At 40.4% G+C, this 57,671-nt stretch carries 56 protein-coding genes (2 of these 56 running past the window's edge); 15 read left to right on the top strand and 41 right to left on the bottom strand.

Features of this window, described 5'->3' with window-relative positions:
- The 12 genes from EJF26_RS02420 to eno all read right to left on the bottom strand — a co-directional run.
- On the bottom strand, positions 1 to 157 hold the 5' end (the start) of the coding sequence (locus EJF26_RS02420) for an MATE family efflux transporter (RefSeq protein WP_000283628.1). 1,184 nt of this gene lie to the left of the window's left edge; only the first 157 of its 1,341 coding nucleotides appear in the window; the start codon lies at positions 155 to 157; its stop codon lies off the left edge, out of view.
- A 41-nt stretch (positions 158 to 198) separates the two neighbouring features.
- Entirely contained in the window at positions 199 to 1,467 is a 1,269-nt protein-coding gene (locus tag EJF26_RS02415) for a dihydroorotase (protein WP_000924527.1), read from the bottom strand.
- A gap of 12 nt (positions 1,468 to 1,479) precedes the next feature.
- Positions 1,480 to 1,944: an NUDIX hydrolase gene (locus EJF26_RS02410; RefSeq protein ID WP_001135775.1), complete on the bottom strand. Its 465-nt coding sequence runs from the start codon at positions 1,942 to 1,944 to the stop codon at positions 1,480 to 1,482.
- Between the two features lie 9 nt (positions 1,945 to 1,953).
- A complete protein-coding gene (locus EJF26_RS02405) occupies positions 1,954 to 2,607 on the bottom strand; it encodes a uracil-DNA glycosylase (RefSeq protein WP_001164850.1) in 654 nt (217 codons plus the stop codon).
- 61 nt (positions 2,608 to 2,668) lie between these two features.
- Entirely contained in the window at positions 2,669 to 3,361 is a 693-nt protein-coding gene (gene pynA, locus EJF26_RS02400) for a pyrimidine 5'-nucleotidase PynA (RefSeq protein ID WP_001146404.1), read from the bottom strand.
- Between the two features lie 35 nt (positions 3,362 to 3,396).
- Positions 3,397 to 4,011 carry an HI_0787 family protein gene (locus EJF26_RS02395; protein WP_001166738.1) on the bottom strand — a complete coding sequence of 205 codons (615 nt, stop codon included), beginning with the start codon at positions 4,009 to 4,011 and terminating at the stop codon, positions 3,397 to 3,399.
- A 90-nt stretch (positions 4,012 to 4,101) separates the two neighbouring features.
- The gene (locus EJF26_RS09995; RefSeq protein WP_004246015.1) at positions 4,102 to 4,605 is read right to left on the bottom strand and encodes a hypothetical protein; all 504 of its coding nucleotides are present in this window, start codon (positions 4,603 to 4,605) and stop codon (positions 4,102 to 4,104) included.
- A 284-nt stretch (positions 4,606 to 4,889) separates the two neighbouring features.
- Complete coding sequence (locus EJF26_RS02385) at positions 4,890 to 5,432, bottom strand: ClbS/DfsB family four-helix bundle protein (protein ID WP_001137922.1); 543 nt, start codon at positions 5,430 to 5,432, stop codon at positions 4,890 to 4,892.
- 122 nt (positions 5,433 to 5,554) lie between these two features.
- Positions 5,555 to 6,469 carry a YobF C-terminal domain-containing protein gene (locus tag EJF26_RS02380; protein ID WP_001178528.1) on the bottom strand — a complete coding sequence of 305 codons (915 nt, stop codon included), beginning with the start codon at positions 6,467 to 6,469 and terminating at the stop codon, positions 5,555 to 5,557.
- Positions 6,470 to 6,707: 238 nt separating this feature from the next.
- Complete coding sequence (locus EJF26_RS02375) at positions 6,708 to 7,544, bottom strand: AraC family transcriptional regulator (protein WP_000972223.1); 837 nt, start codon at positions 7,542 to 7,544, stop codon at positions 6,708 to 6,710.
- 203 nt (positions 7,545 to 7,747) lie between these two features.
- On the bottom strand, positions 7,748 to 8,242 hold the full coding sequence (locus tag EJF26_RS02370; RefSeq protein ID WP_000031479.1) for a YkgJ family cysteine cluster protein: 495 nt from the start codon (positions 8,240 to 8,242) through the stop codon (positions 7,748 to 7,750).
- Positions 8,243 to 8,418: 176 nt separating this feature from the next.
- Positions 8,419 to 9,723, bottom strand: coding sequence for a surface-displayed alpha-enolase (gene eno, locus EJF26_RS02365; protein ID WP_000022821.1), 1,305 nt, complete (start codon positions 9,721 to 9,723; stop codon positions 8,419 to 8,421).
- A 162-nt stretch (positions 9,724 to 9,885) separates the two neighbouring features.
- Here eno and EJF26_RS02360 point away from each other — a divergent pair, with 162 nt between their 5' ends.
- Entirely contained in the window at positions 9,886 to 10,332 is a 447-nt protein-coding gene (locus tag EJF26_RS02360) for a DUF1694 domain-containing protein (protein WP_000131106.1), read from the top strand.
- Here the strand turns inward: EJF26_RS02360 and EJF26_RS02355 are convergent.
- From EJF26_RS02355 to EJF26_RS02300, 12 genes are all read right to left on the bottom strand, one after another.
- Positions 10,329 to 11,444 (bottom strand): glycerate kinase, encoded by a 1,116-nt coding sequence (locus EJF26_RS02355; protein WP_000706403.1) that lies wholly within the window; start codon positions 11,442 to 11,444, stop codon positions 10,329 to 10,331. The genes EJF26_RS02360 and EJF26_RS02355 overlap by 4 nt on opposite strands.
- A gap of 9 nt (positions 11,445 to 11,453) precedes the next feature.
- Positions 11,454 to 12,098 carry a phosphoserine phosphatase SerB gene (gene serB / locus EJF26_RS02350; protein WP_000616890.1) on the bottom strand — a complete coding sequence of 215 codons (645 nt, stop codon included), beginning with the start codon at positions 12,096 to 12,098 and terminating at the stop codon, positions 11,454 to 11,456.
- A 61-nt stretch (positions 12,099 to 12,159) separates the two neighbouring features.
- Positions 12,160 to 13,593 (bottom strand): glycogen synthase GlgA, encoded by a 1,434-nt coding sequence (glgA, locus tag EJF26_RS02345; protein ID WP_000697318.1) that lies wholly within the window; start codon positions 13,591 to 13,593, stop codon positions 12,160 to 12,162.
- The gene (glgD, locus tag EJF26_RS02340; protein WP_000687022.1) at positions 13,590 to 14,729 is read right to left on the bottom strand and encodes a glucose-1-phosphate adenylyltransferase subunit GlgD; all 1,140 of its coding nucleotides are present in this window, start codon (positions 14,727 to 14,729) and stop codon (positions 13,590 to 13,592) included. The genes glgA and glgD overlap by 4 nt, the downstream gene beginning before the upstream one ends.
- On the bottom strand, positions 14,719 to 15,861 hold the full coding sequence (locus EJF26_RS02335) for a glucose-1-phosphate adenylyltransferase (protein WP_000787259.1): 1,143 nt from the start codon (positions 15,859 to 15,861) through the stop codon (positions 14,719 to 14,721). Before EJF26_RS02335 ends, glgD begins: the two co-directional genes overlap by 11 nt.
- Entirely contained in the window at positions 15,851 to 17,779 is a 1,929-nt protein-coding gene (gene glgB, locus EJF26_RS02330) for a 1,4-alpha-glucan branching protein GlgB (RefSeq protein WP_001064523.1), read from the bottom strand. The genes EJF26_RS02335 and glgB overlap by 11 nt, the downstream gene beginning before the upstream one ends.
- 269 nt (positions 17,780 to 18,048) lie before the next feature.
- Positions 18,049 to 19,473 carry an NADP-dependent glyceraldehyde-3-phosphate dehydrogenase gene (locus EJF26_RS02325; protein WP_000135233.1) on the bottom strand — a complete coding sequence of 475 codons (1,425 nt, stop codon included), beginning with the start codon at positions 19,471 to 19,473 and terminating at the stop codon, positions 18,049 to 18,051.
- 195 nt (positions 19,474 to 19,668) lie between these two features.
- Complete coding sequence (gene pulA, locus EJF26_RS02320) at positions 19,669 to 21,954, bottom strand: type I pullulanase (protein ID WP_000283096.1); 2,286 nt, start codon at positions 21,952 to 21,954, stop codon at positions 19,669 to 19,671.
- 147 nt (positions 21,955 to 22,101) lie between these two features.
- Complete coding sequence (ligA, locus tag EJF26_RS02315) at positions 22,102 to 24,060, bottom strand: NAD-dependent DNA ligase LigA (RefSeq protein ID WP_001005759.1); 1,959 nt, start codon at positions 24,058 to 24,060, stop codon at positions 22,102 to 22,104.
- A gap of 89 nt (positions 24,061 to 24,149) precedes the next feature.
- The gene (locus EJF26_RS02310; RefSeq protein WP_001079353.1) at positions 24,150 to 25,328 is read right to left on the bottom strand and encodes an MFS transporter; all 1,179 of its coding nucleotides are present in this window, start codon (positions 25,326 to 25,328) and stop codon (positions 24,150 to 24,152) included.
- Positions 25,329 to 25,407: 79 nt separating this feature from the next.
- Positions 25,408 to 26,271, bottom strand: coding sequence for an Rgg family transcriptional regulator (locus EJF26_RS02305; RefSeq protein ID WP_000400533.1), 864 nt, complete (start codon positions 26,269 to 26,271; stop codon positions 25,408 to 25,410).
- A 2-nt stretch (positions 26,272 to 26,273) separates the two neighbouring features.
- Positions 26,274 to 28,175: an ABC transporter ATP-binding protein gene (locus EJF26_RS02300; RefSeq protein ID WP_000584901.1), complete on the bottom strand. Its 1,902-nt coding sequence runs from the start codon at positions 28,173 to 28,175 to the stop codon at positions 26,274 to 26,276.
- Between the two features lie 154 nt (positions 28,176 to 28,329).
- Here EJF26_RS02300 and EJF26_RS02295 point away from each other — a divergent pair, with 154 nt between their 5' ends.
- Both EJF26_RS02295 and EJF26_RS02290 read left to right on the top strand, forming a co-directional pair.
- The gene (locus EJF26_RS02295) at positions 28,330 to 30,048 is read left to right on the top strand and encodes a phospho-sugar mutase (RefSeq protein WP_000222140.1); all 1,719 of its coding nucleotides are present in this window, start codon (positions 28,330 to 28,332) and stop codon (positions 30,046 to 30,048) included.
- 110 nt (positions 30,049 to 30,158) lie between these two features.
- Complete coding sequence (locus EJF26_RS02290) at positions 30,159 to 30,506, top strand: DUF6568 family protein (protein WP_001071322.1); 348 nt, start codon at positions 30,159 to 30,161, stop codon at positions 30,504 to 30,506.
- A gap of 31 nt (positions 30,507 to 30,537) precedes the next feature.
- On the opposite strand, the gene EJF26_RS02285 is transcribed toward EJF26_RS02290, so the two are convergent.
- The 8 genes from EJF26_RS02285 to yjbM all read right to left on the bottom strand — a co-directional run bounded on the left by EJF26_RS02285 (position 30,538) and on the right by yjbM (position 38,103).
- A complete protein-coding gene (locus tag EJF26_RS02285; RefSeq protein WP_001289489.1) occupies positions 30,538 to 31,347 on the bottom strand; it encodes an MBL fold metallo-hydrolase in 810 nt (269 codons plus the stop codon).
- Between the two features lies 1 nt (position 31,348).
- Positions 31,349 to 32,698, bottom strand: a complete 1,350-nt coding sequence (gene vicK / locus EJF26_RS02280; protein ID WP_000568724.1) for a cell wall metabolism sensor histidine kinase VicK — start codon at positions 32,696 to 32,698, stop codon at positions 31,349 to 31,351.
- A complete protein-coding gene (gene yycF / locus EJF26_RS02275; protein WP_000723164.1) occupies positions 32,691 to 33,398 on the bottom strand; it encodes a response regulator YycF in 708 nt (235 codons plus the stop codon). Before yycF ends, vicK begins: the two co-directional genes overlap by 8 nt.
- A gap of 56 nt (positions 33,399 to 33,454) precedes the next feature.
- Positions 33,455 to 34,633 carry an A/G-specific adenine glycosylase gene (gene mutY, locus EJF26_RS02270; protein ID WP_000886162.1) on the bottom strand — a complete coding sequence of 393 codons (1,179 nt, stop codon included), beginning with the start codon at positions 34,631 to 34,633 and terminating at the stop codon, positions 33,455 to 33,457.
- Positions 34,634 to 34,719: 86 nt separating this feature from the next.
- Positions 34,720 to 35,694: a phosphate acetyltransferase gene (pta, locus tag EJF26_RS02265; protein WP_000451594.1), complete on the bottom strand. Its 975-nt coding sequence runs from the start codon at positions 35,692 to 35,694 to the stop codon at positions 34,720 to 34,722.
- 42 nt (positions 35,695 to 35,736) lie between these two features.
- Positions 35,737 to 36,633, bottom strand: a complete 897-nt coding sequence (locus tag EJF26_RS02260) for an RluA family pseudouridine synthase (protein WP_001209998.1) — start codon at positions 36,631 to 36,633, stop codon at positions 35,737 to 35,739.
- Positions 36,630 to 37,448, bottom strand: a complete 819-nt coding sequence (locus EJF26_RS02255; protein WP_000799044.1) for an NAD kinase — start codon at positions 37,446 to 37,448, stop codon at positions 36,630 to 36,632. Before EJF26_RS02255 ends, EJF26_RS02260 begins: the two co-directional genes overlap by 4 nt.
- Positions 37,432 to 38,103, bottom strand: a complete 672-nt coding sequence (gene yjbM / locus EJF26_RS02250) for a GTP diphosphokinase (protein WP_000151563.1) — start codon at positions 38,101 to 38,103, stop codon at positions 37,432 to 37,434. The genes EJF26_RS02255 and yjbM overlap by 17 nt, the downstream gene beginning before the upstream one ends.
- Positions 38,104 to 38,231: 128 nt before the next feature.
- Between yjbM and EJF26_RS02245 the strand changes: the two genes are divergently transcribed.
- The 7 genes from EJF26_RS02245 to EJF26_RS02215 all read left to right on the top strand — a co-directional run bounded on the left by EJF26_RS02245 (position 38,232) and on the right by EJF26_RS02215 (position 43,000).
- On the top strand, positions 38,232 to 38,801 hold the full coding sequence (locus EJF26_RS02245) for a CYTH domain-containing protein (protein ID WP_000681300.1): 570 nt from the start codon (positions 38,232 to 38,234) through the stop codon (positions 38,799 to 38,801).
- 111 nt (positions 38,802 to 38,912) lie between these two features.
- Positions 38,913 to 39,872, top strand: coding sequence for a ribose-phosphate diphosphokinase (locus EJF26_RS02240; RefSeq protein WP_001283845.1), 960 nt, complete (start codon positions 38,913 to 38,915; stop codon positions 39,870 to 39,872).
- 9 nt (positions 39,873 to 39,881) lie between these two features.
- On the top strand, positions 39,882 to 40,997 hold the full coding sequence (locus tag EJF26_RS02235; RefSeq protein WP_000639641.1) for a cysteine desulfurase family protein: 1,116 nt from the start codon (positions 39,882 to 39,884) through the stop codon (positions 40,995 to 40,997).
- 4 nt (positions 40,998 to 41,001) lie between these two features.
- Positions 41,002 to 41,349 carry a DUF1831 domain-containing protein gene (locus EJF26_RS02230; protein ID WP_000863529.1) on the top strand — a complete coding sequence of 116 codons (348 nt, stop codon included), beginning with the start codon at positions 41,002 to 41,004 and terminating at the stop codon, positions 41,347 to 41,349.
- A gap of 6 nt (positions 41,350 to 41,355) precedes the next feature.
- Positions 41,356 to 41,565, top strand: a complete 210-nt coding sequence (locus tag EJF26_RS02225) for a DUF4649 family protein (RefSeq protein WP_000489415.1) — start codon at positions 41,356 to 41,358, stop codon at positions 41,563 to 41,565.
- 88 nt (positions 41,566 to 41,653) lie between these two features.
- Positions 41,654 to 42,295 (top strand): redox-sensing transcriptional repressor Rex, encoded by a 642-nt coding sequence (locus EJF26_RS02220; RefSeq protein ID WP_000653419.1) that lies wholly within the window; start codon positions 41,654 to 41,656, stop codon positions 42,293 to 42,295.
- A 15-nt stretch (positions 42,296 to 42,310) separates the two neighbouring features.
- Positions 42,311 to 43,000 carry a gamma-glutamyl-gamma-aminobutyrate hydrolase family protein gene (locus tag EJF26_RS02215; RefSeq protein WP_000743327.1) on the top strand — a complete coding sequence of 230 codons (690 nt, stop codon included), beginning with the start codon at positions 42,311 to 42,313 and terminating at the stop codon, positions 42,998 to 43,000.
- Here the strand turns inward: EJF26_RS02215 and radC are convergent.
- From radC to EJF26_RS02200, 3 genes are all read right to left on the bottom strand, one after another.
- Complete coding sequence (gene radC, locus EJF26_RS02210; protein ID WP_000286915.1) at positions 42,997 to 43,677, bottom strand: RadC family protein; 681 nt, start codon at positions 43,675 to 43,677, stop codon at positions 42,997 to 42,999. The two genes, EJF26_RS02215 and radC, sit on opposite strands and share 4 nt — an antisense overlap.
- Before the next feature lie 42 nt (positions 43,678 to 43,719).
- A complete protein-coding gene (gene pcrA, locus EJF26_RS02205) occupies positions 43,720 to 46,011 on the bottom strand; it encodes a DNA helicase PcrA (RefSeq protein ID WP_000992900.1) in 2,292 nt (763 codons plus the stop codon).
- Between the two features lie 184 nt (positions 46,012 to 46,195).
- Entirely contained in the window at positions 46,196 to 47,866 is a 1,671-nt protein-coding gene (locus EJF26_RS02200) for a formate--tetrahydrofolate ligase (protein ID WP_000845245.1), read from the bottom strand.
- A 228-nt stretch (positions 47,867 to 48,094) separates the two neighbouring features.
- On the opposite strand from EJF26_RS02200, the gene coaB reads away from it, so the two are divergent.
- From coaB to EJF26_RS02175, 5 genes are all read left to right on the top strand, one after another.
- On the top strand, positions 48,095 to 48,784 hold the full coding sequence (coaB, locus tag EJF26_RS02195) for a phosphopantothenate--cysteine ligase (protein ID WP_000699527.1): 690 nt from the start codon (positions 48,095 to 48,097) through the stop codon (positions 48,782 to 48,784).
- An 11-nt stretch (positions 48,785 to 48,795) separates the two neighbouring features.
- Entirely contained in the window at positions 48,796 to 49,347 is a 552-nt protein-coding gene (coaC, locus tag EJF26_RS02190; protein WP_001274051.1) for a phosphopantothenoylcysteine decarboxylase, read from the top strand.
- Positions 49,331 to 49,894, top strand: a complete 564-nt coding sequence (locus EJF26_RS02185; RefSeq protein ID WP_001042714.1) for an ECF transporter S component — start codon at positions 49,331 to 49,333, stop codon at positions 49,892 to 49,894. The genes coaC and EJF26_RS02185 overlap by 17 nt, the downstream gene beginning before the upstream one ends.
- A gap of 271 nt (positions 49,895 to 50,165) precedes the next feature.
- A complete protein-coding gene (locus EJF26_RS02180; protein WP_143888985.1) occupies positions 50,166 to 50,666 on the top strand; it encodes a hypothetical protein in 501 nt (166 codons plus the stop codon).
- A gap of 11 nt (positions 50,667 to 50,677) precedes the next feature.
- Positions 50,678 to 51,193, top strand: a complete 516-nt coding sequence (locus EJF26_RS02175; RefSeq protein WP_000159156.1) for a transcription repressor NadR — start codon at positions 50,678 to 50,680, stop codon at positions 51,191 to 51,193.
- Here EJF26_RS02175 and EJF26_RS02170 read toward each other — a convergent pair.
- From EJF26_RS02170 to EJF26_RS02145, 6 genes are all read right to left on the bottom strand, one after another.
- Complete coding sequence (locus EJF26_RS02170) at positions 51,190 to 51,657, bottom strand: 8-oxo-dGTP diphosphatase (RefSeq protein WP_000085289.1); 468 nt, start codon at positions 51,655 to 51,657, stop codon at positions 51,190 to 51,192. The two genes, EJF26_RS02175 and EJF26_RS02170, sit on opposite strands and share 4 nt — an antisense overlap.
- Positions 51,658 to 51,680: 23 nt before the next feature.
- Positions 51,681 to 52,223 (bottom strand): hypothetical protein, encoded by a 543-nt coding sequence (locus tag EJF26_RS02165; protein WP_000798527.1) that lies wholly within the window; start codon positions 52,221 to 52,223, stop codon positions 51,681 to 51,683.
- Between the two features lie 105 nt (positions 52,224 to 52,328).
- The gene (locus EJF26_RS02160) at positions 52,329 to 53,192 is read right to left on the bottom strand and encodes a hypothetical protein (protein WP_000759010.1); all 864 of its coding nucleotides are present in this window, start codon (positions 53,190 to 53,192) and stop codon (positions 52,329 to 52,331) included.
- A 63-nt stretch (positions 53,193 to 53,255) separates the two neighbouring features.
- On the bottom strand, positions 53,256 to 55,091 hold the full coding sequence (locus EJF26_RS02155; RefSeq protein ID WP_025168935.1) for a DUF2971 domain-containing protein: 1,836 nt from the start codon (positions 55,089 to 55,091) through the stop codon (positions 53,256 to 53,258).
- 12 nt (positions 55,092 to 55,103) lie between these two features.
- Positions 55,104 to 57,092, bottom strand: a complete 1,989-nt coding sequence (uvrB, locus tag EJF26_RS02150) for an excinuclease ABC subunit UvrB (protein ID WP_000610426.1) — start codon at positions 57,090 to 57,092, stop codon at positions 55,104 to 55,106.
- Between the two features lie 76 nt (positions 57,093 to 57,168).
- Positions 57,169 to 57,671 carry the 3' portion of a CPBP family intramembrane glutamic endopeptidase gene (locus tag EJF26_RS02145; RefSeq protein ID WP_000792129.1) on the bottom strand. It continues 451 nt past the right edge of the window, so 503 of the gene's 954 nt are visible here — the last part of the coding sequence; its start codon lies beyond the right edge, outside the window — the gene reads right to left on this strand; its stop codon occupies positions 57,169 to 57,171.

Below are 57,671 nucleotides of genomic sequence, written 5' to 3'. Positions count from 1 at the left end.
CAGTTGATACACCAGCCAAGTCCATGGTATTGTATTGCCCCGTCATGGTTGTATCCACAAAAGAGGCAGAATAATTGGCAAATTGATAGATCAGGATAGGGAAAAATATCTTAAGAAATAAGACAAACTTATCTTTAAATTGATGGGTTGGATACATATACGCTCTCTATTCTTATAGTTTATAGAGCAGAATCCCATCTAGTTTTTGTAGACGATTTGTCCCTTACAGATGGTATATTTAACCTGCCCTTTTAAGGTTTCCCCGATAAATGGTGAATTTGATGATTTTGAAGCAAAGTTTGGACCAACAGTACGATAAGCCTTGTCATCAAAGATGGTGATATCCGCTGGACCATTTTCAGCCAAGTAGCCTGCTTCAAAGTTGTAAAGTTTAGCTGGATTGACAGTCATTTTTTCTAGCAATTCCATCAAGCTTAGCTCACCAGCTTCCACCAAATAAGTCAAACCAAGAGAAAGAGAGGTTTCCAAACCAGTCATACCAGATGGTGCTTTAGTGATATCTTCTACATTTTTCTCATCTGCATGGTGAGGCGCGTGGTCTGTCGCAATTACAGTGATGACGCCCGACTTAAGACCTTCAATCACGGCACGACGATCTGACTCCAAACGAAGCGGAGGATTCATTTTGGCATTGCTCCCTTGAGTTAAAAGAAGAGCTTCTGTCTTAGAAAAATGTTGTGGTGCCACTTCTGCTGTGACTTGCGCTCCCAAACCTTGAGCGAATTCCACTACCTTGACACTTTCTTCCTTAGACAAATGCTGGATGTGAACATGGGCCTTAGTTGCATAGGCAATCATAACATCACGCGCAATCATGGCGTATTCTGCTACCCCTGTCGCACCACAGATCTTGAAGTGGTCTTTAGCGATGTTTTCGTTAAACCCAAGAATACCGTTCAAGCCGGGATCTTCCTCGTGTAAACAAACAAAGGTGCCAAGTTTTTTAGCAGTTTCCAAGGCTTCTTTGAGAACCTTGCTGCTTTCAAGTGGAATACCGTCATCTGAGAAACCAACGGCACCTGCTTTTAAAAGCGCCTTAAAGTCAGTCAAGTCTTGGCCATTAAAATTCTTGGTAATAGTCGCAACCGTTTTGACGTTAATCTTTTCCTTGGCAGCTGACTGGAGAACTTCTTGAAGAGTCTCTACATCCGAAATGGTTGGACTAGTATTAGCCATCATGACAACCGTTGTGAAACCACCTGCAGCAGCTGCTAGAGCACCAGTATGGATGTCCTCCTTGTGGGTTTGACCAGGTTCACGGAAATGAACATGAATATCAACTAGTCCAGGCGCAACAACAAGACCTGTAGCATCAATTAGCTCTGCTCCTTCTTCCTTGATTTCCGGAGCAATTTTGGCAATTTTTCCATCTTGGACTAAAATATCATACACTTGATCCAAACCAGACTTGGGATCCATTACACGACCATTTTTGATTAGTAGCATCTGCTTTCTCCTTTATTCATAGAAATCAACTTGGGTATCCAATAATTTATCCCCATCATAAACAAACTTGGCTGAAAAGAAGGGTTTGTCCTCTAAAAGCCACTCAACAAAGGTGTGGTCACCCTCCCAAGTTGGCTTGCTCAAAACTTCATCATAGGGAACCCATTCCAGCGTCCCCTCATTGCAGTCAATCAACTCACCTTCAAACTCTGTCACCTTAAAAACATAGGTGTACCAGTCTAAATCTGGCGTGAATTCTGGAAAAGTGATGACACCTTTTAGAACTGGCTTGGCTTTGAGGCCTGTCTCTTCGAGGATTTCACGCGCTGCGCACTCCTGAGGTGTCTCTCCTCGCTCTAGCTTACCACCCACGCCAATCCATTTGCCTTCGTGGACATCATTAGGCTTCTTATTACGATGGAGCATGAGCAGTTCTTTTCCGTTATCAATGTAGCAAATCGTCGCTAACTGAGGCATATTTTCTCCTTATCTAAGCCAATCGATTGGCTCTTGTCCTGTCTCTGTTAAAAATGCATTGGCCTTGGAAAAAGGCTTGGAACCCCAAAATCCTCTGTAAACCGATAAAGGACTAGGATGGACTGATTCGATAATCAAGTGGTGAGGATTGGTAACTAAGGCCTTCTTCTTGCGTGCATAAGCACCCCAGAGTACAAAGACTACAGGTCTGTCTAGATTATTGACAACCTGAATCACAGCATCTGTAAAAGGCTCCCATATCTGCCCAGCATGACCATTGGCCTGACCAGCAGGAACCGTCAAGCAAGCATTGAGAAGTAAGACTCCTTGCTCAGCCCAAGACGTCAAATCATGAGATTTCTTAACCCCGATATCATCTGACAATTCTTTCAAGATGTTTTGCAAGGATGGCGGAGCTGGGATAGAGTCAGGTACAGAAAAACTCAAGCCCTGAGCTTGACCTGGCCCGTGATAGGGATCCTGCCCTAGAATCACCACCTTAACTTCTTCAAGCGGAGTTTTCAAGAGAGCCTGAAAAACCTTTTCCTTGGGTGGATAAACAGTCCCTTGGGCATAAACCTGCTCCATAAATTGATTGATTTTCCCGAAATAACCTTCAGGTAATTGCTCCTTAATCAAAGCATGCCAAGATGAGTGTTGCATAGCCGACTCCTTCGTTTTTACTGCCTCTATTATAGCAAAAAGTGGCTATCTAAACCACTTTTTACAGTTTATCCAAACAATCTAGTAAGTCTTGGTAAGAATGGACTTCATAAGTCGGCTGAGCTTGCGTCTTATTTTCCAGATGATGGGGATTGTACCAGATAGTATCAATGCCAGCATTATTGCCACCTTGAATGTCGGCGGTTAGAGAATCTCCAATCATCAGTGTCTTTTCTTTATCAAATCCAGCAATCTGCTGACCGATTTTTTCATAGAATAGTGCATCAGGTTTTTGTGTTTGTAACTGCTCGGAGATAAAAACTTGGTTGAAATAGGGAGCCAAACCTGATTGAGCCAGACGCCCTGTCTGAATGGCAGTAATCCCATTTGTCGCAGCGTATAGCTCATAATCGCGCTCGATGAGACCGTCCAAGAATTCATGAGCGCCCGAAAAAGTTTGCCCCTGCTGTGCGAGATAAAATTGGTAACGCTGGGCAAGCAAAGTACCGTCTTTCTCTAGTCCGAAATGAGCAAATAAACGAGAAAAGCGCGTGTTAACCAGCTCTTGTTTACTGATTTTCTTTTGTTCCAAGTCCTTCCAGAGAGCCTTGTTCATAGGAACATAATAGTCTTTATAGGCTTGAATATCCGAAACTCCTTCTTCCTTTAGAAGTTGCGTCAAAGCCACATCCTCAGCAGCATCAAAATCAAGCAAGGTGTGGTCGAGATCGAAGAGTAGAAATTTGTAGGGCAATTTGAAGTTTTCCTTTCTTAGTGAGAAAAAAGTCGCTAATATTTATTTGGGAAATATTCTTTTCCCAACTGCCATAAATACTGATCAATCTCTTTAAGATTAAATTCGTCTAATCCGTAGTATTCTCTAAAAGCAATAATTATATTTTTAAATTTTTGATAATCTTTTAGATCTGCATTCTTAAATTTAGAAAATTTATCTGTTTTTCTAAAATATTTCAATACCTTTTCTACATAGCTATCATAAATAGGGTATTCGTTAGGATTATGATGAGAACAGTATTTTGTAGAAAAAGAATAGAACTTTCTAGTTACTCCGTTAATGGTAACATTTTGAATTTCATTGACTAAAGTTACATCACCTTGTCTCAATCTCTCATCAATTTTAAGACTCAGTATATGCTTTGCAACTGGATAAACTGAAAAAATATTAGTGCTATAAAAATCATTTAATGTAGCAACCTTTAATAAGATATCAGAAATTTCTTCGTTACTTGGTAATAGCTCAAAAAACAATTTATCTAAAGCATCTTCTTGCAACTTATAATTTTTAAGATTTTTCCACGATTTTAAGTATTTTTCAACTTCAACGGCTGACGGTTTAGGAATAACAATATCTGATTTCTGTTTTCTATTGTAGTTTATTTGCATATCTATCTCACTTCTAGTAGTTATTCAAAAAATTTGATAGATTAATTATAGCATATTACAAAAACGAATGGGTAAGCTCTTTATTCGTCTCTATCCCAACTCCTTGGCTATTCTACTCTTTTCAAGTTTTCCCTTGGTAATTCGTTTCCATAAAACAAGAGGATTCAGACTATAGGATAAGCGTACGAGGAAATAATTAACCCATTCGATAAGGGCAAAAAGCTGTATTAGTGTGGCTATAATACCCACTTGGACACTCGGTGTATTCCAGACTATAAAAGGAAAGCCTAAAATAAGTAAAACAAGGTCTAGTATTCTGAAACCACCATATAGTTTGGGGACACTACCTCTTCCGAACTGGGGATTCGACAGTCTTCTAATCAAAATCGCCCAATAGATTGAACCTTGAAGCAAAATAAATGTCAGTAAAGACAGAGGATAGAGAATGGTTACTAGACTATTCTCATCACCAAGCCGATTTTTCAAAAGGAAAAAACAAAACCAAAAGGATAGGACGGCTGTGAACTCTCCCAAACAGAGGGACACCAACTCTTTTCTAACTTTCTCTTTTTGTATGTTCATCATCTCACCCATCTATCTATCAACCTATATCAGAAAAAAGCCATTCGAGGCATTTTCTAGTCAAGATTTCTCAGAATCAAGACATTCTAAGCATCGAACAGCTCTATTACTTTAATATCATTGTAATTCTAAACTTAGAATTACATTAAAATAAATGTTTTAGGTCTATTCTAAGTCCATGATAACCTTAAATTTTAATTTTTGAAGGATTCTAAAGCTAGAATTGTTCAAAAATCACGAGAATGGAGCTATTCGAAGCTTAGAAGAACCTTTGGTGAATTTCAATAGCACTTCAACTAGCTATTCTTACAATTTCGCTGATGAGCTTTGAGTTTTTTCAGAGCCCAATCATAGTGACTGGAAGTGCTACTGACAAAGTAGGAGCCTAGACTTGTTCCTCCCGTCCACTTATAGACACCTTTTGTGAACAATTCGTCATTGCTGAAGCCTTCCATCAACTCTAAAACCTCTTCATGCGATTGATTGAGGAGTTTGGTTGCTTCTTCTAAGGACGTTCTCTGGTGCTTCTTCCAAAAAGCGACATTCATTTCCCCATAAGTTTTCCAATTATAAGGTTCAGGGAGAAAAGGTCTTTCATGACCCTTTTGATTGGAATGTACCCATGTCAAAAGTAACTGATGCCATTCATAGAGATGGATCAGAACATCTCTTAGATTTTTATCTCTTTTCCAGTGAGCTTCTTTTTTCTTTTGGTCTTTTGAAAAATCAAAAGGAGTCTGTAGTTCCTCTTCACTTAATTTAGATATAAAGTGATTGAGCTTTTCATAGTTTTCCTTAGAGGCTAACACTAATTCTTCTTTCGTTCTTGGTCTAGGCATAGGAGTTCTCCCTTCATTTTTTAGTTGGATATGCTATTTCCTCACTTCATTATACCATAATCAAAAAGCAGTTCTTTACGAAAAACTGCTTTTACTGACTAGTTATTTTATGCTTATAGTCACTACTTTACATATAAATCTCTAAAGCGGTCATCCACTTCAGCTATCTGATAGAGCAAGTGGGACAGTCCTTGGTAATCTTCTTTTAAACACGAAAGGTGGGCTTGACCAAATAGAGTAGCCAATTCTTCTTTTAACCTTACCCCTTCGGGATCATGGTTTTTTAAGAATTTACTGAGATAGAGATTTCGAACAGCAGCAAGTTTAAAGCTGAAATACTGATGCAATTGCTTTTGCTCCGTATTTAAGCCGTTTTCAGCAACTGCTTTTGCATAGCATTCCAAAACACCGTTTTGACCATTCAGATATCGGTTCTTCATAATCCTTGCTGTTTCCTGATAGATTTCAGTCTGACTAGGACTCTTGACCTTCTTAAAATTTCCCCACATGGAGTATGCTCCACGCTTATAGTCAATAGCTTCCGCCTTCCAAGCTTCTAAAATGTCATTAAAAGTAACCTTCATACAGGCAAAACCAGCTGGATCATGCAAATAGAGATGCTGACCATCAACAGCATACACAGTTACAAAGTGATCTACACCATAAAGGATTGTGTGATTGGGATTGTAAGTCAAATGGCCCATATCAAGAGGACCCAGTACGACAGGTCCATTAGACAGAAACGTTTCCAACTTTCCTTTAACCTCTTCCAAATCTACTTCCGCTCCATCTTTTAGATAGAATTCTTCAAAGTCAAACCCAAGTATTTTTAAGGAATGAGAGATGGAAAGGTCTGGCATTCCATTATCAAAGAATACTAAAGGGTGCACCTCATCTTCCTTCACGATACTAGCGCCATTTCCCATCACCATAATTGCCTCTAAAAACTCTGCTTTAAAGTCATAACCATAGGTTTCTAGTGCCATTGCCAATGAATAGCTATAGCAAAGCGACACATCTCCAAAATACATCTGCATATTCCTGCCTCCTTATCTTCTATGGGACTATTATACCGAGAAAACTATTCGTATGCCCCATAAAATCCAAACAAAAATTATGGTATGTTTGATTTATAGACATGAATTTCTTTATACTTAAATTTAAATTAAATTGTAATTCTTTTTTGCATAAGTTATTTCTCAAACAAAGAAAAACTCTGTAAAAGATACCTTCTACAGAGTCAGCTTTCCATCTTTATAAAAAATAGAAAATTATCTAGTCCTTGCTTACTGGTATCCAGAGTTCCATTTGATAGTCTGGTGACGACATATCTCCTTCAGTATAGACTTCAAAATCTGGCGCTCCTGAGTGGCGATAGCCTGTTTCTGGGAAAAAAACCTCCAAAACATACTTCCAAGCATTGTGAATGCTAGCTGGTATAGGACCTTTGACTGGGACGATAGCATATTCAGCTGCTGGGATGTCTTTGATTGACAGACCTAGTTCTTCTGCTTTCGCTTTATCCGTCACATCATAAGCCGCCATGTAGTTAATGATTTCGCCTTCTTTCACATCCGAGCAGAGACCAAAGGATTGGCCACTTCCCAGACTCTCTAGACTTTCAAAGCTGTGATTTGCATAAAGCTGCTCCCATGCAGACGGGCATTGGCTATTGTCAATAGCTTCCAATAGAACGCCTGCCACGGTAAAAGCAGGTTTCTTTTGAATCTTGATATCCATGTTCTTTCCTCCTGTAATCTTTAAGGATAATTGAAGTCTAGGAAAGACCCGATAAGGTTTTCCATTTCGAACTTCTGAGGGGGTCGCACCATGGAATTTCTTAAAGGCTGCGCTGAAGGCATCCGCAGAGTCATAGCCGTATTTCAGCGCTATGTCAATGACTTTCTCAGTGCTTTCCCGCAAGTCTGTCACAGCTTCTGACAGCCTGCGATTGCGCAAATATTCTGCTAAAGTCATATCTGCTAGGATGGAAAAGAGCCTGCTAAAGAGAGGATAAGAATAGCCAGATAGCTGTTGAAATCTTTTCATATCCACTTCTGAAGTCAGTTGCTGCTCCAAATAATCCATGGTTTGATTGAATTGATGCATCATATTCGTTTCTTCTTACCTCCACAAGATACAAAAGACGTTAAAAGCAAAGTGAAAATAGGAAAATTGACGCTGGAGTTTCTGGTCCTAGGAAATTTTATCTTTTTCACACAGCTTTTAGGCCATGTTCAATTCTATCTATAGTCTATCAGATATCAGATACTTCCGCCCTAGAATATTTGTACAAGATTCAGAGGTGTATATTTCTATAACCTATCCTTTAATTTCTCAACAAAGAGATAAGCTGCTGGGCAGGTCAAGGTATTCTTAATCGTCAAATGATTTATTTGATGGATCTTTTTACGATCTGTATGGGGAAATTCACGACAGGCCTTGGGACGAACGTCATAGATGGAGCAGAGATTGTCTCCTCCTAGAAAGGGGCAAGGCATGGATTTGAAAACTTTATCCCCATCTTCATCCACCTGAAGGAATTCCGCTTCAAAAGCTGGTAATTTCATCTTAAAGTATTTGGCGATACGGGTAATATCAGCTTCTTTGAAGTTGGGTCCCAATGTCTTGCAACAGTTAGCACAGGCAGTACAATCAATCTCATCAAAGACTTCTTGGTGAATCTGCTGGGCAATCTTATCTAAGTTTTTAGGAGGTTTTTTCTTTAGATTAGCTAACACTTTGCGGTGCTCCTTCTGCTTTTGCAGTGCTAGTTGGTGGTAATACTCAATATCAATTTCTTTAGACATAATTGCTTTCTAATACAAGTGTTTTTGTCTATTATACCATAAACACTGCCTCCTTTTTGCCCCCTGAACAGAAAAAAAGCCCTTCGGATAAAATCCGAGGGGCTTAAAACGTTGTTAAATCAACGACCGAACTTTTGAATTTCAAGGTTCGGGATAAAATAGTTCACTGAACTATTTTATTTTTTAAGGTTGTAGAATGATTTCAATCCACGGTATTCAGCTACTTCACCAAGTTGGTCTTCAATACGAAGCAATTGGTTGTATTTAGCGATACGGTCTGTACGTGAAAGTGAACCAGTCTTGATTTGTCCTGCGTTAGTTGCAACTGCGATGTCGGCGATTGTTGAATCTTCAGTTTCACCTGAACGGTGTGATACAACGGCAGTGTAACCAGCTTCTTTCGCCATTTCAATAGCGTCGAATGTTTCAGTAAGAGTACCGATTTGGTTAACTTTGATAAGGATTGAGTTAGCTGCGCCTTCTGCAATACCTTTTTCAAGGTAAGAAGTGTTTGTTACGAAGAAGTCGTCACCAACCAATTGAACTTTACCACCAAGACGTTCAGTAAGAGCTTTCCAACCATCCCAGTCGTTTTCGTCCATACCATCTTCGATAGTGATGATTGGGTACTTGTTTACCAATTCTTCAAGGTAGTCGATTTGTTCTGCAGCAGTACGTACAGCAGCTCCTTCACCTTCGAATTTAGTGTAGTCGTAAACTTTACGTTCTTTATCGTAGAATTCTGATGAAGCACAGTCAAATCCGATAAATACGTCTTTACCAGGAACATATCCAGCAGCTTCGATAGCAGCAAGGATAGTTTCAACACCGTCTTCAGTTCCTTCGAAACGAGGAGCGAATCCACCTTCGTCACCTACGGCAGTTTCCAAACCACGTGATTTAAGGATTTTCTTAAGAGCGTGGAAGATTTCAGCACCCCAACGAAGAGCTTCTTTGAATGATGGTGCACCAGCAGGTACGATCATGAATTCTTGGAAAGCGATTGGAGCGTCAGAGTGAGAACCACCGTTGATGATGTTCATCATTGGAGTTGGAAGAACTTTAGTGTTGAATCCACCAAGGTAGCTGTAAAGTGGGATTTCAAGGTAGTCAGCAGCAGCACGAGCTACAGCGATAGACACACCAAGAATTGCGTTTGCACCCAATTTACCTTTGTTAGGAGTACCATCAAGTGCGATCATAGCACGGTCGATAGCTTGTTGGTCACGTACATCGTAGCCGATGATTGCTTCAGCGATGATGTTGTTTACGTTGTCAACAGCTTTTTGTGTACCAAGACCACCGTAACGAGATTTGTCACCGTCGCGAAGTTCAACTGCTTCGTGTTCACCAGTAGAAGCTCCTGATGGAACCATACCACGTCCGAAAGCACCTGATTCAGTGTAAACTTCTACTTCAAGTGTTGGGTTACCGCGTGAGTCTAGGACTTCGCGAGCGTAAACATCAGTAATAATTGACATTTTTTACTCTCCTTTGAGTTAAATTTTTTACACCTCTATGATACCTTAAAAATAAGCGTTTTTCAAGAAAAAACGTTATCTTTGTGCAAATTTTCCTTAACTTTATAAAGTAATCGCTTTCTTTTGTCTGTTTTCTTGCGTTTTTTGTGATATACTGTTTTTATGACAGATTTATCAAAACAACTACTAGAAAAAACTCATGGTGGGCCGAAATTAAACCCAGATGAACAACGCCGCTACCTCGGTACTTTCGAGGAAAGAGTTCTTGGCTACGCGGATATCAATACTGCCAATAGTCCTGAATTAGAACATGGATTTTTCTCTATTTTAGAGGGCTTTCAAGAAAAGGTAGAGGAACTTTTTGTGAAAATCTCACCAAATATTGAGTTTGACAAACAGGTCTTTTACTTAAAACAAGCAAAGGAAAGCAACTGCCAGGCGACTATTGTTTCAGACGATCATATCACCTCTCCTTTTGGTCTAGTTATTCACACGAATGAACCTGTTCAAGTAGATGAAAAGGACCTTAGACTTGCATTCTCGAATCTCTGGGAGGAGAAAAAGACAGAAACTCCGAAAAAATCCATCTGGAAAAAATGGTTGGGTTAATCCTTCCTCAACTTTAATAAACGACCAATATTAGCAGCTGTGTGCTCCAAATAGAGGCTTGCATTTTTCAGACTATCTTCTAGTGGTTCACTTTTCTCTAAAATAGAAAAGGCTGCCTGTATATTTTCGAATGGTAGGGGAGGCAAATCGTCAGCAAGACTACCGCAAATAGCGATAATAGGAACTCCGTTAGGGGTTCTTTTTGCTACACCGATAGGAGCTTTTCCAGCAAAGCTTTGACAGTCCAGTCTGCCCTCTCCGACAATAACCAAGTCAGCACCTGCAACTTTCTTATCAAAGTCAATCAAATCCAAGCAAGTATCAATCCCAGATACGATACAGGCCTCAGCAAAAGCACATAGCCCAGCAGCAATCCCACCACCAGCTCCTGCTCCCTTCAGAGATAGGGTTGAAGGTGAGAATTTTTCATAGAACCCCTGTATAGCCAGATCTACTGTCTCAAACAATGCAGGTTCCAAGCCCTTTTGTTTTCCAAATGTATAGGTCGCTCCTTGGTGGCCACATAGAGGACTCACGACATCTGCTAAAATGCGAATCTTCACATCTTCAGGAATCCTATACAACTCGCTGTCTGAAATTGACTCGAACTCAAGCAAAGTCTGACCGCAAGCTGGCAATTCTTTTCCATTCTTATCATAAAAGCGATAACCCAGACCAGCAGCAATGCCAATTCCACCATCATTGCTTGCGGTACCGCCAACACCGATATAGATTTCTTTCATTCCAAGTTCTATGAGGTGACGAATCAACTCTCCGATACCACGTGTTTGGATGTGGAGGGGATTTCGTTTCTCCTGCGGAATCTTCCCTAAACCAACCAAGTCAGCAACTTCAAAGAGTGCCCTTTGATCTTTCTGAAAGTAGCGCATTGCTTCTTTTAGACCAAAAGGTCCCGTCACCTCTTGCCATTTTTCTTCGAGTTCAAGAGAATGGCGAATAGCGTCTACAGTTCCTTCCCCACCATCACCAACAGGACAGAGCAGACATTCTACATCTGCTATCGATTTTTGGAATCCTCTTTTTATAGCTTGAGCGACCTCTTCTGCCGTCAAACTTTCTTTAAAAGAATCAGGTGCAATTACAATCTTCATAGTTCCCTCTCATTCTAAGAAATCAATCAAAGGCAAAACTTCTAAAAGATCCCTTGTATCTACATGACAAGCTATCTCAACTTTTACGAATTCTTTGGCACAAAAGGCTATACCGTGGCCTGCTGACTTTAACATCAAGAGATCATTGGCACCATCACCGATGGCAATCGTTCTTTCTTTGGGCAGTTCTAATTCCTTTCTCCAATTCTCAAGAGTAGCTTGTTTTACTTGGGCTGTAACAATTTCACCAACTAGTCGACCTGTTAAAAAGTTGTCTTTGACTTCCAACTGGTTGGCAGAGAAATAGGAGATGCCAAGGGATTCTGCTAATCTCTCAACTATTGGTGTAAATCCACCAGACACTAGACCGACTAGAATGCCCTTCTTTTGAAGTACGGAGATAAATTCTTGGGCATTTTTGGACAGATGAATGGATTTGAAGACAGTATCAAAGACCGAAATCGGAAGACCTTTTAACAAAGCCACTCTCGCTCGTAAACTCCTTTCAAAGTTCAGTTCACCTCGCATTGCCTGTCTTGTAATCTGCGATATTTCTTCTTCGCAACCTGCTTCTTTTCCTAAAAGATCAATCACTTCTTCTGCTATCAGGGTGCCATCAACATCCATGACACACAGGCCTTTTACTTGGATCATCACTTCTCCTTTTCTCTAAACAGCCCAAAAATCGTATGAAAGAATCATACGATTTTATCTATTAGTTGACTAAACTATGGTACAAGTCAAGATAAGACTTACAAGCTGTGTCCCATGAGAAATCGCATTCCATAGCTTGCTTTTGTAGATTTCTCCAAACATCTGGCTGGTTCTTATAAACATCCAAGGCTGTTTGGAAACTCCAGTTAAGCCAGTATGGTGTTAAATTGTCAAAGCTAAATCCAGTACCAGTTCCTTCGATTGGATTGAAGGATTGAACTGTATCTCTTAGTCCGCCAACCTCATGAACCAATGGTAGAGTTCCGTAGCGCATTGCCATCATTTGAGATAAGCCACATGGTTCAAAACGACTTGGCATGAGGAAGAGATCACAAGCTGCGTAGATTTCTTGAGCAAGTTTGACGTCGAAAGTGATATTTGCTGATAGCTTGTCAGGATAGACTTGCGCAAACCATGAGAAGGAATGTTCAAAAGCAGGATCTCCTGTCCCTAAAAGGACTATTTGAACGTCCTCTTGTAAGAAACGATGCAAGCTTTCTACAACAACATCAAAACCTTTTTGGCGTGTCAAGCGAGAGACAACCCCAACTAGTGGAACATCTGCTCGTACTGGTAGACCAACTCTCTCTTGCAATTTTGCTTTGTTTTGTGCTTTTCCTGACAAGTCATCCTTATCAAAATGATAGTCTAAAAGAGCATCTGTCTCTGGATTATAGAGATCAGTATCGATTCCATTAACAATACCCGAAACCTTACCTGACTCCATACGAAGAATCTGATCCAAACCGCAACCAAACTGACTAGTCATAATCTCGTGTGCATAGCTAGGAGATACGGTTGAGACACGATCCGCGTAGAGAATACCTGCTTTCATCCAGTTAAGACAGTCATTCCAACGAAGGGTGCCATCAGCATAGCGTTCAAATCCTACACCGAACAAATCCCACAACATTCCTTCAGAAAACTGACCTTGGAATTCCAAATTATGAATAGTTAAAACGGTTCTGATTCCTTGATATGCCTGAATCCATCTGTATTTTTCCTTCAAGAGAAAAGGAATCATAGCGGTGTGATAATCATGGGCATGGAGAATATCTGGAATGAAATCAATTCGCTCCATGGCTTCAAGAGCAGCCAGTTGGAAGAAGGCAAAACGTTCACCATCATCGAAATCTCCGTAAACATGACCTCGGAAGAAATACGTTTGATTGTCTACGAAGTAGAAGGTAACACCATTCAAGACGGTCTTCTTAATACCACAGTACTGTCTACGCCATCCTACACTCACTTCAAAGTGAAGAACATCCTCAATCTGGTCGCCGAATTTAGCCTCTACCATGTCATAGTAAGGTAAGACAACCGCAACTTCGTGCCCTGCCTTTACCAGTGATTTTGGAAGAGCGCCAATGACATCTCCCAAACCACCTGTTTTTGAAAAGGGCGCACCCTCTGCTGCTACGAATAAAATTTTCATGAATGAATATCCTCTGTAACTTTTTCGCCTTTTTTGACTACAACTGGGTGTTCTGCAGTACCGCGAATAACGACACCGTCAGCAACTTCAACCCCTTTGTCCAAGATGGCATATTCAACTTGGGCACCTTGACCAATCACAACACGTGGGAAGAGAAGACTGTCTTTAACTAGACTATCCTTATGAACGTGAATATTACGTGATAGGACCGACTGAACTACTTCACCCTCTATGATACTACCAGAGGCGAACTGCGAAGTACTTACCTTAGAGGTGTTTGAGTAGTAAGTTGGTTCTTCATTCTTAACCTTGGTATAAATTTTTTGGTTAGGTGAGAAGAGAGAGTAGAATTTTTGAGACTCTAGCATATCAATATTGGCTTGATAATAGGATTGAACAGAGTGAACATTGGCTAGGTAGCCAGTGTATTCATAAGCAAAAGCACCTTCTTTAGCTGCCAACTCACGTAAAACATAGCGTAATTTTTCTGGGTATTCTTTTTGAACTTCTTCTTCCAAACGCTTAATCAACCACGGAGTATCAACAACGAATATATCTGTAGACATGTTGAAAAGTTCATCTGTTGATTTGGCATCAAAAAGTTTATGAGAAAGAACACGGTCTGTTTCATCGACTTCCAAGATGGCATTAACATCTGAAATATCCTTTTTAGGTAATTTCTTATAAACAACTGTAATCGGACGACCGGCAGTAGTATGTAAATGGAATACTTGATTGAGGTCAATATTCACCACGATATCACAGTTAAGTGCAACTGTCTGATTTGACCCTGAACGTTTCAAATAAGTGAGAAGCTGTTGGTAATATTCTTTCCCAACTGTGCTACTTTCAACACGCGTATTATAAATACCTAGATAGTAGTGACTGAGAAGGGTAGATAAGCCCCACTCACGTCCTGAACGAATGTGGTCAAAGACTGAACTAATATTGTCTTGTTGGAAAATTCCAAAGACACTACGAACACCAGCATTTGCAAGGCTAGAGAGAGGGAAGTCGATCAAACGATATTTTGCTCCAAATGGCAAACTGGCTACTGGACGATGATCTGTCAAAGTTGACATATCGTGAAAACCAACGGTGTTTCCTAAAATGGCTGAATATTTATCAATCTTCATCTGTTGCTACCCCCACTACTTCATCATATCCTACTACTTGTACTTCGTCTGTTCCATCAATTTCGACACCTTCAGAAATAACAGCACCTTCACCAATGATGGCACGTTTAATTTTTGCACCTTTTCCGATAATGGCACCACTCATGATTACAGAGTCTACTACTTCAGCACCCTCACGTACTTGCGCTTCTGTTGAGAGAATGGAATGCTTAACAGTTCCATCCACGAGACAGCCATCCACAACTAAAGAATCTTCTACATGAGCGTGTTTTCCAATAAAGTTTGGTGGTGAAATCAAGTTCCGTGAGTAGATTTTCCACTGACGATCACGACTATCCAAAGCGTTATTTGGATCAATGTATTCCATATTTGCTTCCCATAGAGACTCGATAGTACCAACGTCTTTCCAGTAGCCTTTGAATTCATAAGCATAAACGCTTTCTCCAGACTCAAGGTAGTTTGGAATAACGTTTTTACCGAAATCTGACATATCTACCTTGCTCTTTTCAGCGGCTACTAGCATGTTGCGTAGACGTTTCCAGTCAAAAATATAGATTCCCATAGAAGCTTTAGTAGACTTAGGTTCTGCTGGTTTTTCTTCGAATTCGACGATACGATTATTGGCATCTGTATTCATGATACCAAAGCGACTAGCTTCTTTGAGAGGCACATCTAGAACAGCTACTGTCAAGCTGGCGTTGTTGTCCTTATGAGACTGAAGCATGTCATCATAGTCCATCTTGTAAATATGGTCACCAGAAAGGATCAAGACGTATTCTGGGTTAACACTGTCGATGTAGTCAATGTTTTGGTAGATAGCGTGGCTAGTCCCTTCAAACCAACGGTTTCCTTCACTTGCAGAGTAGGGTTGAAGGATAGAAACACCTGTATTAATGCCATCTAGTCCCCAGCTCGAACCATTTCCGATGTGGTTGTTCAAGGCAAGAGGCTGGTATTGTGTAATCACACCGACGTTGTGAATCCCAGAGTTAGCACAGTTTGAAAGAGCAAAGTCAATGATACGGTAGCGCCCACCGAATTGCACTGCTGGTTTGGCAATGCTTTGAGTGAGTTTTCCGAGACGTGTTCCTTGCCCACCTGCAAGGATCAAAGCTAGCATTTCATTCTTCATTTTCTACTCCTTTTTGGGTTTTATTTGTGACAGTTTTAGTTGGTTTCAAGCGACGTTTAATCTTCCAGATACTTGCCCCCATAGCTGGCAAGGTGAAGGTCAAGGTCTGCTCATAATCCTTCCATAATCCTTCTTGGGTTTGAACCGTTTGGTTGTATTCTTTCCAGACACCACCCCATTGTTCCAATTCTGTATTCCAAACTTCTTCATAAACTCCCGCGACAGGAAGTCCGATTGTAAAGTCTTTTCGTTCAACAGGCGCCATATTAAAGACACAGACTAGCATTTCACCCTTTTTACTCTTACGAATAAAGGAAAGGACACTCTGATCTCTATTATCCGCATCGATAATTTCGATGCCGTCGTAGCTGGTGTCAATTTCCCAAAGGCAACGATGCTCTTTATAGAATTGATTGAGTTGAGAAGTGAAGTACTTCATCTTAGCATTCATTGGATCTTCCAAGTTAGACCATTCTAGCTGTTCCTCAGACTTCCACTCTAAGAACTGACCATATTCGCTTCCCATGAACAAGAGTTTCTTACCTGGATGACAAATCTGATAAGTGTAGAGATTGCGTAGTCCTGCAAATTGATTGTATCGATCTCCCCACATCTTGTGCATCATGCTCTTCTTACCATGTACGACTTCATCATGTGAGAAAGGTAAGAGATAGTTTTCATTGAAAACATACATAAAGCTGAAAGTCACCAGATTAAAGTCATACTTGCGGTAAATCGGATCTTCCTCGTAGAAACGGAGAATATCATTCATCCAACCCATATTCCACTTGTAGTCAAATCCTAGACCGCCCATTTCTTTCATACCAGTAATCTTTGTTGCTGATGAACTTTCTTCTGCAATCATCATCACATCTGGATGAGCTAACTTGATAACAGTGTTCAAACGTTGAAGGAAATAGTAGCCTTCGTAGTTGAGATTGCCACCGTCTTTGTTTGGAGTCCAAGGAGCATTATCATAGTCTAGGTAGAGCATATTGCTCACAGCATCTACACGAATACCATCTAAATGATAAAACTCAATCCAGAATTTAATGCTAGAAATCAAGAAGGACTGAACTTCATTCTTCCCAAGGTCAAAGTTAAGAGCTCCCCAACCGTAGTTATGGGCCTTATTGTGGTCTTGGTATTCAAAAGTTGGTGTTCCATCGTAATAAGCAAGGGCGTCATCGTTGATGGTAAAATGACCTGGAACCCAATCCACAATTACACCGATATTGTTTAAATGACATTCCTCAACAAAATCTTGGAATTCTTCTGGTCGCCCGTAAGAATGCTCCATAGCAAAGTAACCCATAAGCTGGTAGCCCCAACTTAATCCAAGCGGGTGAGCCATTAAAGGCATAAACTCGATGTGAGTGTAGTTCATCTCAACAAGGTATGGAATGAGTTCTTCCTTGAGTTGTGCAAAGCTGTATGGACTACCATCTGGATTTCTCTTCCAAGATCCAGCGTGGGCTTCATAAATATTGACTGGTCTCTCAAAAAAGCCCCAGCGTTTTCTCCTAGCTAGCCAAAGACCATCTTTCCATTTTTTCTCTGGAATATCAGTCAGGATGGCTCCAGTCTCTGGACGAGCCTCAAAACGGACCGCCAATGGATCAATTTTCATAATCTGGTGCCCATTTGCACGCGTGATATGATACTTATAAATCTGCCCTTCATAAGCCAGACTTGTGAAGACTTCCCAAACACCTGCTTCATTACGAACCATGGGAATTTGATGCTCTGTCCAGTTTGTAAAATCACCAACTAAGTGCACAGCCTGAGCGTTAGGTGCCCAAACACGGAAAGTAAAACCAATTTCTCCGTCTTTTTCCTCTTTATGTGCTCCTAGATAGTGCTGGAGATGAAAATTTTCTCCAGTAGTGAAGGTTCTCAATGCTTCTTGATTATTCATCCAATCCCCTTTCTTTTTGTAAGCGTTTTCTATAATTCTATTATACTATCTTTTAAAAGAACTTTCAAGCAGTTTACGGAATTTCTTAAAAAATATCTTGAAAATTTTGGAAAAATTATCTTAACTAAGCTTTCACTCATTTCAGAGAGAAAAGAATAATTTACATATATTTTCTTAGTATAATACCAAAACATTCGTTATTTTTCAATTTTAAACTGATTTTTTTAGTAAAAATAAAAATCAGGAATGTTATTTCCTGATTTTATAAATTATTTCACATCAAAAACAATGGATTTGACATTTGTCATTGCTTCAATGCTGTATTTAATCCCTTGCACTCCTGCACCAGAACCCTTTACACCAAGGAATGGGAAATTATCTGGTCCACGTTGTGTTTTGTTATTAATATGAACAGTACCGACTTCAAGCTTTTCAGCGATTTCAAATGCCTTCTTAAAGTCATTTGTAAAGACAGAGGATTGAAGACCGAACTCAGATTCGTTGGCAATTGCTACTGCTTCATCCGCATCAGCGACACGGATAATTGGGAGAACAGGTCCAAACGGTTCTTCCCATGCTAATTTCATATCTTTTGTAACTTGGTCAAAAAGCGCTGGCCAGAGAAGATTGCCTTCACGCTTGATTGGTGTAAGAGCTTTAGCACCTTTTTCTTGTGCATCTTCGATCAATCCCCAGATGAAATCAGCTGAAGCATTATCAATAACAGGTGTAATATCAGCATTATCAAATGGGTCACCAACGGTTAGCTTAGCAACTTCTGCTTGAAGTAATTCAGCCAATTTATCCGCTACACTTTCCACAACCAAGACACGCTTGATGGCAGTACAACGTTGTCCTGAATAGCTAAAGGCTCCACCGACGATTTGTTTAGCTGCGTGTTCCAAGTCTGCATCTTCGAGAACAATAGCTGCATCTTTCCCACCAAGTTCAAGCATGATAGGACGCATTCCAGCTAAACGACCGATTCGCTCACCAATTGGAGTCGAGCCAGTAAAGTTGATAAAGTTAACTTCTTTGTGTTCAATGATATAGTCACCGATTTCAGAACCTCGTCCAGTTATCGTATTAAATACCCCCGCTGGAATACCTGCCTCATCAAAAGCCTTGGCTAATAACAGACCTGAGATAGATCCTTGTGTTGGCGGTTTAAACATGACGACATTCCCTGCAATCAAAGCCGGAGCAATCTTAGATCCAGAAAGGTTAACTGGATAGTTAAATGGCGCGATAGCTAAAACGACACCAACTGGCTCACGACGGACAACGGCTAGTTTGTTTTTACTTGCAGCTTCAAAACCGCCACCTTCCATTGCTTGTCCAGTGATACGGAGACCTTCTTCTGCAGCAAAACGAATCAAATCTGCTGTACGTACTACTTCTCCAATGGCTGCTTTTATCCCTTTGGCAACCTCTTTGGCAAGAATTGTACCAATTTTTTCTTTATCGCGTTCTAAAATAGCTGCTACCTTATGCAGATAGGCTGCACGTTCAACTGGTGCTAAATCACGCCACGCCGGTAGAGCTGCACGCGCAGCTTTCATAGCCTCATCTACTTCAGCCTGACTCATAGCTGGTACTGTCCCCAGCTTTTCCTGATTAATGGGTGAATAGATTGTAATTTCCTTTTCAGATGATTTCCAATTTCCATTTACTAAATTCTGATATCTTGCCAATTTTCTTCCTCCTGAAAATGATTAAGACTTATTTTATCAAATTTTCAGAAAATTACAACCCTTTTTGTGAAAAAATTGAGATTTTTTTCACAATCTTGATCCTTCAAATTATTTGAAACTTAATTCTACTCTTCATTAAAAACCTCATAAATGACAAAAAGGATTAGATAATCTAACCCTTTTTACTACATTAATTTATGAGAGCACTTTTAAAACTGCGACACTAATATCATCAATAACATTTTCTTGTTTTGAACGACTGTTGGTAAGGAACATTTCAAGCTTACCTGCATTTTCAAAGTAGAAGGAAGTTCCCTTAGCATTGAATACAACCAATAAGTGCTCTGCTCCACCGTGAATCTCATAAACAATCCACCCGCTATTCTCAGCAGCTGTATGGACAAAGACATGACGGTAAATTTCTTCATATGTTGGATAAGAGAAAGCACTGATTTGCGTTTTTAGGCGGATAATCTGACGAATAAACTCAATGCTGTCTTGGCGTTCATTGATCAGATCCCAGTTGACTTGGTTAACACTGTCCGGAGCATTATAGCTATTCATAGCACGTTCTCGGTCTGCAGGAGTTAGTTCTCCATGTTCACCAGTTGGAAGCAACTTAGTTCGTCCAAACTCTTGACCTAGTTCTATAAAGGCCATTCCTTGCATGAGAAGATTCATAGCTGTCGCTGTCTCAACCTTGCGCATAATCTGGTCGGAACTCTTATCAGGATGAAGGGTTGCTAGCAAGTCATGAAGATTGTAATTGTCATGAGCTTCAACATAGTTGAGAACTTGGTTTGGACTGAGATAGGATCCCAACTCTCGGCTACCAAGAATAGCCTTGGCGACGATTGGTTCTGTAGCAGCACCACTCACAAATCCTGATTTGATTGCTCCATAAACTTCTCCTCCTTTGATCGCATCACGCTGGTTATCGTTAAAGAAACCTATATTTGGCATCTGATAGGCGTTATCCTTCTTAGCCTTGTCATAAGGAGCTAGACCTGTTCCCATATCCCAGCCTTCCCCATAAGTGAGAATACGCGGATCGACCTCATCCAGTGCCCAACGAATTGCCTGCATAGTTTTGACATCATGAATGCCCATCAAGTCGAAACGGAAACCGTCAATATTGTATTCTTTCACCCAATAAAGGATGGAATCAATCATATACTTGCGGAACATCTCGTGTTCACTTGCAGTTTCATTTCCTACCCCCGTACCGTTTTGAAAAGTTCCATCACGATTCATACGATAGAAATAATCGGGAACAGTTGTCTGGAATGGAGCGTCCACTGTTGAGAAGGTATGGTTATAAACCACATCCATAATGACACCGATTCCTGCATCATGATAAGCCTGAATCATGGTCTTGAGGTCTCGAATAACTTGTCCGGGATCATCTGGATTACTAGAGAAACTTGTTTCTGGAGCATTGTAGTTTTGAGGGTCATAGCCCCAGTTATAGGTTACATTTCCGTTCTCGTCATATTCCTTATGGCGATCAAATATCGGTTGAAGTTGAACATAGTTGCAACCAAGTTCTTTAATATAGTCAAAGGCGGTTGCTTGGCCGTATTGGTTAACCGTTCCAGTCTGAGCAGCACCCAAGAAGGTTCCGCGGAGTTCTTCAGGAACACCAGATGTAGGCGATTTGGTAAAATCACGAATATGCATTTCACAGATAACTGCTTTACATGGATTCTCCAAACGCCATGGAGCTTCTGTCCCATGTTTGACTTCGAATCCTTCTACTTGTCTGTCTTTATGAGAAAGAATTACGGAACGTTTTCCGTCGGGACTTGTGGCAATCGTGTAAGGGTCTCTCGTCAAAGTCTGGTGGTGAGGAAATTCAATTTTATACTGATAAGCTTTACCTGCAAGATTTTCATCTAAGTCTAGACTCCACACACCAATGGTATTGTACTTATGACTGTATGAATAGCTATTCCCACGCTCTAGATTAAAGGTTTTCCAAATCTGTGCATCGTTACTAGTGTTTTCATAGACAACCACCTGAACAGCTGTAGCTGTTGGAGCCCAGAGTTTAAAACTGGTCTGGGAATCAGATCCTTGGCAGCCCAAGTCTCCCTGATATCCCCAGTGATGATCAAAACTAGCGCTATGGATGGCTTTATCAAAGGCAAATGGATTCTGATCCTTATAATATGGACTAGCAATAGCTGGATTTTCTGAATAATACACAGTCTCGACTCCCTCTAAAATCCATGCTTCTGTCAGCAAGGGATAGTAGTTAAAACGTACAAGATATTCTTTTAATACACCATCTATCTCGGCTTTGAAGGTGAAACTATCCACCTTTTCCTGACTGGTCACGGTAAAAGAAAACTGAAGACCAAAATAAGTGGTCTCTGAAGTTAAAGGGTTTTTGTTTTCATCTCGGTCTGTGCTAAATGAGCAAGCTGTATAATCTCCATTTTTTCTATGAAAATGGAGAAGAACGGGATAATTGTACATGTTTTTTCCTAATTCCTATTTTAATTTTATTTGATTCTGATGGATTCAGTTGGCATTTCATCACGATGGACAACAGATTTTAACCATGTCAAAACACATCAGGAGAGATAGTTTGAGACTATCTAACACCTAGTTCTCAACTATTCTTTACAAACTTTCTAGCCAAGCTTCATCTCGAACTTCGATACCAAGTTCTTGTGCTTTTTGGAGCTTGCTTCCTGCATCGGCTCCTGCTACGACTAGATCTGTTTTCTTGGATACACTGCCTGTGACTTTGGCTCCAAGACTTTCGAGTTTACTTTTTGCTTCTGAGCGTTTGAGACGTTCCAATTTTCCTGTCAGAACTACTGTCAAACCTGACAAGGCCGCATCTGCCACTACTGTCTGTCCTTTGTAATCCAGATTGACTCCAGCTTCTTTCAACTCGTCTAAGAGAATCTTCGATCCTTCTGTAGCAAAATAAGTCTGAAGACTTTGGGCAATCACACTACCCAAGCTTTCGATACTTGCCACTTCCTCTGGATCTGCCTGAGCTAAATTTTCAATAGAGTGGAAGTGTTGGAGCAAGAGCTGACTAGCCTTACTTCCGACATGGCGAATTCCCAGACCAAACAAGAGCCTTTCAGCAGAGTTTTCCTTAGATGCTTGAATGGCCTGATACAGTTTAGAAGCAGACTTTTCCTTGACGCCCTCTAAAAGGAGGAATTCGTCTTCTTTCAAACGGTAAATATCTGCCACATCCTTTACCAAATTGGCAGCAAAAAGTTTTTCAACGATAGATGGACCAAGTCCTGTAATATTCATGGCATCTCGAGAGGCAAAGTGAATCAGACCTTCCATGATTTGAGCTGGACAGCGAGGATTGATACAACGAAGAGCTACTTCATCTTCAAAGTGAAGCAACTGGCTATCACAGCTTGGACAATTAGTCGGAATATCTAGTTTTTCTTCAGAAACACGCTTGGACTCTACCACACGCAAAACAGCAGGGATAATATCTCCAGCCTTATAAACGATAACCGTATCGTCTTTTCGGATATCCTTTTCAGCGATATAATCTACGTTATGAAGGGTTGCACGGCTTACAGTTGTGCCAGCAAGCTGAACAGGTGTGAGATTGGCAGTCGGGGTCACAACACCCGTACGACCTACTGTCCAGTCAACTGAAAGGAGTTGAGCTTCTTTTTCTTCAGCAGGAAATTTATAGGCGATTGCCCACTTGGGTGCTTTAACAGTAAAGCCGAGTTCTTCTTGACCTGCTAAGTCATTGACCTTGATTACCACTCCATCAATATCGTAAGGTAGTTTCTCCCGTTCTTGTCCTACTTCTTGGATAAAATTCCATATCTCATCCATGCTTTCAGCCAAGATTCGTTTAGGATTAACTACAAAACCAAGTTGTTCAAGATGCTCCAAGACTTTTTCTTGGCTATCACGAGTAGAAGGGCTGGCTTCTTGATAGAGGAAAGTCGCAAGATTACGCTTGGCCACTACTGCTGTATCCAACTGACGGAGGGTTCCTGCAGCTGCGTTACGAGGATTGGCAAATTCAGGCTCTCCATTTTCTTGGCGAGCTTGGTTGACCTGGTCAAAAGAAGCGCGTGGCATGTAACACTCCCCACGAACGGTAATATCAAGTTCTTCTGGCAAGGTCAAAGGAATGTCCTTGACACGCTTGAGGTTTTCTGTGATATTCTCACCAATAGAACCATCTCCACGTGTCGCCCCAACGACAAAAATCCCCTTTTCATACGTAAGAGAGATAGACAAACCATCGATTTTCAGCTCACAGATATAGGTGGGATGGGGTAACTCCTTACGAACACGCGCATCAAAAACTTCTAACTCTTCACGTGAAAAAGCATCCTGCAAACTATAAAGAGGATACTGATGACTGTATTTTTCAAAACCATCTAAAACCTTACCACCAACACGATGGGTCGGACTGTCTGCTAAAACTTGATCTGGATAGGCAGCTTCCAACTCGACCAACTCTCGGTAGAGGCGATCATACTCACTATCTGACACCGAGGGATTATCACTCGTATAGTACTCGGTCGCATAGCGGTTGAGCAAGGCAACTAACTCATTCATTCTTTCATTCATAATCCCATTTTACCACAAAGCAAGCCCTCCTCACAATAGAGAAGGACTGAAAAATGGATTGTGGAGAAATATTTTCTAAAAAAGAGAAATTATAACTCTTTTTTAAAATGACTTCGTACATAAACGAGGGATAAACAAGACAGGGCAATAACCCCGCTCCCAATTATCAGGAAAGAAGAGAGATGAACACTTGGTAGCACCGTCATAAAGCCTTTTGCAATCGGCATAAATAGGATGGCTAAGGTAAAAATTGTGCTTAGTACCCTTCCCAAGTATTCCCCCTCAACCTTGGTTTGCACCTGAGTAAAAAAGTGAATATTAAAAATCGTCATAAACAGTTCACAAACTAAATTTCCAGAAAAGGAAAGAAAAGTTGGCAGTGGCAATCCCATCATAAAAACTCCAACTCCAGTCAAAGCCAATAGAATCAAAAGATTATAAACACTTGCCTTTATTTTACTAGCTAGAAGAGCTCCGATAATCGAACCAATAGCGCCCATAGTCAAAATACTCGCATAAGCTCCTTCTACCCCGTATAGTCGATTTGAAAAAGGGAGGAGAAATTCAAAAGCTGCAAAAAAGAAATTAACACTGGAAGCTACTAACAAAAGGAAAAAGATCTCTTGCTGGCGCCAGATATAGCCAAGTCCTTCTTTCATATCAGCAAAAATATTTTTCCAGCTGAAAGTCTTTTTCTCTTGTTCCTGAGTCTCTTTTTGGGGGAGAAAAGCTACTAATGTAAATGCGATGAAAAAACTAATGGCATCTAAAATAAGCGTCATATGGAGACTGGCAAATTGTAAAACGATGAAAGAAAGTACAGGGGAGCTAACGCCTACAACCTGCAAAACGAGCTCTAAGCGAGCATTATAGGTCACAATCTCGTCTTTCTCTACAACCTCAGTTATAATGGCTTTATTGGCTGTACGAGAAAATGCAAAGGCAACCGCCTGAACAATATTGGCAAAGATCAGAGCAGCAATCATCAAGCTATCATTTCTGATGAAAGAAATAGCTAAACAGAGAATGCCACAAATCAAGTCTGTCGTCATCAAAATTTTGCGACGCGAAAATCGGTCTGAAATCACTCCGCCAAAGGGATTGACCAGAATCGATGTGACGAGTTCAGAAATTTGGTAAATACCAAGAACAGTCTGTCCTATCGTTCCCATTGATGCTAACCAAACACTATTTCCATAGTCATAGAGCATATTCCCTATTTTATTAATAGCCCCACGACTAATCAACTGGATTGCATGTCGATTCATATAAAAACTCCTCTCAAATTTTGAAACTATTGTATCAAAACTGAAAGGAGTCTCTTTATTTTTCCCTTATTTGGGAAATTTAAGGATTTACAAATTTTTCATAATGTTCCTGATAGTAAGCCACTTGCTCTGGAAGTCCAAGCACATCAAAAATATGCATGGCTTCCTGCATCTGGCTACAACCTTCTTCTTTCAAGTCTCTCTGGTAGAGGGCGAAACCTTTGAGATAATGGAAAATATTGCGCTCATAAAGCTTGATACCATTTCCAATCAACTTCTCCACATAGCCCTCAAAATAGTCCGCATCCGCAAAGGACCGATTTTCCAAACAATGCTGGTAACAGTTAAGAGCTAAAATCAAAACAAGTTTTCGATGCCGACCAATTTCTTTGTAGTAGTCTTCTCGCTCCATGACTTCTCTGCCAATCCGAGCCACATAGTCCACATTGTAGAAAGTATAGAGATTTCCGAAAAGAATCAACTCATACATAGTCCACTCTTCTGTTTGGAAAAGATAATCCGCTACCTTATCCAAATCACTCTGTTCCATACTGTAACTGGCATTTCTCTGACAAATAAGGCCTTGTAGCAGAATCCAATTCAGCTCAAAATAGAGGGGATTGGTCGAACTCTTGGCTTTCTCAAGCTGTTCTTTTTGAAGCTTTTGAAAACCTGTAATATCATTTGAATAATACAATGGAATAATTTGTCCCATCAATGCAACGTGTTCATGATTATGGAAATCTCTAGCCTTATCCATAAAATTTTCAACGGTCACGTGAATATTATCCAAAATCTCAAAGAAACGAGAAACTGCTAGGTCAGACTCACCAAGCTCGAAGCGAGATAACTGAGAGGTTGAGCAAGAATTGCCCGCCGCCTCTTTTAAGGAGTACTTCCCACTAGTTCGAAATTCACGAAATACCTTTCCAAGATGTTCCATTATTACACCTGCTCCGATAATTCTTCCCACTCAAGCATAGCTTCTTCCTGACGGTGGCTGATTTTGTCCAGTTCAGTCTGCAATTCCATGAGCTTTTCAGCATCGTTGGTTTCCAGCATTTGTTCAGAAATGGCTTGGCTTTGACTTTCTAACTCTTCGATTTCAGCCTCTAAACTCTCTATTTGGCGCATGAGCTTACGGGCTTCTTTCTGACTTTCTTTCTGAGCCTGGTAGTCATTAGCTGGACTTGCTTCTTTTTCTTTGTTGCTAGTTGAAGGTTGCTCATTCTGACTCGCTTCTACTTCTGCTTTCTTCTCAACATAGTAGTCATAGTCTCCTAGATAGAGGGTTGAGCCGTTCTCAGACAATTCCAAAACATGAGTTGCCACACGATTGATAAAGTAACGGTCGTGGCTGACGAAGAGCAAAGTCCCATCAAAATCAATCAAGGCATTTTCCAATATTTCCTTACTATCAATATCCAAGTGGTTAGTCGGCTCGTCCAAAATCAAGAAGTTATTGTTTTCCATTGAAAGTTTGGCAAGAAGCAAACGAGCTTTCTCGCCCCCAGACAACATGCCTACTGATTTTTTGACATCATCTCCTGAAAAAAGGAAGGCGCCAAGACGATTACGGATTTCAACTTCTGGTGTCAGTTTAAAATCATTCCAAAGTTCATCCAGAACAGTATTACTTGGTGTCAACTTGCTTTGAGTCTGGTCATAGTAACCCACCTCAACATTGGCCCCAAATCGCTTTTCACCCTTGATAAAGGGAATCTGGTCCACTATCGACTTGATAAAGGTTGATTTGCCAATACCATTTGGTCCGACAATCGCAACAGCATTCATTTTACGAAGGTCCAGATTGATTGGCTCCGACAATATTTCCCCATCATAGCCAATAGCCGCATTTTCAACAGTCAAAACGACATTTCCCGACGTTTTTTCAGACTGGAAGGTCATATTGGCTGATTTCTTGCCAGCTTCAGGCTTGTCCAAACGCTCCATTTTTTCTAGTTGTTTACGGCGAGATTGAGCACGTTTGGTCGTTGAAGCTCGGACTAGATTGCGATTGACAAAGTCTTCTAGAGCCGCGATTTCCTTCTGTTGTTTTTCATAGTTTTTTGCCTCAGTAGCTAGCTTTTGCTCCTTTAACTCAACAAAGCGAGAGTAATTGCCTACATAACGATCTAAGGAATGCTTGGTCAAATCCAGTGTAACCGTCGCAACCTTGTCCAAAAAGTAACGGTCGTGGCTGACAATAATGAGGGCACCGCTATAGTTCACCAAGTAATTCTCTAGCCAGGCAATGGTTTCGATATCCAAGTGGTTGGTTGGCTCATCCAAGACCAAAAGATTTGGTTTTTCAAGGAGCATTTTAGCCAGTGCTAGACGAGTATTTTGACCACCTGAAAGCTCGGCAATTTTCATCTGCCACATAGATTCATCAAACTTGAAACCATTCAAAATCGCTCGAATATCAGCTTCGTAGGTAAAGCCACCAGCCTGTCGAAAATTCTCTGATAAACGATCATAATCTGCCATCAATTTATCCAAATCTTCACCAGACTTTTCACCCATCTCCAACTCCATCTGACGCAGTTGTGTCTCTGTCCGACACAAGTCATCAAAGACGTGAAGCATTTCATCATAGATGGTATTTTCAGACTTAAAACGGCTATCTTGGGCTAGGTAAGACAGAGAGATATCTTTTTTCTTATTGATTTCCCCACTAGTTGGCTCCTCTTCTCCAACCAAAATCTTCAAAAGAGTAGACTTACCCGCTCCATTTCTCCCAACGAGGGCAATCCGATCTCGTTCATCTACTTGCAGATTGATATTATCAAAAAGGACTTCACCTGCAAAAGAACGTTCAATTTTATTAGCTTGTAAAATAATCATATATGTAGTATAGCATGTTTCCCTAAGGGGTTCAAGACTGTAGAATCCATTTCATTTCAAGCTTTTTCAGAAAGTTATGCTAACGTTTTACTAAAATGATAAATCGTGGTATAATGAAAGCGATTAAAAGAATTTACAATAAAGGAGACGCTCAATGACTTACCAAGAAAGTTATCAAAAATGGGTAGATTTTGCTGACCTTCCAGACTACCTTCGTCAAGATTTGGAAAATATGGACGAAAAAACAAAGGAAGATGCCTTTTATACCAATCTAGAATTTGGTACTGCTGGTATGCGTGGTTTGATCGGCGCTGGTACTAACCGTATCAATATCTATGTTGTCCGTCAAGCGACTGAAGGTTTGGCTCGTTTGATTGAGTCAAAAGGTGGAAATGAAAAAGAACGCGGCGTGGCAATTGCCTACGATAGCCGTCACTTCTCTCCAGAATTTGCCTTTGAATCCGCTGCAGTTCTTGCAAAACATGGTATCAAATCTTACGTATTTGAAAGCCTTCGTCCGACTCCAGAACTCTCATTTGCAGTTCGTCACCTCAACTGTTTTGCAGGTATCATGATTACTGCCAGCCATAACCCTGCACCATTTAACGGTTACAAGGTTTACGGTGAAGACGGTGGACAAATGCCTCCTCACGATGCAGATGCCTTGACGACTTACATCCGCGCTATCGAAAATCCATTTGCTGTGGAAGTTGCTGATGTGGAAGCTGAAAAAGCTTCTGGCTTGATTGAAGTTATCGGCGAAGCTGTCGATGTAGAATACCTTAAAGAGGTTAAAGACGTTAACATCAACCCAGCCTTGATCGAAGAATTTGGTAAAGACATGAAGATTGTCTACACACCACTTCATGGTACTGGTGAAATGTTGGCCCGTCGCGCTCTTGCCCAAGCCGGATTTGATTCTGTTCAAGTCGTTGAAGCGCAAGCAACTGCTGACCCAGACTTCTCAACTGTTAAATCTCCAAACCCGGAAAGCCAAGCAGCCTTCGCCCTTGCTGAAGAACTCGGCCGTAAAGTAGGTGCTGATGTACTTGTCGCAACTGACCCTGACGCTGACCGTGTTGGTGTTGAAGTTCTTCAAAAAGATGGTAGCTACCTCAACCTTTCAGGTAACCAAATCGGTGCCATCATGGCTAAATACATCTTGGAAGCCCACAAAAACGCAGGAACTCTTCCTGCAAATGCAGCCCTCTGCAAGTCTATCGTATCAACTGACTTGGTAACGAAGATTGCTGAGAGCTACGGCGCAACTATGTTCAATGTCTTGACTGGTTTCAAATTTATCGCTGAAAAGATTCAAGAATTTGAAGAAAAACACAATCACACCTACATGATGGGATTTGAGGAAAGCTTCGGTTACTTAATCAAACCATTCGTACGTGATAAAGATGCTATCCAAGCTGTTCTTGTTGTTGCAGAGCTTGCTGCTTACTACCGTTCACGTGGTTTGACTCTTGCTGACGGTATCGAAGAAATCTACAAAGAGTACGGCTACTACGCTGAAAAGACCATCTCTGTAACTCTTTCAGGTGTCGATGGTGCTGAACAAATCAAAGCGATTATGGCTAAATTCCGTGACAATGGTCCGAAAGAATTTAACGCTACAGCAATCTCAATCACAGAAGACTTCAAAGCACAAACTTCTACTGCTGCAGATGGTACTGTTACAACCTTGACAACTCCTCCAAGTGATGTATTGAAATACACTCTTGCTGATGGTTCTTGGATTGCAGTTCGCCCTTCTGGTACAGAACCAAAAATCAAGTTCTACATTGCCGTTGTGGGTGAAAGCAACGAAGATTCACAAGCTAAGATTGCCAACATCGAAGCAGAAATCAATGCCTTTGTAAAATAAAGCTTTATAAAAGATGAGACCAACCAATCTCATCTTTTTTCGTATCAAATCCGAGCAATTTTAGAAACTTTGTGGCATACTAGTTTTATCAAAAAAAGAGAGGTATTCTTATGAATCAATTTTTAGAAGATATTAAAGACCTTGAAGTGACTACAGTTGCACGTGCTCAAGAAGCTCTTGATAACAAAGAAACAGCAACCTTCTTCATCGGTCGTAAAACTTGCCCTTACTGCCGTAAATTTGCTGGTACATTAGCAGGTGTCGTAGCTGAAACCAAAGCACACATCTACTTCATCAATAGTGAAGAACCAAGCCAATTGGAAGCCTTACAAGATTTCCGCTCACGTTATGGAATTCCAACTGTACCAGGTTTTGTCCACGTTGCAGATGGTCAAATCAATGTTCGTTGCGACTCCTCAATGTCAGCTCAAGAAATCAAAGAATTTGCAGGATTGTAAAAGACAACAAAAGAAGGCACTCGCCTTCTTTTTATATATCTGTCAGTGGTGTTGCGGTATCTGGGGAAGTATCGTAAACTTTAAAGTCTACTCCTACTCCCAGATCAGCTTGTGCTAGCTGATTGACCATGGTCATATGAGCCAGCTCCTTGATATTGTTTTCTTTGGACAAATGCCCAAGGTAGATTTTCTTGGTCCGATTTCCCATTGCACGAATCATGGCCTCAGCACCGTCTTCGTTAGAGAGGTGACCAAGATCAGATAAGATTCGCTGTTTGAGTCGCCAAGCATAAGAACCTGCTCGCAAGATCTCCACATCATGGTTGGACTCAATGAGGTAACCGTCAGCATTCTCGACAATTCCTGCCATACGGTCGCTGACATAACCTGTATCGGTCAGCATGACAAAACTCTTATCATCCTTCATAAAGCGATAGAACTGCGGTGCGACTGCATCATGGCTAACACCAAAACTCTCAATATCGATATCGCCAAAGGTTTTTGTTTTGCCCATCTCAAAGATATGCTTCTGCGATGAATTCACCTTGCCGAGGTACTTGCTATTTTCCATAGCCTGCCAGGTTTTTTCATTGGCATAAAGATCCATACCATACTTTCGAGCCAACACACCGACTCCATGAATATGGTCGGAATGCTCATGTGTAATCAAAATCGCATCCAAATCCTCTGGCTTGCGATTGATTTCACTCAAGAGACTGGTAATTTTCTTACCTGACAAGCCTGCATCCACTAATATTTTCTTTTTTGGGGTTTCCAGATAAAAGGAATTTCCACTGGAACCTGATGCTAAAATACTATATTTAAAGCCTATTTCACTCATTCTAATCTTCTATTTCGTCCTCCCATATTTCTTCTTTCACTGCGTCCTTATCATAAGGGAGCACGATGGTAAAGGTTGATCCCTTACCGTATTCACTTTTGGCCCAAATAAAGCCATTGTGTTGTTTGATGATTTCTTTGGCGATAGCCAAACCTAGACCAGTACCACCTTGAGCACGACTTCTTGCACGATCCACACGGTAGAAGCGGTCGAAAATCTTCGGCAAATCTTGCTTTGGAATACCTAGACCTTGGTCTTTTATGGATAAAATCATCTGGTCATCAGTAGTTTTCATGCTGACAGTAATTTTCCCACCATCTGGTGAGTACTTGATAGCATTGTTAAGAATATTATCAATCACCTGGGTCATCTTATCAGTATCGATCTCGATCCAAACTGAATTGATTGGGTAATCTCTAACCAGCTCATATTTTTTCTCTTCATCCTGGCTCCTCATCTTATCGAAACGATTGAGGATAAAGGTGATGAAGGCTGTAAAATTAATCAATTCCACATCCAACTGAGTGGTCGCATTATCAATACGAGAGAGATGCAAGAGATCTGTCACCATCCGCATCATACGGTTGGTTTCATCAAGCGAAACCTTGATAAAATCAGGAGCAACAGGATCATATAAGGCTCCCTCGTCTAAGGCTTCAAGATAAGATTTAACACTCGTCAAAGGAGTCCTCAACTCATGACTCACGTTTGAAACGAAGAGTCTCCGTTCGCGTTCTTCCTTCTCCTGCTCGGTCGTATCATGTAAAACGGCAACCAAACCAGAGATGAAACCTGACTCACGACGAATGAGTGCAAAACGCACACGAAGGCTAAGATATTCTCCATTAGCATTTTGGGAATCAATCATCAATTCGGGAATCTGTGTAATGAGGTCACGCAGTTCATACTCTTCCTCTATCTTAAGCAATTCTAGGATGCTTTTGTTCAATGCTTCTTCTTTTACGATACCCAGCTGTTTCTTAGCCATATCGTTAATCATAGTAATCTGACCACGGCGATTGGTTGCAAGAACTCCATCTGTCATATAAGAAAGAATACTGTTAAGCCTTTTTGTTTCTTGCTCCAGATTTTCCTGCGTTAAACGAATAACCTCAGACAAATCATTGAGGTTATTGGTAATGTTGGTAATTTCAGAACTTCCCTGCATATCTAATACTCGAGAATAATCCCCTGCAATCAAATCCTTAATTTTTTGATTAATCTGCTTTAGACGAATATTATCACGGCGATTTTCTAGCAATAGCAAGGTGACCACCAAGATAAAGCCCAGCAAAATCAAAATAAAGATAAAATCACTGGTCAGAATCGTTTGTCTAATATCTTCAATCATTATTTCTCATATAGTACCCCACACCACGACGTGTTAGGATGTATTCTGGACGGCTTGGAGTGTCTTCAATTTTTTCACGCAAACGTCGGATGGTCACGTCCACTGTACGAACATCACCGAAATAATCATAGCCCCAAACAGTCTCAAGTAAGTGTTCACGAGTAATGACTTGTCCAATATGGGAAGCCAAGTGGTACAAGAGCTCAAACTCACGATGAGTCAACTCTAATTCCTCACCATATTTTTTGGCTACGTAAGCGTCTGGCAGAATTTCCAAATCGCCAATCTGTAGGGGTTGGGATTTCTTTTCATCAGTTTCTTGACTATCCACTGAAGCGAGGTCTGTACGACGGAGTAAAGCCTTCACACGAGCTTGCAACTCACGGTTTGAGAAAGGCTTTGTGACATAATCATCTGCACCTAACTCCAAACCAATAACCTTGTCAAATTCACTATCCTTAGCTGAGAGCATAATGATAGGCACACTACTCGTCTTACGAATGGCTTTGGCTACTTCTAAACCATCAATTTCAGGTAGCATCAAGTCTAGAATAATAATATCTGGTTGCTCCGCCTCAAATAGCTCAATAGCTTCTCTACCGTTAAAGGCCGTTACAACCTCATAGCCTTCTTTGGTCATATTGAACTTAATAATATCTGAGATTGGTTTCTCATCATCTACAACTAATATTTTTTTCATATGTTCACCTTTTCTTTATCTATTATAACAAAAAAATGTAAAGAAGGCACAAATGGTTAATTCCAGCCTTCATCTTCAAGAACTGTTTTATAAGCCTGCCAAATCTTTTGTTGAGGTTTAGCAAATGGATAATCAGAAAATTCCTGAGGAGAAACCCAGCGAATTTCTCTGTCAGAAAACTGTTTTGAGTCTATCGCCTGGCCCGCTAGGATTTGAATATGCCATTTCCGATGACTAAATACATGCTTAACTTGATCAAATACTTGATGGGACCAATCAACTTCTAAATCATAATCTTGCTCAAAACTTTCTTGGGGTGTTGGACCGAAAGTAACGCTTTTTTCAGCGACCTGAGCAAACAGATTCAGCTGTTCCTCTTCCTGTGAAAACTCCTCTACTTCTATCAAGGGGAAATGCCAAAAACCAGCTAGCAGTTTCTCACTTTCGTTTTTCTCAAGTAGATATTGACCTTGAGCATTGCGCACAACCAAGGCCTTGAGATAGATTGGAAGAGGTTTTTTCTTGGGTTCTTTAATCGGATAAGAATCCATGGTTCCATTCTGATAGGCTGCACTAAATTCCTTAACAGGGCTTTCTTCTGGTCTAGGATTAACTGGCGCCTCTATGTCAGAACCCAAATCCATCAAAGCTTGGTTAAAGTCACCCGGCCGTTCTGGATCAATCAAGATTTCCATCATTGCCTGAAAAATTTTACGATTGCTAGGAACTCCGATATCATGATTGACCTCAAACAAGCGAGACAAAACTCGCATGACATTGCCATCAACTGCGGGCTCGGGTAAATTAAAAGCAATACTGGAAATTGCTCCCGCAGTATAAGGACCAATCCCTTTCAGACTGGAAATTCCTTCATAGGTGTTTGGAAATTGACCACCAAAGTCAGCCATAATCTGCTGGGCCGCAGCCTGCATATTACGCACTCGAGAATAATAACCCAACCCCTCCCATGCTTTCAACAAACGCTCTTCAGGCGCATGAGCCAAACTTTTAACAGTTGGAAACCAGTCCAAGAATCGTTCATAGTAGGGAATGACTGTATCCACTCTAGTCTGTTGGAGCATAATTTCAGAAACCCAGATATGATAAGGATTTTTACTTCTACGCCATGGTAAATCCCGTTTGTTTTCATCGTACCATTCGAGGAGTTTCTCACGAAAAGAAATGATTTTCTCCTCTGGCCACATATCAACACCGTATTCTTTCAAATCTAACATATATCTAGTATAACATAGAAGCTTCTAACTGTCCTTTTCTTTGTGCTAAAAAAGCCTCTTCTACGAGAGGAAGAGACTCCATTTCTTTATTGATTGATCGCCTGAGCTGCTGTGATGAGAGTCAATTTGTAAACATCATCTGGGTTACATCCACGTGATAGATCGTTGACTGGTTTATTCAATCCTTGTAAAACGGGACCGACAGCCGCAAAACCACCTAGACGTTCAGCTATCTTATAACCAATATTACCTGCTTCGATACCTGGAAAAATGAAGACATTTGCTTGACCTGCCACATTGCTCCCTGGAGCTTTTAGAGCTGCTGTTTCTGGGACAAAGGCTGCGTCAAATTGCAATTCTCCATCAATCTCAAGGTCAGGACGTAAGTCATGTGCCAGTTTAGTTGCTTCAACCACCTTGTCAACACTATCACCAAAACCAGAGCCTTTTGTAGAATAACTCAACATAGCGATTTTGGGTTCAATTCCAAACATTTTTGCAGTAATCGCTGAGTTGATAGCAATTTCAGCCAAAGCTTCCGCATCTGGATTGATGTTGAGGGCACAGTCACCAAACAAGTAACGTTCTGTACCACGTACCATAAGAAAGGCACCTGATGTCCGTGTAACATTTGGTCGTGTTTTAATAATCTGAAGAGCTGGACGAACAGTTGCAGCGGTTGAATGAGTGGCACCCGATACCATTCCATCTACTAAGCCCATATAGACAAGCATAACACCAAAGTAGTTAACATCTTTTAGCAAGACCTGGCGCGCTTCTTCTTCTGACATTTTTCCTTTACGACGTTCTACAAGTGCAACCACCATATCTTCAAATTGAGGATAGTGTTGTGGGTCAATCACTTCATAACCATCCATGATCCCTTCGATTTCAAGATAAATTTTAATTTTTGCAGGATTTCCAAGTAAAACAGGAACAACTTCTGTTTCTTTTACCAAGCGTTTTGTCGCTTGAAGGATACGAGGCTCTTCCCCTTCAGGTAGAACAATACGAGCATTTTTGCCAACTAAACTGGCTTTCAGACTTTCAAAAACTTCCATGAGTTTCTCCTTTAAGATAATTAATTATACTCAAAATAGATTTTAAAGAGTATTAGTTGATAACTGAGTGATAAGATTGTTAAAATCATCTGGCAAAGGGCTTTCCAGCTCCAGCTGACGCCCTAAGAAGGGATGATAAAATGATAAGGAATGGCAATGCAGGGCCTGGCGTTGAATACCGTCTTCTAGGCTACCACCATAGAGATCATCTCCCAGCAAGGGGAAGCCAATATGGGAAAAATGCACTCGGATCTGATGAGTTCGACCAGTATGCAGGCGAATATCGACTAGGTGAATTTTTCCATAAGACGCTACAACTTTATAAGATGTATGAGCGTATTTCCCACCTTTGGCGACTCGTCTCGTGATAATGGAGTCTTCATCACGCGCAATCGGGGCAATAATTTCCCCTTCAGGATCCAAAATACCAGCTCCTTTAACCAAAGCAAAATACCTTTTTTCGATAGACTTTCGTTGCAGTTGCTTGTCTAAACGTGCATGAGCATAGCCGTGCTTGGCAAAGAGCATCAAACCAGATGTATCTCTATCAAGCCTAGTCACGATGTGAACCTGCTGATTTTCATATTCCCGCTTGACATAGTAGCCCTTGATAAAATTGGCAATGGTATTAGAATGATTAACACTAGGAATAGAGGCTACTCCATAAGGCTTATTCAAAACCAGAAAATGGTCATCCTCATACAAGATATCCAGTGGTCGATCAATAGCTTCAAGGCTCTCAAACCCTTCCTCTGCTGGAATATCGATGGTCACCCTGTCTCCAACATCTAAGAGATACGTTGCATTCTGAGATTGGTCATTAACCAGAATAGCCCCACCTCGGAACTTAATCTTTGCCAAAAGTCCCTTAGAAACCTCGTGTTTCTTAAGAAAAGTTTTGACTTTGACATGTTCATCTGCGATAAATTCAAACCTCATTCGTCCACCTCGCCGATGAAGGCATCTTTGACACGATTCCAGAAACTAGTATGACTTGGTGTCGCTACGAAGTGAATCTTGTGATGGTCGATTTGATACTCAATCCGTTCAATATTACGGAAAGAATAAACGCTGTTATCGACTGATATCGTGTGGTAGTCATTACGAGTCGGAAAAAGCTCTATTTTATCTTTCTTCGGAACGATGATTGAAGAACCAAGTGTTCGATAAACTCTGTTGTTAAGACTCGCTATTTCAGTCAACTGCAAGGCTTCAATGGTAGGATGCAAGACAGCTCCACCCAAGGATTTGTTATAGGCAGTGCTTCCAGTTGGCGTTGAAACAGTCACACCATCTCCACGAAAGCGTTCAAATGGAACGTGGTTAATAATGATATCCGCAACCATGGTGCGATCAGACCTGCGGATGCTGGCTTCGTTTAATGCACGGAAGGTCTTAACTTCTCCGTTTTCAAGTGTCACCTTGACATTCAAAACAGGATAGGAAACCTTGGCACCAGTATCCAGTTGGAGATTGGTAACCAACTGGTCCAACTCAAAGTCACGATAATCTGTGTAAAATCCCAAGTGTCCTGTATGTACGCCAATAAATCGAACTTTATCTAACTGATTCTCGTACTTGTGAAATGCAGACAAAAGCATCCCATCCCCACCAATTGATATGACGATGTCAGGATTGGTGTCGTTGAGTATAAAATGATGTTTTTTCAACTGGTCTTTCAGCTCATACAAAACCTTTTGACTCTGGGGTTTTCTATTTGCAATCAGATCAATTCGTTTACCTGTATTCTTCATCTGTGTCGTCACTATTTCCTACACCGTCGTTTAGTTTTCTACTTAAAGGATCAAAGAGAGCCTGTGCTTCCTGAATATCATCACGAATTTTCCCCATTTCTTCATCCAATTGATGGGAAATTCTAGCTGTAATCTCCAAGCGTTTCTTGATCTCCTCTGGGAAATCCCCCTGATACTTATAATTGAGCGAATGCTCAATCGTAGCCCAAAAATTCATGGCTAAAGTCCGGATTTGAATCTCCGCCAGAATCGTCTTAACACCACTGATGGTGTCAACTGTATACTCTACCACCACATGATAGGAGCGATAGCCCGAAGCCTTCCGATGCGTGATGTAGTCACGTTCCTGTACTACTCTCATATCATGGCGTTTGCGTAAAATCGCAACAACTTCCTGAACATCATCGACGAACTGCACCATGACCCGCAAACCCGCGATATCCTGTAAGTCATGTTCCAAAGTATCGTAGCCAATCCCTCTGCGATTCATTTTTTCTTTGATACTTTCAATCGGTTTGACACGACCCGTTACAAACTCAATTGGAGAATGCTTATTTTGTTTACGATACTGTTTGCGAATCCCACGAAGTTTAATCTTCAATTCACCAACAGCTTGAATGTAAGGATCTAAAAATTCTTCCCATTCTATGGTCATATTTTCTCCCTTTTGGTATGTGATTGTGTTGTTTAAAATTTTTGATTTTTTCACTACAATCATATACAATAAATACATTGTCCATTATACCATAAATCGCTTTCAAAGATAAAAAAAAGGTTAGAAAAATGAAACATTTAGAAATTGAACTGAAAACACTACTGAAAAAAGAGGATTACGATCATTTAAAAGAACAGTTTTCCCATATCCAACCCGTCCTTCAGAAAAACTACTACATTGATACACCTGATTTTCAATTGCGTGAAAAAAAGGTTGCCATGCGCATTCGTATCTTTTCAGATTGGGCGGAGTTGACCTTGAAGGTGCCACAAACTGTAGGAAATATGGAATACAATCAGAAACTGAATCTTCCAGAGGCTGAATCTTACCTAGAAAAACAAATACTTCCTCAAGGACTCGTTCTAGAGGAACTTGCTAAGATTGGTATTCTAAGCCAAGACTGGTTTGTTCTGGGTTGTCTTGCAACTATTCGTTACGAAATGGAAACATCGATTGGTCTAATGGCACTAGATGAAAGCCACTACTTTGATCATACAGACTACGAACTGGAGCTTGAAGTCACAGACCATGAAAAAGGGAAAGCTGATTTTCAGAAATTCTTAGAAGAAAATCAGATCACTTATCAGAAAGCTCCTTCAAAATTAATTCGTTTTATTAAAAGCATGAAAAAATGCTGAAATAATCTCCTTTTTTTGGTAGAATAGAAAAGATAAAAATAAAAGAATCTCCCTTTGAAAAACAGAACTTTCTCAAAGGAGATTCACAAAGTTTACAGAGGACGGTCTATAATGTCAGATAGAAACAACATGAAACTTTTCACCCTAAACTCTAACCCAGAAATCGCTCAAAAGATTGCGGATACAGTTGGTGTACCTCTCGGAAAATTATCCTCTCGTCAATTTTCTGATGGTGAAATCCAGGTCAACATTGAAGAGAGTGTCCGCGGTTACGATGTCTACATCATCCAATCAACCAGCTACCCCGTTAGCAACCACTTGATGGAGTTGTTAATCATGGTCGATGCTTGTGTACGTGCAAGTGCTCATAGTATCAACGTTGTTCTTCCTTACTTTGGTTATGCTCGTCAGGATCGTATCGCTTCTTCTCGCGAACCCCTCACTGCAAAACTCGTTGCTAATATGCTCGTCAAAGCAGGTGTTAGCCGTGTTCTAACCCTTGATCTACATGCCGTTCAGGTGCAAGGTTTCTTTGACATTCCTGTAGACAATCTTTATACAATTCCTCTTTTTGCTAAACACTATTGTGACAAGGGCTTACTTGGACCAGATGTTGTTGTTGTTAGTCCTAAAAACTCTGGTGTCAAGCGCGCTCGTAGCTTAGCTGAATACCTAGATGCACCAATCGCAATCATCGACTATGCTCAAGATGACTCAGAGCGGAGCCAAGGATATATCATTGGAGATGTTGAGGGCAAGAAAGCTATCTTAATTGATGACATCCTAAACACTGGCCGTACCTTCTCAGAAGCGGCAAAAATCGTTGAGCGTGAAGGTGCAACTGAAATCTATGCGGTATCCAGTCATGGTCTCTTTGTAGAAGGCGCTGCTGATCTTCTTGATTCCACTAACATCAAAGAAATCCTTGTGACAGACTCAGTAGCCACAAAAGAAAGAACTCCGAAAAATGTGTGCTACATTACCGCTAGCGAATTGATCGGTGATGCGATTGTCCGCATCCACGAAAGAAAACCAGTCAGCCCACTCTTTGCATACAACAAAAAGAAATAAGGTGATTCTTTGATTTATTTGGACAATGCTGCTACTACTCCTATGTCAGCGACAGCCATAACAGCAATGACCAAGGTCATGCAAGAAACCCATGGGAATCCTTCTAGTATTCACAGTCATGGTCGTCAGGCTGGCAAACTGCTCCGTGAAGCGCGTCAAGAATTAGCCCACTTACTAGGAACCAAACCTCAACATATCTTTTTCACATCTGGTGGTACAGAAAGTAACAATACAGCTATTATCGGCTATTGTCTCCGCCATCAAGAATGTGGAAAACATATCATCACAACGGCTATTGAACACCATTCTGTACTTGAGACCATTGATTACCTGGTGCAACATTTTGGCTTTGAAGTAACCATCATTCAACCAGTGAATCAAGAAATCACTGCACAACAAATTCAAAAAGCTTTGCGTGACGATACCATTCTCGTTTCCACCATGTATGCTAATAATGAAACAGGCAGTCTCTTACCTATCGCTGAGATTGGACGTATTTTAAAAGAGCATCCTGCCGCTTATCATGTAGATGCTGTTCAAGCTATCGGGAAAATTCCTATCCATCCCGAGGAATTAGGAATTGATTTCCTCAGCGCTTCTGCCCACAAATTCCATGGACCCAAAGGAGTCGGATTTCTTTACGCTTCTTCCGCGGACTTTGATTCCTACCTCCACGGTGGGGACCAAGAACAAAAGAAACGGGCTGGAACAGAAAACCTTGCTGCCATTGTAGGGATGGTTGCTGCCCTCAAAGAAGACTTGGATCATCAGGCTGAGCATTACCAAAAACTAAGTGCACTCAAATCGACTTTTTTAGAAGAAATTGCAGGCCTCGACTACTATCTCAATGAAAGTCAACACCAACTCCCTTATGTTTTCAACATTGGCTTTCCTGGTCAAAAAAATGATTTGCTCTTGCTACGGTTAGACCTTGAAGGAATCTCAATTTCTACTGGTTCTGCTTGTACTGCTGGTGTTGTGCAAACTAGCCATGTCCTAGAGGCCCTTTATGGAGCCAATTCCCATCGCTTAAAAGAATCTGTCCGTATCAGTCTGTCTCCTCTTAATACTGAGGAGGAACTGAAACAACTGGCACAAACCTTAAAAAATATTATTGGAGATTAATCTAATGGCATTTGAAAAAACCATTAAACTACAAAACTGCCGCTACAACTATACACTTAACCCATCTGTCAAAAAATTCACACTAAAAGACAATACTTTCTTTGAAACAAAGGTAGGAAACTATGAACTGACTCGTCTACTTGAAAAAGTTCCTAATAGTGGTGAAGGTTTCCTACTAAAAATTATCATCAACAAAGAGCTTACAGGTGTTAAAATTAATATCACTGACAAATCAGGTCTTCGTTTGGTCAATATCTTTAAATCTGAAGAACACCATATCCACCAAGAGAAATTCTACTTCCTCATGGACAGTTTAGTAGAACGCGGTATCTTCACTAAAGAAGAAAGATAATTGACTATGTTTCGTTTGACTTATAAAGATAACTATCAAGTAGAACGCACACTTGAATTTGCCGATTACGAAGAGCTTATGCTATCACTATCAGGCTGTGTCACCCTACCCGACACTCTCCTAATCAGCTCCTTAACACTGAATGATAAAGTGATTTATCAAGGATTAGTTGGCGATCTCTACCGTTTTTTATCACAAACTAATTTTTCAGATTAAAACTAAGAATTCTCTTAGTTTTTTCTTGTTTTTGTTGATTTTTTCACAATGTTTCTATAAAATAGAAGAATAGAAAGGTTGTGATTTTGTGAAAGATAAACAGTCTGCTATTCCAAAAGCAACAGCAAAAAGACTCTCTCTTTACTATCGAATTTTCAAGAGATTTCATGCAGAAAAAATTGAACGTGCCAACTCTAAGCAAATTGCAGAGGCTATTGGTATCGATTCTGCAACTGTCCGCCGAGATTTTTCCTATTTTGGTGAACTTGGTCGTCGTGGTTTTGGTTACGATGTCAAAAAATTGATGACGTTTTTTGCTGACCTCCTTAATGATAACTCGATTACTAATGTTATGTTGGTTGGAATTGGCAATATGGGGCATGCCCTTCTCCACTACCGCTTCCATGAGCGCAACAAGATGAAGATTATCATGGCCTTTGACCTAGATGACCATCCAGAAGTTGGCACCCAGACACCTGATGGTATTCCAATCTATGGTATCTCACAGATTAAAGAAAAAATTAAAGAAGCAGATGTTAAAACTGCTATCCTAACAGTTCCAAGTGTTAAATCACAAGAAGTTGCCAATCTTTTGGTTGATGCAGGTATAAAAGGTATTCTCAGCTTTTCCCCTGTTCACCTTCACCTCCCAAAAGATGTGGTCGTTCAGTATGTCGATTTGACAAGTGAACTCCAAACTCTCCTCTATTTTATGCGTAAAGAGGATTAGAAAGCGAAAGCATTTATGAAAAAACCAGTTATTGGGATTACAGGAAATGAAAAAGCTCATCCAGATGATGATGTCATGATGAGCTATGCGGCAAAAGGCTTTGTTGAAGGAGTCAAGGATGCTGGCGGAATTCCAATCATCCTACCGATTGGTGATCAAGAAATGGCTGCCTATTACATCAGTATCATTGATAAGCTCATCCTAACGGGTGGGCAAAATGTTGATCCAAAATACTATGGTGAACCAAAAGCTATTGATAGTGATGACTACCACCTTCAAAGAGATATTTTTGAACTAGCACTTATCAAAGAAGCGATTAAACAAAAGAAACCAATTTTCTCTGTTTGTCGAGGTACTCAACTTTTCAATGTTGCCATGGGGGGCACGCTTCACCAAGATATTGAAGATCATTGGCAGGACTGTTCAGCCGAATACACGACCCAACGCCTCGTAACGGAACCTGATACCATTCTCCGAGAAATCTATGGAGAAATCTCTCACATCAACTCCTTCCATCACCAGAGCATAAAAGATCTAGCTTCAAATCTTAAGGTTGTAGCACATGATCCTAAAGATGGAATCATTGAGGCTGTGACAACTACGGACGGCTTTCCTTATCTTGGTGTCCAATGGCATCCTGAATTTCTATTTGAAAATCGCCCCAAAGATAAAACATTGTTTGACTATGTCGTTAATGAACTCTAGATCATATCAGTCTTTTCACGGTAACTAAAGTAATCCGAGTGTGAGACGATCAGATGGTCCAAGAAAACTATTCCCATCAGTTCACAAGCTTCCTTGACCAGCTTAGTGACATGGTCGTCATTTCGACTAGGAGATACGGCACCAGATGGATGGTTATGAACGAGAATCACAGAGGTGGCCATATGCTTAATGGCATAGTGAAGGATTTCCCTCGGTTCAGCAATACTACGTGTTGCAGATCCGATAAAGATGGTCTGCTGATGAATGATTTGATTTTGAGTATTGAGATAGAGCGCCACTAGGTGCTCTTGTTTTTTGTCTCCAAGTTCCTGTTGCATTTTCTTGGCTAGCTTTTGACTACTGAGAATACTTTCCATCTCAAGTGTTTCATGTTTGTGAATACGATGCCCTAGTTCAATTACCGCTTGTAGTTCAATGGCTTTAATACGTCCAATACCAGACAGACTTTGCAATTCCTGCAGAGTCATTTTTTTCAAATCAGTTAAGCTGTTGAGACTATTCAAGACTTTTTGGGCAATTTCAAAAACGTTGGCCTGACGTGTTCCAGTTCTGAGCAGAATGGCTAACAATTCTTGATTGCTCAGAGCCCCTACTCCTTCTTTAACCAGTTTTTCTCTCGGCAAAAGTGAATCTTCTTGGAATGAAATACTATACATAAAAATCCTCCTCACTTTATTATTCGTGAGAAGGATGGAAAATTAGATTTTTTTCTCAATTGGGGCTACACTGGCTAGAAGTTTTTTCAGCCCTACTTCTGGGAAATTGATTTTCAATTCCTGAGTATCACCACTACCTGAAACTTCCAGAACAGTTCCCTCACCCCACTTCTTATGGAGAGCAATATCTCCAATAGACCAGCTTGTATCAGTCGAATCTTTTTTATTTCCAGCTGCAAACTGTCCAAATGGGAGACCACTTGACTGGATAGAGCTTGGTGCAGCATTGCGTTTCCGTCCTTGAAGAGCCTGAGCCAAACTCATTCCTTGACCGAAAGCAATCCCACCACTGCTATAAGATGCCTTGAAGCTGGTATTAGCTGGACGAGCCAAGCCCTGATACTCAAGTAAGTCCGAACTAATTTCATTGATGAAACGTGTTGGACGGTTATAGTTGGTACGCCCAAAAAGCAAGCGTGAGTTTGCATTGGTCAGATAAAGAATCTTTTCTGCGCGTGTGATACCTACATATGCCAAACGGCGTTCTTCTTCTAGCTCATCAGGATCTTCAGCTGCGCGACTAAGCGGAAAGACATTTTCCTCCATCCCGATGATAAAGACAACTGGGAACTCAAGTCCCTTAGCAGCATGCAGGGTCATCAAGGTCACTTCTGACGTCTCCTGACTGCCTGAATCTGTATCGGCAATCAAAGCCAAGTCATTCAAGAAACGACTCAATTTGTCCAAACCTGTTTCATCTTCCTGACTATCAGGATTGTCATCAAAGTTCTTGGTAACAGAAAGAAATTCCTCGATGTTTTCAACTCGAGCCTTGCTTTCCAGGGTCGCCTGAGCATTAAGAATATCGACATAACCTGTTTTTTCTAGGACAGCCTCAACCAGCTCAGTAATGCTTAATTGATCCAGTTGCTCCCGCAAATCCAGAATCATATTGGCGAAATCCCAGATAGACTGGGCTGCCTTACCCTTGATTCCTGATAACATGATATTTGCTGAAGCGTCTAGCATGGACAGGTCTTGCATATTAGCAAAGTCACGAATTTTTTCAACGGTTCCTGGGCCAATTCCGCGTTTAGGCTCGTTGATAATGCGCTCAAAACTGATATTATCACTCAAATTGGCAATGAGGTTAAGGTAGGCGATAATATCACGGATTTCTTTACGGCTGTAGAACTTGGTTCCGCCGACCATAGTATAAGGAATATTGGACTTTAGGAGAGCCTCCTCAATAGTACGGGATTGCGCATTAGTTCGATAAAGAACTGCAAAATCCTTGTGGAGGAAGTTTTGACTGCGACCAAGTTCATCGATGGTTTTGGCTACAAAAACAGCCTCGTCTTGTTCGTCATTTGCACGATAATAAACGATTTGCTCCCCATCGGCATTCTGGGTCCAGAGATTCTTGGGACGACGATTTTTATTGTTTTTGATGACATCGTTGGCTGCTTGAAGAATGGTTTTGGTTGAACGATAATTCTCCTCCAACAAAACGACCTTGGCTTGAGGGTAATCCTTTTCGAAGTCCAAAATATTCTGCATATCAGCACCACGCCAACCATAGATGGACTGGTCCGCATCACCGACCACGCAGATGTTTTTAAAGCGTGAAGCCAAGAGTTTGACCAATTGGTACTGGGCATGGTTAGTATCTTGGTACTCATCAACATGAATGTACTGGAACTTCTGCTGGTAGTAGGTCAAAACATCAGGATTCTGATCAAAGAGGCGCAGGGTCAACATAATCAAATCATCAAAGTCAACCGATTCTGACTGACGAAGTTCTTTTTGATAGGCTGTGTAACACTGGGCCACGATTTGCGTGTACATGTCACCAGCTTGAGCAGCATAAGCCACATCATCGATCAAATCATTCTTAGCATTGGAAATAGTCCCCAAAATGGTCCGTTCATTCCATTTTTTCGGATCCAAGTTTAACTGCTTGAGAATACGTTTCATGAGAGTTCTCTGTTCCCCAGGATCTACAATAGTAAAATTACGATTGTAGCCAATATGATCTGCATCACGACGCAGAATACGAACACACATGGAGTGAAAGGTCGCAATCAGACAGTCCTGAGTTGCTGGATTGAGCCCATAGGCACGCTCCTTCATCTCACGCGCTGCCTTGTTGGTAAAGGTAATGGCCAAGATATTCCAAGGATTGACCATCTTTTCATCAATCAAGTAGGCGATACGATGGGTCAAAACTCGGGTCTTTCCAGAACCAGCCCCAGCCATGATTAACAAGGGGCCTTCTGTTGTTTGTACAGCTTCAGCCTGACGGTCATTCATTCCATTCAATAATGCGTTCATTTTCTCTTCCTTACTCTTGAAGTCAATGTTTCTATTATATCAGAAATCAGGGAAAATATCTTTACCTAGACTGGTTGCGTGTGGAAGAAAACTCTCTCATCAGCTGAAGACAACTCCTTATATCTAGATAAGAAAATGAGCTTGGAAAGCATTTCCAAACTCATTTAAAATCAATTTTAATATACTAGAACAATCCTAGAACGGTTCCGTCACTTTCAACATCCATATTGAGGGCTGCTGGGCGTTTTGGAAGTCCTGGCATGGTCATGACATCACCAGTTAAGGCAACGATGAAGCCTGCACCTAATTTTGGTACCAATTCACGAATGGTAATTTCAAAGTTTTCAGGCGCTCCAAGCGCATTTGGGTTGTCTGAGAAACTATATTGAGTCTTAGCCATACAGATTGGCAATTTGTCCCAACCATTCTGAACGATTTGGGCGATTTGTGTTTGAGCTTTCTTCTCAAAATTCACTTTGCTACCACGGTAGATTTCAGTGACAATCTTTTCAATCTTTTCTTGTACAGAAAGGTCATTGTCATAAAGACGAGTGTAGTTGGCTGGATTTTCTGCGATAGTCTTGACAAGCGTTTCGGCAAGCGCTACGCCTCCTTCTGCGCCATTGGCCCAGACACTTGCCAACTCAACTGGCACATCAATTGAAGCGCAGAGTTCTTTCAAGGCTGAGATTTCAGCTTCTGTATCAGAGACAAATTCGTTAATAGCCACAACTGCTGGAATACCGAACTTACGGATGTTCTCAACGTGACGTTTCAAGTTAGCAAAACCTGCGCGAACTGCTTCTACGTTTTCTTCTGTCAAAGCATCTTTTGCAACGCCACCATTCATCTTAAGGGCACGAAGGGTTGCAACGATGACTACCGCATCTGGAGAAGTTGGCAAGTTTGGTGTCTTAATATCAAGGAATTTCTCAGCACCAAGGTCCGCACCAAAACCAGCTTCAGTAACAGTATAATCAGCCAACCGAAGGGCTGTGCTTGTCGCCAAAACAGAGTTACATCCATGAGCAATATTGGCAAATGGTCCACCGTGTACAAAGGCTGGTGTACCATAAATTGTTTGAACCAAGTTCGGTTTGATAGCATCTTTCAAGATTAATGCTAAAGCACCTTCTACCTGCAGATCACCAACAGAAACAGGGGTACGGTCATAGCGATATCCGATAACGATATTAGCCAAACGGCGTTTCAAGTCTTCAATGTCCGTCGCCAAGCAAAGGATGGCCATGATTTCAGAAGCAACTGTAATGTCAAAACCGTCCTCGCGTGGAATACCATTTAGAGGGCCACCAAGTCCAACGGTCACATGACGAAGAGCACGGTCGTTCAAGTCCACTACACGCTTCCAAAGAATACGACGTTGATCAATTCCCAGCTCATTTCCTTGGTGCAAGTGGTTGTCAATCAAGGCAGAAAGGGCATTGTTAGCAGTTGTGATGGCATGCATGTCTCCAGTAAAGTGGAGATTGATGTCTTCCATTGGAAGAACTTGCGCATACCCACCACCAGCTGCACCACCCTTAATACCCATTACTGGACCAAGAGATGGTTCGCGAATGGCAATCATGGTTTTTTTACCAATCTTATTCAAGGCATCCGCCAGACCAATGGTAATAGTTGACTTCCCTTCACCTGCAGGTGTTGGATTGATGGCAGTAACCAAGATCAATTTGCCAACTGGATTGTTCTCTACCGCACGAATTTTATCAAAACTGAGCTTAGCCTTGTACTTTCCGTACAACTCCAAATCATCGTAAGAAATACCAAGTTTCTCCACAACATCTACGATTGGCTTTAGCTCAATACTCTGTGCGATTTCAATATCTGTTTTCATAGCAAACTCCTCTAACCTCTAATGTGATAATTCATTATAACACAAAATGAGATTTTTAACACCCTTAAACTCTTAAAACGTTCGTAAATATCAATATTTTAGGGGATATAATAGTGCTTTTTAAAATTTTATATGCTTTTATAGCTTTAGACTATAGTATTCCTTGATTTTAGCAAAAATTGATCGCTTTCATTTTACTTACCGTTTATTTTTGTGTACAATAGTCCTATGAAAATTTTAGTTACGTCGGGCGGTACGAGTGAAGCTATTGATAGCGTCCGCTCTATCACGAACCATTCCACAGGTCGCTTGGGAAAAATCATCACAGAAACCTTGCTTGCTTCTGGTCATGAGGTTTGTTTGATAACAACTACCAGAGCTCTTAAGCCAGAACCTCATCCCCATTTAACCATTCGAGAAATCAAAAATACTCATGATCTTCTTTTAGAGATGAAAGAGCGAGTTCCGAATTATCAGGTCCTGATTCATTCTATGGCAGTTTCTGACTACACTCCTGTTTATATGACAGGGCTGGCAGAAGTTCAGGCTAGCTCCAATCTAGAAGAATTTTTAAGCAAGCAGAACCATCAGGCTAAGATTTCTTCAACTGATGAGGTGCAGGTTTTATTTCTGAAAAAAACACCCAAAATCATCTCTCTAGTCAAGGAATGGAATCCTGCCATTCATCTGATTGGCTTTAAACTGCTGGTTGATGTCTCTGAGGATTATCTCATAGAAATTGCTAGACAGAGTCTTATAAAGAACCAAGCAGACTTGATCATAGCAAATGACCTTACTCAAATCTCAGCAAATCAGCATCGGGCAATCTTTGTTGAGAAAGATCAGCTTCAAACAGTCCATACTAAAGAAGAAATTGCAGAACTCCTCCTTGAAAAAATTCAAGCCTATCATTCATAGAAAGGAAAGCCATGGCAAACATTCTGATCGCAGTGACAGGTTCCATCGCCTCCTATAAAGCAGCTGACCTAGTCAGTTCCTTGAAAAAACAAGGCCATGATGTCACTGTCTTAATGACTCAGGCCGCTACAGAGTTTATCCAGCCTTTGACACTACAGGTACTCTCACAGAATCCAGTTCACCTTGATGTCATGCAGGAACCCTATCCTGATCAAGTCAATCATATTGAAAGAGGCAAAGAAACCGACCTTTTTATCGTCGTCCCTGCTACCGCTAATACCATTGCCAAACTAGCACATGGTTTTGCGGATAACATGGTTACGAGTACAGCTCTTGCCCTGCCAGACCACGTCAAAAAGTTAGTCGCACCAGCCATGAATACAAAAATGTATGACCATCCGGCAACTCAGGCTAATCTAAAAACATTAGAGACCTATGGTTATCAGATTATCTCTCCAAAGGAATCTCTACTAGCCTGTGGCGATTACGGAAAAGGCGCCCTAGCTGACCTGAATACTATTTTAGAAAGAATAAAGGAAACCCTCGATGAACAAACGCTCTAACATTGCTCCAATTGCTATCTTTTTTGCGACCATGTTGGTCATTCACTTTCTGAGCTCACTCTTATTCAATCTATTCCCATTTCCAATCAAACCAACCATCGTGCATATTCCGGTAATCATTGCAAGTATTATTTACGGCCCTCGAGTTGGAGTTACACTTGGTTTTCTTATGGGGCTATTGAGCTTGACGGTAAACACGATTACCATCCTTCCAACCAGCTACCTCTTCTCACCATTCGTACCGAACGGAAATATCTATTCTGCGATTATCGCTATTGTCCCTCGCGTTTTGATTGGGCTGACACCTTACTTGGTTTATAAATTATTTAAAAACAGAACGGGTCTCATCTTTGCTGGTGCTCTCGGTTCCCTTACAAACACCGTCTTTGTCCTCGGGGGAATCTTCTTCCTTTTTGGAAATGTCTTCGATGGCAATATCCAAAAACTCCTAGCAACTGTCATCTCTACAAACTCAATTGCTGAACTCCTCATCTCAGCCATCCTAACTGTAGCAATTGTCCCACGTCTCGAAACCTTGAAGAAATAAAAAAACAACTCCACTTTCGTCCTGAAGGTGGAATTTTAGTTTTCACCAGTAAAGGCTCATCTTCTACTTATAAATAGTTATTTACCAAGGAGTCATTAGTTCAAGATTTTGAAAATATATGAAAATCCTTTGAATATACCACCTATACTTTTGAAAATTTTCAATAAAATCAAAATAAATTCTTGACATATCTGACTATTTATTGTACTATACTTGTGTATATACAGATAAATGGAGGTTCTTATGGATATACGAAAAAAAAACGCAGTTTATGACCATGACTGCCCTACTCACAGCAATCGCAATTTTGATTCCGATCATTATGCCTTTTAAAATCGTCATCCCGCCAGCTTCTTATACCTTGGGAAGTCATATCGCCATCTTTATCGCCATGTTCCTATCACCTTTGATGGCTGCTTTTGTGATCATCGCTTCTAGTCTCGGCTTCCTGATGGCAGGCTATCCCATGGTTATCGTTCTGCGCGCTTTTTCTCACATCGTTTTTGGTACTTTGGGAGCATTTTACTTAAAAAAATTCCCTGAAACCTTGGATAAACCAAAGGCATCTTGGATTTTTAACTTTGTTTTAGGTGTTGTTCATGCTATCGCTGAAGTACTAGCTTGTATCATCTTCTATGCTACCTCAGGGACAAACATTGAAAATATGTTTTATGTTCTCTTTGTCCTAGTTGGTTTTGGAACAATTGTTCACAGTATGGTAGACTATACATTAGCACTGGCTGTATTTAAAGTGCTCCGAAAACGTCACTAAAAGGAAAAGCTATGACAAAGGATCGCAAACAAGCTCTTCTCAAACTGTTAAAAGAGGCACCAAAAGCCCTCAATGGTCAAACCTTGGCTGAGCACTTCCATGTTACGCGCCAAATCATCGTCCAAGATATTGCCATCTTGAGAGCCGATGGTGCTCCTATCCTATCCACCAATCGTGGCTATATCTATAAAGAAAATGATGCCAATCCTTACGTTCACAAACTTTTCAAAGTCAAACATGAGATGGAAGAAATCGGTCAAGAACTTCTAGCCATTGTAGATAATGGCGGACGTGTTCAGAATACCTTGATTGACCATCCAGTTTATGGAGAAATTGAAACCCTGCTCAAACTCACCTGTCGCCGTGATGTCCAACATTTTCTAGAACAAGTAGAGAATTCTGACTTTAGGCCACTTTCAGAATTGACAGATGGCATCCATTACCACCTAGTCGAAGCAGAAACACAACAAGACCTCCACTATATCGAGGAGGCCTTGGATCAGCTAGGTTATTTGGTAAAGGACTAGAAGATTTTCTTTTCCCAATCGTCTTCTGTACGGCGAGGGTAGAAAAATTCAGACTTATCCGGAGCTTCCATCATCTCCATCAAAGGCAACATATCATAGGCCAGATTCAAATTTGGAATCTGGTCTTTTTGCACCCAAGAAACTTCTCCTTCATCTGAAGAGCGAAGGGTACCAGAGAACTCAGTCGCCTTATAACAAATGACAATATAGCGCCCACCTGTATCTAGTGGCCAATTTTTAATGCCGACCAGTTGAGGATTTTGGATAGTCAATCCTGTTTCTTCATAGATTTCACGAATGACAGACTCTGCGAAAGCCTCGCCATTCTCAACATGACCTCCAGGAAAGGCATAACCAGACCAGCGATTCTCTTCAGGAGAGCGATACTGCATGACTACTCGCTTATTTTCTAGATCTTCGATTAGACAGATGTTGGTTAAAATGGTTGCTTGCGCACGGGACATAAATTTACTCACTTTCTAATTTGTTATATGACTTTTTCGAACTTAATATCAGATTTCATGATAAAGGGATTAATCAACTCATGATAATAGTATACATCATGAAGTAAATATCCTTTTGTTATGACAATTTCTTGTTCCCTAACTTCATAATCAATCGTGATTGGAACAGGAGGATTTGGAATAAGGGCGAAAACGACAATTACAAATAACCAGATATAAAAACTACAAATCGCACTACGCACCCCTTCAAGGAAGCGATATTTCCCCTTTAAAAAGTAAATAAAAATATGCGAAATAGAGAGGATAATTGGAACAAAAAGCCCTGTATTCCACGCTATGGGAATAAATTTCAGTCCAAATATCCCAAATAGAAGATCAAGAATTGCAAATGATCTCAAAAAGCGAATATAGAAAGTTAAACTCAGGAGAAAGAGCCAAATATCCCAAATAATCGGAGTAAATGATAAATCAAATGACCATAATATGAAATGAGCGATAACAAATGCTATCAGTAAGGAATATAGGACAGTATAAATAAGCTTGTTAAAAGTACTTGAATTTTTCACTATTTATTTCCCCTTTAAATTCAAACTACTAACTAATGACTAATATCTATCACTTTTAAATTATCTCGTCTATTATTTTAACACAAATTATTACATATAAAATTTTTAGTTAAAATTACTTCCATAATAGAGCATCTTATGGTTTTGAACCTTTAAAGGGACACTACTGCCTGAACGATATCCTTTAGCACCATAGTAGTAAGAAACCTCATAAAAGGCATCTGGCAACTCGGCATTATCTATCCCATTTGAAATAAATCCTGTCAGTCCGCCTTCACTATCAAAATAATCTTTCTCACCCTCTTCTAAAACAATATCGCGATAGATGATGTATCCTTTAATCATTTCTTTTTCCAAGAATTCATCAATAGGGAGATCATATAAACCTTGAAAAGCTTTCCCTTCCTTACGGTTCTTTTCAATGAGAGCATAATAGTCTTGGATATTTTCAGATTCAGTATCGATACTCCAGTAACTATTCACATATTCTAGATTTGGATTTTCATATTGCTTAAAAAAACTCTCTACCTTGTCTTTATTAGAGACACTGACAGGATGCTGGTTGAGTAGTTTATGAGCCATGCCTGAAAATTCTTGTAACATGGTTTTCGTAGTCCCATCATAGGCTAGTTCTTCATCAGTCTTTTGGGGATTGTATTTTGAGGACTTTGGACGATAAAACAAGGCATGTCTCACAGTGACTCTACTTCCATCAACCTCTTCACTATAATCGTATTCAATTTTGTATTTTTCAGAAGTCCATTTATCTCTATAAAACTTCGTAACCTTCATATCTCCTTTAAAACCATACAAATCAAGAGTTCTTCTTACTGCTGTCTCTACTTCCGCTTGATTTACTTCAGGAAAAATGTCATAAGTTGTTGTAAAGAAAAGGAAAGCAAAACGTAGAATAAAGAATAAAGGGACAATATTTATAATACAGAAAATTAACAGCAACCATTTTTTCATTACTAGCTTCTCCTTGTTAATAAAAAGATTATAATTTCTTTGAAGCTTTAATTTTTTCTAAACTCAACGATAAGGAATTTTCGAACTTTCAATCTCTATATCAGGATTGGCAAGTTTGAGATAAGGAGCAATATAGTCTGCGTCCGTAATCTTTGGACCTAGGATAACCTTCGAATATTTCAAAGGTAGTAGATTGATGTATACAAATAAATCATATCTGCCATTATCTTTCGAGCTTAATACAATGTACTTTCTGAAATCATTATAGTTAACTTTATCAAAAACTTCTAACCCAATTTCTTCTTTCTTAAAGTACTTCTCATTTGATGAATCATTAGCATCTCTTTTAATTATATTTTGTATAGCTGTATCATCTAAATTAATTAAAATACGATACTCCATTTCATACTCATAGTCTTTAACTTTAAAAAGGTAAGAAATCTTCTTCAATTTCTCAGCAAAACTTTTTAATTCTTCTTCAGCTTCTAGCTCTTTCAATTTTTCAAAAATTTGTTTTAACTTAGAAAGAGATTTATCGACATCTGGTTCTTCTGTATTATCTGAGTTCAAATCTAAATAGTGAATTTTAACAAACTCAATGTATTTATGTGCAACTATATCTTCAAGATAAGATAGATCATATTCAAGGAAGGCGCCTTGAGATGAATCTGCATATTCCTTCCACATAGGCAAACTATCAGATACCGTGGTTAGAGAAGATATAAAAACATTGGAAGTTTGGTATTGTTGGAAAAAAGTATTATCTATACCCAAATAATCATATATTACTCTTCCTTCCATCGGGTCATTTAGTTGCTTGAGATTAGTAAGTCGTAAAAATGGAGGTTGAGTTTCAGAATTATTTTCATTTTTCCAGTCAGCTTTTATGAGAAAATTTGTTAAAGTATCAATCTTAGTATAATGTCCAAAAGGTCCGATTGTTTTTAAATCTTTAGAATCAACAATCAAATTAGAACGAATATCATCAATAATAGATTCTGCTTGCTTCAAAAGCTCCTTGTAATTTTCAGACAGTATAAATCCAGTATCACTCTCCTTTTTTAAAATGGCGCCTTCATCACTATTATTACGCTCATCATACTTTTTAACTAATTTAATTGCTTGATCTCGAATTATATCCGAATCATTTTCTTCTGCTATCTTTCGAACAACATCAATCGAATCTTTAATTACAACATCAAAGCGTCTTGACACAAAATCCAAATATTTCCCAACATAATCAGATTGAGGGTTCTCCATATAATAGTTATTAATTGTCTTTAAGTGATCAAATTGAAAAATTGAAACCAACTCATCTAATTCAAAATACCAATAACAAACCACACTATCAATATCGTGATTTTCAAATATAAATCTGAATAATGATTCTAATTCACTCTTAAAATAGATTCTTTTTTCTTCTGGTAAACTTTTTGATTCAAAAAGTCGGACAAAAACTAGAAGTATGTGAGCATCAAGTAAATCGACGTCCTCTAAATCATCATTAAATACTAATTCAAGAATTCTTGAAAAATAACTTTCATTTTCAAACAATATAGAATATTCTTCATATTCCTTTGTTTGAGATAAATATCTATACAAAATATGTAAATATTCAAAGTTTTCAAACCAACTATATGACTGCCCATTTTCAAATAATACTTTATTTAATGTAGCTAAAAGTCTTCCAAGTGTGATCTTATCGATTTCTTCAACAAACATCCTACAAACATACAGAAAATCGCTTGCATATTTTAATTGTTCTTCTTCAGATAACTTTAAATATTGATTAGTAATGTTTTCAAGTTCGTCTTTCAGTTTATTTTCGTCCAAGGAACCAAAATGATTCACTAATTCAGATTTACTAAATTTACCTGTAAAATAATTTAATTTTTCAATCTTTTCTCCCCCCTAATCCAACGCCTTCACTTCTAGCATCATATCACGTATCTGAGCTGCCAGTTCAAAGTCAAGCACTTCGACGGCTTCTTGCATTTGTTTTTCAAGTTTCTTGACGAGTTCTTTGCGCTCTTGTTTGTTAAGGCTATTGATATCGACTTCCTTGTCCTCTTCCTTGGCAACTGCCTTAGTTACGGCAATCAGGTCACGGATTTCCTTCTTAATGGTTTGTGGAACGATACCATGTTCTTCATTATAAGCCATCTGGATTTTCCGACGGCGGGCCGTCTCATCAATAGCACGTTGCATAGACTGAGTCATGCTGTCCGCATACATGATGACATGCCCTTCGCTATTACGGGCAGCACGTCCAATGGTCTGGATGAGGCCACGTTCGTTACGAAGGAAACCTTCCTTGTCAGCATCTAGAATAGCAACCAAACTTACTTCGGGTACGTCAATCCCTTCACGGAGCAAATTGATTCCGACCAAGACATCAAAGACACCCAAGCGTAGGTCACGGATAATCTCCGTCCTCTCCAATGTCTTGATGTCCGAGTGCATATACTTGACCTTGATGCCCATTTCTTTAAAGTAGTCAGTCAGGTCTTCTGCCATTTTCTTGGTCAAGGTGGTAATAAAGGTTCGTTCATTCTTTTCAACACGGGCATTGATTTCACCTAAGAGGTCATCAATCTGTCCCATAGTCGGACGGACTTCCACTTCAGGATCCAAAAGCCCTGTCGGACGAATGATTTGCTCGATCACTGTCTCGGTCTGTTCATTTTCATAGTCACCAGGTGTTGCTGAAACGTAAACAATCTGGTGCACATGGCTTTCAAACTCTTCGCGGCGGAGAGGACGATTGTCCAAGGCTGACGGCAAACGGAAACCGTAATTAACCAGCATTTCCTTACGAGAGCGGTCTCCATTGTACATGCCCTTGATCTGCCCCATGGTCATGTGACTTTCATCAATCATAATCAAGAAATCATCTGGGAAGAAGTCAAGAAGCGTATAAGGAGGCTCACCTTCGCTTCGACCATCCATGTGACGAGAGTAGTTTTCAACACCGTTGGTATAGCCCATCTCACGTAACATCTCAATATCATACTCTGTGCGCTGTTTCAAACGCTGGGCTTCTAGCAGTTTACCTTCCTTTTCAAAGACAGCTAACTGCTCCTCCAACTCCGCCTGAATCTTGGCAATGGCAACTTCCATGTGATCGTCATTGGTCACAAAGTGTGTCGCTGGAAAAATCGCCAGATGGTCCACTTCTCCCAATACCTGACCCGTCAGAGCCTCAACTTCTCGGATACGGTCAATTTCATCTCCGAAGAACTCTACTCGAAAAGCGTGTTCATCACGGGAAGCTGGGAAAATCTCTACCACATCCCCACGCACACGAAATCTTCCCCGTTGGAAATCAATATCATTGCGTTCAAACTGGATATCAACCAAGTCATTCAGAAGTTTATCACGAGAAATCTCAAGGCCTGGGCGGAGACTAACGACGCTATCAGCGTATTCCTTTGGCGAACCCAAACCATAGATGCAAGAAACAGAAGCCACAACGATGACATCATTGCGCTCCAGAAGGGCTGAAGTCGCAGAGTGGCGAAGCTTGTCAATCTCGTCATTGACTGAACTGTCCTTCTCAATGTAGGTATCGCTAGAAGGGACATAGGCTTCTGGCTGGTAATAATCATAGTAGGATACGAAATACTCAACAGCATTTTCAGGGAAAAATTCCTTGAATTCTCCATAGAGCTGACCCGCCAGAGTCTTATTGTGAGCAATGACCAGAGTGGGTTTATTGACTTTGGAAATGACCTGACTCATGGTATAAGTCTTCCCAGTACCTGTCGCCCCCATCAGAATCTGAGCTTTTTCTCCACCCTCGATATTATCAACCAACTGCTCGATGGCTTGAGGTTGATCTCCTGAAGGTTGGTATTTTGATACTAGTTTAAATTGATTGTCTGTAATTCGATTGATCATAAGAATCCTCTCTCGATTTTCTATTCCTATTTTAGCATACTTGTAGCATTTTCATGAAGAAAAGGACAGACCCAAGTCACATCCTTTCATTTTCTTTCTCTAATTGATAAGCGAGATAGACAATCAAAAGTAACAAGACTAAACTTGTCATGATAGAACCTTCAATCCCAAAAGATCCTCCTGATAGCCAATCTTGATTGCCTTGTGGTAAAAAAGTCATCAGAGACGTTCCTGATGGTTGACCACTAACTAGAATCCCAAAGAGATTTCCTTGAGCAAAATTCCAAGCCCCATGAATACCTGCAACACCCCAAACTGTATCGGTTTTGAGGAGGTAAAGAGCCATGGCAACTCCGAATAAAAAGAGATTCACTAGAGATAGAGGTGTTAGACCAGAATTCCCCACATGAAGCAGGGTAAAGAATATGCTAGATATGACAACAGCAAGCTTTAGATTGGTTCTTGAGGCCAATTGTGGAAGGAGCCATGCACGGGACACCACTTCTTCTGCTGTCCCCTGTAAAATCCAAAATGGGATAGTAAAGATGACAAAAGTAAGCGAATAAGGATTCAAGCGAA

This window comes from Streptococcus oralis subsp. dentisani, assembly GCF_007475365.1.
GTDB lineage: Bacteria > Bacillota > Bacilli > Lactobacillales > Streptococcaceae > Streptococcus > Streptococcus mitis_AX.
This window is presented reverse-complemented; position numbering and strand designations above follow the sequence as displayed.

What these genes read in the sequence shown, in the direction of transcription:
- EJF26_RS02415 (WP_000924527.1), bottom strand. Translation starts at nt 1,467, where the DNA reads ATGCTACTAATCAAAAATGGTCGTGTAATGGATCCCAAGTCTGGTTTG.
- EJF26_RS02410 (WP_001135775.1), bottom strand. Translation starts at nt 1,944, where the DNA reads ATGCCTCAGTTAGCGACGATTTGCTACATTGATAACGGAAAAGAACTG.
- EJF26_RS02405 (WP_001164850.1), bottom strand. Translation starts at nt 2,607, where the DNA reads ATGCAACACTCATCTTGGCATGCTTTGATTAAGGAGCAATTACCTGAA.
- EJF26_RS02395 (WP_001166738.1), bottom strand. Translation starts at nt 4,011, where the DNA reads ATGCAAATAAACTACAATAGAAAACAGAAATCAGATATTGTTATTCCT.
- EJF26_RS09995 (WP_004246015.1), bottom strand. Translation starts at nt 4,605, where the DNA reads ATGGGTGAGATGATGAACATACAAAAAGAGAAAGTTAGAAAAGAGTTG.
- EJF26_RS02385 (WP_001137922.1), bottom strand. Translation starts at nt 5,432, where the DNA reads ATGCCTAGACCAAGAACGAAAGAAGAATTAGTGTTAGCCTCTAAGGAA.
- EJF26_RS02380 (WP_001178528.1), bottom strand. Translation starts at nt 6,469, where the DNA reads ATGCAGATGTATTTTGGAGATGTGTCGCTTTGCTATAGCTATTCATTG.
- EJF26_RS02375 (WP_000972223.1), bottom strand. Translation starts at nt 7,544, where the DNA reads ATGATGCATCAATTCAATCAAACCATGGATTATTTGGAGCAGCAACTG.
- EJF26_RS02370 (WP_000031479.1), bottom strand. Translation starts at nt 8,242, where the DNA reads ATGTCTAAAGAAATTGATATTGAGTATTACCACCAACTAGCACTGCAA.
- eno (WP_000022821.1), bottom strand. Translation starts at nt 9,723, where the DNA reads ATGTCAATTATTACTGATGTTTACGCTCGCGAAGTCCTAGACTCACGC.
- EJF26_RS02360 (WP_000131106.1), top strand. Translation starts at nt 9,886, where the DNA reads ATGACAGATTTATCAAAACAACTACTAGAAAAAACTCATGGTGGGCCG.
- EJF26_RS02355 (WP_000706403.1), bottom strand. Translation starts at nt 11,444, where the DNA reads ATGAAGATTGTAATTGCACCTGATTCTTTTAAAGAAAGTTTGACGGCA.
- serB (WP_000616890.1), bottom strand. Translation starts at nt 12,098, where the DNA reads ATGATCCAAGTAAAAGGCCTGTGTGTCATGGATGTTGATGGCACCCTG.
- glgA (WP_000697318.1), bottom strand. Translation starts at nt 13,593, where the DNA reads ATGAAAATTTTATTCGTAGCAGCAGAGGGTGCGCCCTTTTCAAAAACA.
- glgD (WP_000687022.1), bottom strand. Translation starts at nt 14,729, where the DNA reads ATGAAGATTGATAAATATTCAGCCATTTTAGGAAACACCGTTGGTTTT.
- EJF26_RS02335 (WP_000787259.1), bottom strand. Translation starts at nt 15,861, where the DNA reads ATGAAGAATGAAATGCTAGCTTTGATCCTTGCAGGTGGGCAAGGAACA.
- glgB (WP_001064523.1), bottom strand. Translation starts at nt 17,779, where the DNA reads ATGAATAATCAAGAAGCATTGAGAACCTTCACTACTGGAGAAAATTTT.
- pulA (WP_000283096.1), bottom strand. Translation starts at nt 21,954, where the DNA reads ATGTACAATTATCCCGTTCTTCTCCATTTTCATAGAAAAAATGGAGAT.
- ligA (WP_001005759.1), bottom strand. Translation starts at nt 24,060, where the DNA reads ATGAATGAAAGAATGAATGAGTTAGTTGCCTTGCTCAACCGCTATGCG.
- EJF26_RS02310 (WP_001079353.1), bottom strand. Translation starts at nt 25,328, where the DNA reads ATGAATCGACATGCAATCCAGTTGATTAGTCGTGGGGCTATTAATAAA.
- EJF26_RS02305 (WP_000400533.1), bottom strand. Translation starts at nt 26,271, where the DNA reads ATGGAACATCTTGGAAAGGTATTTCGTGAATTTCGAACTAGTGGGAAG.
- EJF26_RS02300 (WP_000584901.1), bottom strand. Translation starts at nt 28,175, where the DNA reads ATGATTATTTTACAAGCTAATAAAATTGAACGTTCTTTTGCAGGTGAA.
- EJF26_RS02295 (WP_000222140.1), top strand. Translation starts at nt 28,330, where the DNA reads ATGACTTACCAAGAAAGTTATCAAAAATGGGTAGATTTTGCTGACCTT.
- EJF26_RS02290 (WP_001071322.1), top strand. Translation starts at nt 30,159, where the DNA reads ATGAATCAATTTTTAGAAGATATTAAAGACCTTGAAGTGACTACAGTT.
- EJF26_RS02285 (WP_001289489.1), bottom strand. Translation starts at nt 31,347, where the DNA reads ATGAGTGAAATAGGCTTTAAATATAGTATTTTAGCATCAGGTTCCAGT.
- vicK (WP_000568724.1), bottom strand. Translation starts at nt 32,698, where the DNA reads ATGATTGAAGATATTAGACAAACGATTCTGACCAGTGATTTTATCTTT.
- yycF (WP_000723164.1), bottom strand. Translation starts at nt 33,398, where the DNA reads ATGAAAAAAATATTAGTTGTAGATGATGAGAAACCAATCTCAGATATT.
- mutY (WP_000886162.1), bottom strand. Translation starts at nt 34,633, where the DNA reads ATGTTAGATTTGAAAGAATACGGTGTTGATATGTGGCCAGAGGAGAAA.
- pta (WP_000451594.1), bottom strand. Translation starts at nt 35,694, where the DNA reads ATGGAAGTTTTTGAAAGTCTGAAAGCCAGTTTAGTTGGCAAAAATGCT.
- EJF26_RS02260 (WP_001209998.1), bottom strand. Translation starts at nt 36,633, where the DNA reads ATGAGGTTTGAATTTATCGCAGATGAACATGTCAAAGTCAAAACTTTT.
- EJF26_RS02255 (WP_000799044.1), bottom strand. Translation starts at nt 37,448, where the DNA reads ATGAAGAATACAGGTAAACGAATTGATCTGATTGCAAATAGAAAACCC.
- yjbM (WP_000151563.1), bottom strand. Translation starts at nt 38,103, where the DNA reads ATGACCATAGAATGGGAAGAATTTTTAGATCCTTACATTCAAGCTGTT.
- EJF26_RS02245 (WP_000681300.1), top strand. Translation starts at nt 38,232, where the DNA reads ATGAAACATTTAGAAATTGAACTGAAAACACTACTGAAAAAAGAGGAT.
- EJF26_RS02240 (WP_001283845.1), top strand. Translation starts at nt 38,913, where the DNA reads ATGTCAGATAGAAACAACATGAAACTTTTCACCCTAAACTCTAACCCA.
- EJF26_RS02230 (WP_000863529.1), top strand. Translation starts at nt 41,002, where the DNA reads ATGGCATTTGAAAAAACCATTAAACTACAAAACTGCCGCTACAACTAT.
- EJF26_RS02225 (WP_000489415.1), top strand. Translation starts at nt 41,356, where the DNA reads ATGTTTCGTTTGACTTATAAAGATAACTATCAAGTAGAACGCACACTT.
- EJF26_RS02215 (WP_000743327.1), top strand. Translation starts at nt 42,311, where the DNA reads ATGAAAAAACCAGTTATTGGGATTACAGGAAATGAAAAAGCTCATCCA.
- radC (WP_000286915.1), bottom strand. Translation starts at nt 43,677, where the DNA reads ATGTATAGTATTTCATTCCAAGAAGATTCACTTTTGCCGAGAGAAAAA.
- pcrA (WP_000992900.1), bottom strand. Translation starts at nt 46,011, where the DNA reads ATGAACGCATTATTGAATGGAATGAATGACCGTCAGGCTGAAGCTGTA.
- EJF26_RS02200 (WP_000845245.1), bottom strand. Translation starts at nt 47,866, where the DNA reads ATGAAAACAGATATTGAAATCGCACAGAGTATTGAGCTAAAGCCAATC.
- coaB (WP_000699527.1), top strand. Translation starts at nt 48,095, where the DNA reads ATGAAAATTTTAGTTACGTCGGGCGGTACGAGTGAAGCTATTGATAGC.
- coaC (WP_001274051.1), top strand. Translation starts at nt 48,796, where the DNA reads ATGGCAAACATTCTGATCGCAGTGACAGGTTCCATCGCCTCCTATAAA.
- EJF26_RS02185 (WP_001042714.1), top strand. Translation starts at nt 49,331, where the DNA reads ATGAACAAACGCTCTAACATTGCTCCAATTGCTATCTTTTTTGCGACC.
- EJF26_RS02180 (WP_143888985.1), top strand. Translation starts at nt 50,166, where the DNA reads ATGACCATGACTGCCCTACTCACAGCAATCGCAATTTTGATTCCGATC.
- EJF26_RS02175 (WP_000159156.1), top strand. Translation starts at nt 50,678, where the DNA reads ATGACAAAGGATCGCAAACAAGCTCTTCTCAAACTGTTAAAAGAGGCA.
- EJF26_RS02170 (WP_000085289.1), bottom strand. Translation starts at nt 51,657, where the DNA reads ATGTCCCGTGCGCAAGCAACCATTTTAACCAACATCTGTCTAATCGAA.
- EJF26_RS02160 (WP_000759010.1), bottom strand. Translation starts at nt 53,192, where the DNA reads ATGAAAAAATGGTTGCTGTTAATTTTCTGTATTATAAATATTGTCCCT.
- uvrB (WP_000610426.1), bottom strand. Translation starts at nt 57,092, where the DNA reads ATGATCAATCGAATTACAGACAATCAATTTAAACTAGTATCAAAATAC.